51 protein-coding genes and 1 tRNA gene are annotated in these 56,787 nt (G+C 64.9%); 20 read left to right on the forward strand and 32 right to left on the reverse strand.

What is annotated here, in order from left to right; all coding sequences use genetic code 11:
* Nucleotides 1-273: 273 nt before the first annotated feature.
* Nucleotides 274-1,473, reverse strand: coding sequence for an ADP-forming succinate--CoA ligase subunit beta (gene sucC / locus LK12_RS04920; RefSeq protein ID WP_039281432.1), 1,200 nt, complete (start codon nt 1,471-1,473; stop codon nt 274-276).
* Between the two features lie 160 nt (nt 1,474-1,633).
* On the opposite strand from sucC, the gene LK12_RS04925 reads away from it, so the two are divergent.
* Complete coding sequence (locus LK12_RS04925; RefSeq protein WP_039280432.1) at nt 1,634-2,428, forward strand: 3'(2'),5'-bisphosphate nucleotidase CysQ; 795 nt, start codon at nt 1,634-1,636, stop codon at nt 2,426-2,428.
* Nucleotides 2,429-2,531: 103 nt separating this feature from the next.
* On the opposite strand, the gene LK12_RS04930 is transcribed toward LK12_RS04925, so the two are convergent.
* Nucleotides 2,532-3,206 carry an OmpA family protein gene (locus LK12_RS04930; protein ID WP_039280435.1) on the reverse strand — a complete coding sequence of 225 codons (675 nt, stop codon included), beginning with the start codon at nt 3,204-3,206 and terminating at the stop codon, nt 2,532-2,534.
* A 194-nt stretch (nt 3,207-3,400) separates the two neighbouring features.
* Here LK12_RS04930 and LK12_RS04935 point away from each other — a divergent pair, with 194 nt between their 5' ends.
* On the forward strand, nt 3,401-4,753 hold the full coding sequence (locus LK12_RS04935; protein ID WP_039280437.1) for a hemolysin family protein: 1,353 nt from the start codon (nt 3,401-3,403) through the stop codon (nt 4,751-4,753).
* A gap of 91 nt (nt 4,754-4,844) precedes the next feature.
* On the opposite strand, the gene LK12_RS04940 is transcribed toward LK12_RS04935, so the two are convergent.
* From LK12_RS04940 to LK12_RS24880, 9 genes are all read right to left on the reverse strand, one after another.
* Entirely contained in the window at nt 4,845-5,261 is a 417-nt protein-coding gene (locus LK12_RS04940) for a DUF3035 domain-containing protein (RefSeq protein ID WP_039281434.1), read from the reverse strand.
* 4 nt (nt 5,262-5,265) lie between these two features.
* A complete protein-coding gene (gene lspA, locus LK12_RS04945; protein WP_197063471.1) occupies nt 5,266-5,784 on the reverse strand; it encodes a signal peptidase II in 519 nt (172 codons plus the stop codon).
* Nucleotides 5,781-8,585: an isoleucine--tRNA ligase gene (ileS, locus tag LK12_RS04950; protein WP_039280440.1), complete on the reverse strand. Its 2,805-nt coding sequence runs from the start codon at nt 8,583-8,585 to the stop codon at nt 5,781-5,783. Before ileS ends, lspA begins: the two co-directional genes overlap by 4 nt.
* Nucleotides 8,586-8,680: 95 nt before the next feature.
* Nucleotides 8,681-9,613, reverse strand: coding sequence for a bifunctional riboflavin kinase/FAD synthetase (locus LK12_RS04955; protein ID WP_197063472.1), 933 nt, complete (start codon nt 9,611-9,613; stop codon nt 8,681-8,683).
* An 11-nt stretch (nt 9,614-9,624) separates the two neighbouring features.
* On the reverse strand, nt 9,625-10,110 hold the full coding sequence (locus tag LK12_RS04960; RefSeq protein ID WP_039280442.1) for a dihydrofolate reductase: 486 nt from the start codon (nt 10,108-10,110) through the stop codon (nt 9,625-9,627).
* 13 nt (nt 10,111-10,123) lie between these two features.
* Nucleotides 10,124-11,182, reverse strand: a complete 1,059-nt coding sequence (locus LK12_RS04965) for a 5-(carboxyamino)imidazole ribonucleotide synthase (RefSeq protein ID WP_039281442.1) — start codon at nt 11,180-11,182, stop codon at nt 10,124-10,126.
* Between the two features lie 7 nt (nt 11,183-11,189).
* Nucleotides 11,190-11,681, reverse strand: coding sequence for a 5-(carboxyamino)imidazole ribonucleotide mutase (gene purE, locus LK12_RS04970; RefSeq protein WP_039280445.1), 492 nt, complete (start codon nt 11,679-11,681; stop codon nt 11,190-11,192).
* Nucleotide 11,682: 1 nt separating this feature from the next.
* Nucleotides 11,683-12,369: a 2,3-diphosphoglycerate-dependent phosphoglycerate mutase gene (gpmA, locus tag LK12_RS04975; RefSeq protein ID WP_039280447.1), complete on the reverse strand. Its 687-nt coding sequence runs from the start codon at nt 12,367-12,369 to the stop codon at nt 11,683-11,685.
* Nucleotides 12,370-12,438: 69 nt separating this feature from the next.
* Nucleotides 12,439-12,597, reverse strand: a complete 159-nt coding sequence (locus LK12_RS24880) for a hypothetical protein (protein WP_197063473.1) — start codon at nt 12,595-12,597, stop codon at nt 12,439-12,441.
* Nucleotides 12,598-12,703: 106 nt separating this feature from the next.
* Here LK12_RS24880 and LK12_RS04980 point away from each other — a divergent pair.
* Nucleotides 12,704-12,778 (forward strand) — tRNA-Thr (locus LK12_RS04980).
* Between the two features lie 174 nt (nt 12,779-12,952).
* A complete protein-coding gene (locus LK12_RS04985; protein WP_039280450.1) occupies nt 12,953-13,600 on the forward strand; it encodes a lytic transglycosylase domain-containing protein in 648 nt (215 codons plus the stop codon).
* A gap of 34 nt (nt 13,601-13,634) precedes the next feature.
* On the opposite strand, the gene LK12_RS04990 is transcribed toward LK12_RS04985, so the two are convergent.
* Entirely contained in the window at nt 13,635-14,516 is an 882-nt protein-coding gene (locus tag LK12_RS04990; protein WP_039280452.1) for a UTP--glucose-1-phosphate uridylyltransferase, read from the reverse strand.
* A gap of 153 nt (nt 14,517-14,669) precedes the next feature.
* Between LK12_RS04990 and murA the strand changes: the two genes are divergently transcribed.
* Together murA and LK12_RS05000 are read left to right on the forward strand one after the other, a co-directional pair.
* Entirely contained in the window at nt 14,670-15,953 is a 1,284-nt protein-coding gene (gene murA / locus LK12_RS04995; protein WP_039280454.1) for a UDP-N-acetylglucosamine 1-carboxyvinyltransferase, read from the forward strand.
* Nucleotides 15,954-16,021: 68 nt separating this feature from the next.
* Nucleotides 16,022-16,237: a hypothetical protein gene (locus tag LK12_RS05000; RefSeq protein WP_039280455.1), complete on the forward strand. Its 216-nt coding sequence runs from the start codon at nt 16,022-16,024 to the stop codon at nt 16,235-16,237.
* A gap of 66 nt (nt 16,238-16,303) precedes the next feature.
* Here the strand turns inward: LK12_RS05000 and LK12_RS05005 are convergent, their stop codons facing one another.
* From LK12_RS05005 to LK12_RS05015, 3 genes are all read right to left on the reverse strand, one after another.
* Complete coding sequence (locus LK12_RS05005) at nt 16,304-16,531, reverse strand: ribbon-helix-helix domain-containing protein (protein ID WP_039281446.1); 228 nt, start codon at nt 16,529-16,531, stop codon at nt 16,304-16,306.
* A 136-nt stretch (nt 16,532-16,667) separates the two neighbouring features.
* Complete coding sequence (gene phbB, locus LK12_RS05010) at nt 16,668-17,390, reverse strand: acetoacetyl-CoA reductase (RefSeq protein ID WP_039280456.1); 723 nt, start codon at nt 17,388-17,390, stop codon at nt 16,668-16,670.
* A 137-nt stretch (nt 17,391-17,527) separates the two neighbouring features.
* Nucleotides 17,528-18,247 (reverse strand): hypothetical protein, encoded by a 720-nt coding sequence (locus LK12_RS05015; protein ID WP_231568250.1) that lies wholly within the window; start codon nt 18,245-18,247, stop codon nt 17,528-17,530.
* 324 nt (nt 18,248-18,571) lie between these two features.
* Between LK12_RS05015 and LK12_RS05020 the strand changes: the two genes are divergently transcribed.
* From LK12_RS05020 to LK12_RS05040, 5 genes are all read left to right on the forward strand, one after another.
* Entirely contained in the window at nt 18,572-19,036 is a 465-nt protein-coding gene (locus LK12_RS05020; RefSeq protein ID WP_039280458.1) for a DUF3576 domain-containing protein, read from the forward strand.
* A gap of 57 nt (nt 19,037-19,093) precedes the next feature.
* The gene (leuS, locus tag LK12_RS05025; RefSeq protein ID WP_039280459.1) at nt 19,094-21,610 is read left to right on the forward strand and encodes a leucine--tRNA ligase; all 2,517 of its coding nucleotides are present in this window, start codon (nt 19,094-19,096) and stop codon (nt 21,608-21,610) included.
* Complete coding sequence (lptE, locus tag LK12_RS05030; RefSeq protein ID WP_039280460.1) at nt 21,607-22,104, forward strand: LPS assembly lipoprotein LptE; 498 nt, start codon at nt 21,607-21,609, stop codon at nt 22,102-22,104. The genes leuS and lptE overlap by 4 nt, the downstream gene beginning before the upstream one ends.
* Before the next feature lie 18 nt (nt 22,105-22,122).
* Nucleotides 22,123-23,178 carry a DNA polymerase III subunit delta gene (gene holA / locus LK12_RS05035; RefSeq protein ID WP_039280462.1) on the forward strand — a complete coding sequence of 352 codons (1,056 nt, stop codon included), beginning with the start codon at nt 22,123-22,125 and terminating at the stop codon, nt 23,176-23,178.
* A 134-nt stretch (nt 23,179-23,312) separates the two neighbouring features.
* Nucleotides 23,313-24,713, forward strand: a complete 1,401-nt coding sequence (locus LK12_RS05040) for an exopolysaccharide biosynthesis polyprenyl glycosylphosphotransferase (protein ID WP_039280463.1) — start codon at nt 23,313-23,315, stop codon at nt 24,711-24,713.
* Between the two features lie 42 nt (nt 24,714-24,755).
* Here the strand turns inward: LK12_RS05040 and LK12_RS05045 are convergent, their stop codons facing one another.
* From LK12_RS05045 to LK12_RS05055, 3 genes are read right to left on the reverse strand one after another with little or no spacing between them, the layout of a single operon-like run.
* Complete coding sequence (locus LK12_RS05045) at nt 24,756-25,271, reverse strand: LptA/OstA family protein (RefSeq protein WP_039280465.1); 516 nt, start codon at nt 25,269-25,271, stop codon at nt 24,756-24,758.
* Nucleotides 25,268-25,915 (reverse strand): LPS export ABC transporter periplasmic protein LptC, encoded by a 648-nt coding sequence (lptC, locus tag LK12_RS05050; RefSeq protein WP_039280466.1) that lies wholly within the window; start codon nt 25,913-25,915, stop codon nt 25,268-25,270. Before lptC ends, LK12_RS05045 begins: the two co-directional genes overlap by 4 nt.
* 33 nt (nt 25,916-25,948) lie before the next feature.
* Nucleotides 25,949-26,572, reverse strand: coding sequence for a ribonuclease D (locus tag LK12_RS05055; RefSeq protein ID WP_039280469.1), 624 nt, complete (start codon nt 26,570-26,572; stop codon nt 25,949-25,951).
* A 71-nt stretch (nt 26,573-26,643) separates the two neighbouring features.
* On the opposite strand from LK12_RS05055, the gene ung reads away from it, so the two are divergent.
* On the forward strand, nt 26,644-27,333 hold the full coding sequence (gene ung / locus LK12_RS05060; RefSeq protein WP_039280471.1) for a uracil-DNA glycosylase: 690 nt from the start codon (nt 26,644-26,646) through the stop codon (nt 27,331-27,333).
* A 5-nt stretch (nt 27,334-27,338) separates the two neighbouring features.
* On the opposite strand, the gene LK12_RS05065 is transcribed toward ung, so the two are convergent.
* The 6 genes from LK12_RS05065 to LK12_RS05090 form a co-directional block, all read right to left on the reverse strand.
* Nucleotides 27,339-27,647 carry an antibiotic biosynthesis monooxygenase family protein gene (locus LK12_RS05065; protein ID WP_039280473.1) on the reverse strand — a complete coding sequence of 103 codons (309 nt, stop codon included), beginning with the start codon at nt 27,645-27,647 and terminating at the stop codon, nt 27,339-27,341.
* A gap of 113 nt (nt 27,648-27,760) precedes the next feature.
* Nucleotides 27,761-29,560, reverse strand: coding sequence for a methyl-accepting chemotaxis protein (locus LK12_RS05070; protein ID WP_052223191.1), 1,800 nt, complete (start codon nt 29,558-29,560; stop codon nt 27,761-27,763).
* A 218-nt stretch (nt 29,561-29,778) separates the two neighbouring features.
* Nucleotides 29,779-31,212 carry a glutamate synthase subunit beta gene (locus LK12_RS05075; protein ID WP_039280475.1) on the reverse strand — a complete coding sequence of 478 codons (1,434 nt, stop codon included), beginning with the start codon at nt 31,210-31,212 and terminating at the stop codon, nt 29,779-29,781.
* 19 nt (nt 31,213-31,231) lie between these two features.
* On the reverse strand, nt 31,232-35,872 hold the full coding sequence (gltB, locus tag LK12_RS05080; protein ID WP_039280477.1) for a glutamate synthase large subunit: 4,641 nt from the start codon (nt 35,870-35,872) through the stop codon (nt 31,232-31,234).
* Between the two features lie 264 nt (nt 35,873-36,136).
* Complete coding sequence (locus tag LK12_RS05085) at nt 36,137-38,176, reverse strand: hypothetical protein (protein ID WP_156135408.1); 2,040 nt, start codon at nt 38,174-38,176, stop codon at nt 36,137-36,139.
* A 45-nt stretch (nt 38,177-38,221) separates the two neighbouring features.
* On the reverse strand, nt 38,222-39,463 hold the full coding sequence (locus LK12_RS05090; RefSeq protein ID WP_039280481.1) for a TIGR04063 family PEP-CTERM/XrtA system glycosyltransferase: 1,242 nt from the start codon (nt 39,461-39,463) through the stop codon (nt 38,222-38,224).
* Between the two features lie 65 nt (nt 39,464-39,528).
* On the opposite strand from LK12_RS05090, the gene LK12_RS25275 reads away from it, so the two are divergent.
* From LK12_RS25275 to LK12_RS05115, 6 genes are all read left to right on the forward strand, one after another.
* Nucleotides 39,529-39,654, forward strand: coding sequence for a hypothetical protein (locus LK12_RS25275; RefSeq protein WP_269430643.1), 126 nt, complete (start codon nt 39,529-39,531; stop codon nt 39,652-39,654).
* On the forward strand, nt 39,647-41,065 hold the full coding sequence (locus LK12_RS05095; RefSeq protein ID WP_052223192.1) for a putative O-glycosylation ligase, exosortase A system-associated: 1,419 nt from the start codon (nt 39,647-39,649) through the stop codon (nt 41,063-41,065). Before LK12_RS25275 ends, LK12_RS05095 begins: the two co-directional genes overlap by 8 nt.
* A gap of 214 nt (nt 41,066-41,279) precedes the next feature.
* Nucleotides 41,280-41,975 (forward strand): response regulator transcription factor CtrA, encoded by a 696-nt coding sequence (gene ctrA, locus LK12_RS05100; RefSeq protein ID WP_007688003.1) that lies wholly within the window; start codon nt 41,280-41,282, stop codon nt 41,973-41,975.
* Between the two features lie 123 nt (nt 41,976-42,098).
* The gene (gene trmB / locus LK12_RS05105; RefSeq protein WP_039281454.1) at nt 42,099-42,815 is read left to right on the forward strand and encodes a tRNA (guanine(46)-N(7))-methyltransferase TrmB; all 717 of its coding nucleotides are present in this window, start codon (nt 42,099-42,101) and stop codon (nt 42,813-42,815) included.
* 184 nt (nt 42,816-42,999) lie between these two features.
* Nucleotides 43,000-44,328, forward strand: a complete 1,329-nt coding sequence (locus LK12_RS05110) for an amidohydrolase family protein (protein WP_039280484.1) — start codon at nt 43,000-43,002, stop codon at nt 44,326-44,328.
* Between the two features lie 228 nt (nt 44,329-44,556).
* Nucleotides 44,557-45,516: an alpha/beta hydrolase family protein gene (locus LK12_RS05115; protein ID WP_039280485.1), complete on the forward strand. Its 960-nt coding sequence runs from the start codon at nt 44,557-44,559 to the stop codon at nt 45,514-45,516.
* Between the two features lie 202 nt (nt 45,517-45,718).
* On the opposite strand, the gene LK12_RS25280 is transcribed toward LK12_RS05115, so the two are convergent.
* The 8 genes from LK12_RS25280 to LK12_RS05150 all read right to left on the reverse strand — a co-directional run bounded on the left by LK12_RS25280 (nt 45,719) and on the right by LK12_RS05150 (nt 53,350).
* Nucleotides 45,719-45,850, reverse strand: coding sequence for a hypothetical protein (locus LK12_RS25280; protein WP_269430645.1), 132 nt, complete (start codon nt 45,848-45,850; stop codon nt 45,719-45,721).
* A 128-nt stretch (nt 45,851-45,978) separates the two neighbouring features.
* Entirely contained in the window at nt 45,979-46,257 is a 279-nt protein-coding gene (locus LK12_RS05120) for a hypothetical protein (protein WP_039280486.1), read from the reverse strand.
* A gap of 71 nt (nt 46,258-46,328) precedes the next feature.
* Nucleotides 46,329-47,000: an EF-hand domain-containing protein gene (locus tag LK12_RS05125; RefSeq protein WP_231568251.1), complete on the reverse strand. Its 672-nt coding sequence runs from the start codon at nt 46,998-47,000 to the stop codon at nt 46,329-46,331.
* A 140-nt stretch (nt 47,001-47,140) separates the two neighbouring features.
* The gene (locus tag LK12_RS05130; RefSeq protein WP_039280489.1) at nt 47,141-48,121 is read right to left on the reverse strand and encodes an endonuclease/exonuclease/phosphatase family protein; all 981 of its coding nucleotides are present in this window, start codon (nt 48,119-48,121) and stop codon (nt 47,141-47,143) included.
* Nucleotides 48,122-48,269: 148 nt separating this feature from the next.
* Nucleotides 48,270-49,160 (reverse strand): HupA family protein, encoded by an 891-nt coding sequence (locus LK12_RS05135; RefSeq protein ID WP_156135410.1) that lies wholly within the window; start codon nt 49,158-49,160, stop codon nt 48,270-48,272.
* A 17-nt stretch (nt 49,161-49,177) separates the two neighbouring features.
* The gene (locus LK12_RS05140; protein ID WP_082010374.1) at nt 49,178-50,479 is read right to left on the reverse strand and encodes a surface lipoprotein assembly modifier; all 1,302 of its coding nucleotides are present in this window, start codon (nt 50,477-50,479) and stop codon (nt 49,178-49,180) included.
* A gap of 247 nt (nt 50,480-50,726) precedes the next feature.
* Nucleotides 50,727-51,710, reverse strand: a complete 984-nt coding sequence (locus LK12_RS05145) for an agmatine deiminase family protein (protein WP_039280495.1) — start codon at nt 51,708-51,710, stop codon at nt 50,727-50,729.
* Complete coding sequence (locus LK12_RS05150) at nt 51,707-53,350, reverse strand: M28 family metallopeptidase (protein ID WP_082010413.1); 1,644 nt, start codon at nt 53,348-53,350, stop codon at nt 51,707-51,709. The genes LK12_RS05145 and LK12_RS05150 overlap by 4 nt, the downstream gene beginning before the upstream one ends.
* 185 nt (nt 53,351-53,535) lie before the next feature.
* On the opposite strand from LK12_RS05150, the gene LK12_RS05155 reads away from it, so the two are divergent.
* Both LK12_RS05155 and LK12_RS05160 read left to right on the forward strand, forming a co-directional pair.
* Nucleotides 53,536-56,247 (forward strand): bifunctional [glutamine synthetase] adenylyltransferase/[glutamine synthetase]-adenylyl-L-tyrosine phosphorylase, encoded by a 2,712-nt coding sequence (locus LK12_RS05155; protein WP_039280499.1) that lies wholly within the window; start codon nt 53,536-53,538, stop codon nt 56,245-56,247.
* Nucleotides 56,244-56,717: a peroxiredoxin gene (locus LK12_RS05160; protein WP_039280500.1), complete on the forward strand. Its 474-nt coding sequence runs from the start codon at nt 56,244-56,246 to the stop codon at nt 56,715-56,717. The genes LK12_RS05155 and LK12_RS05160 overlap by 4 nt, the downstream gene beginning before the upstream one ends.
* Nucleotides 56,718-56,787 lie beyond the last annotated feature (70 nt).

Genomic DNA, 56,787 nt, shown 5'->3' on the forward strand with positions numbered 1-56,787 from the left:
TCACGTTATAATCGATCACCCGCTTCACGGGCACGAGGATTTTCATTGCGATCAGTCCTCTCACTGGCGGCGCGGCAACAATTTAACCGCGCGATTAAATTCGGTCGGGGTCGCTATTGCGTTCTCGAGGCGTAACGTCAAGCCCTGCAAAAAGCGATGGCGGAGTCATCGTGGCCCGGTTCATCGCCGGACCGAAACGATAAACAAACGGCGAGGGTGTTTGCCCCCGCCGCGTGTCGTTTCATCAGTGCGCCTTGTCGCGTCCTGATCGAATCAGGCCGCCTTCTTGACTTCGGCGACGATCTTCTGCGCGGCATCGCCCAGATCGTTGGCCGCCACGATCGGCAGGCCCGAATTGGCGAGGATGTCCTTGCCCTGCTGGACATTGGTGCCTTCGAGGCGGACCACCAGCGGAACCGAGAGGTTCACGTCCTTGGCCGCGGCGACGATGCCCTCGGCAATGACGTCGCACTTCATGATGCCGCCGAAGATGTTCACGAGGATACCCTTCACGTTGGGATCCTTGAGAATGATCTTGAACGCCGCGGTGACCTTTTCCTTGTTGGCGCCGCCGCCCACGTCGAGGAAGTTGGCGGGGAAGGAGCCGTTGAGCTTGATGATGTCCATCGTCGCCATGGCCAGGCCGGCGCCGTTCACCATGCAGCCGATGTCGCCATCGAGCTTGATGTAGGCGAGGTCGTACTTGCTGGCTTCGATCTCGGCGGGATCTTCCTCGGTCTCGTCGCGCAGGGCGAAGATGTCGGGGTGGCGGAACAGCGCATTCGAATCGAAGCTCATCTTGGTGTCGAGCACGAGAAGCTCACCGCCCTTGCTTTCGACCAGCGGGTTGATCTCGAGCATGTCGCAGTCCATCGCCACGAACGCTTCGTAGAGCTGGCCGGCCAGCTTCTGGGCCTGCTTGTTGAGGTCGCCGGTCAGCTTGAGCGCGAAAGCCACGGCACGACCATGGTGCGGCTTGAAGCCTTCGGCCGGGTCGATCGTGATGGTGGTGATCTTCTCGGGCGTGCTGTGGGCGACTTCCTCGATGTCCATGCCGCCTTCGGTCGAGACGACCATGGCGAGGCGGCCGGTCGCGCGGTCAACCAGCATCGACAGGTAGTATTCCTTGTCGATGTCGACGCCGTCGGTCACGTAGAGGCGGTTCACCTGCTTGCCCGCTTCGCCGGTCTGGATGGTGACGAGGGTGTTGCCGAGCATCTCCTTGGCGAATGCCTCGACTTCCTCGATCGACTTGGCGAGGCGCACGCCGCCCTTGGCATCGGGGCCGAGTTCCTTGAACTTGCCCTTGCCGCGGCCACCGGCGTGAATCTGGGCCTTCACGACATAGAGCGGACCGGGAAGCTGCTTGGCGGCCGCGACCGCCTCTTCGACGGTGAGGGCGGGGATGCCGGCGGGGATACCCACGCCATACTTCGCAAGCAGTTCCTTGGCCTGATACTCGTGAATGTTCATCGCTGAATCGCTTTCTGCTGGAGTTTCCTCGGGGAAGGCGCGGGGTGCCGAATTTTTTGCAGCGCCGCATAAGCACATCCCCGCGTCCTTGAAAAGTCCCGAGACCTGCGCAATTTCATAGGGCGGCCCTCGCCAATAAACCGGAAGAAGAATTCCCTCCATGATCGATCGCCAGAAACTCGAAGCCATTGTCCGTGAAGCCGGGCGCATCGCGCTGGCGGGCTGGCCGGGCGACGGCCATGCCCTGGATCATTGGGAGAAGTCCCCCGGCAATCCGGTCTGTTCGGTCGACCTGGAAGTGGATTCCTTTTTGAAGAAGGAGTTGCGGCGGCTTTTGCCTGCCGCCGGCTGGCTGTCCGAAGAGACGGTCGATGCCCGCGAGAGACTGAAGGATTCGCTGGTCTGGCTGGTCGATCCGATCGACGGCACCCGCGATTTCATCGGCGGTCGCACCGGCTGGGCCATATCGGTGGCCCTGGTGAATACGCGCAGGCCTCTGCTCGGCTATCTCTTCGCGCCCGCGCGCCGGCGCGAAGAAGGCGGCGAATTCTGGTCGGGAGAAGCCGGCAAGGGGGCGTGGCGCAACGGCGGACGGCTAATGGCGAGCCGCCGCGAATCGCTTGCCGGATCGCGCGTGCCTGCCAAGAAGCTTGCCGCCGAGGACGCCGATCTCGAAATCGTCGACCAGCCCAATTCCATTGCCCTGCGCATGGCAATGGTCGCGGCAGATGAAGCGGACCTGCTGGCCACCCTGCGTTGGGGCTTCGAATGGGATATTGCCGCAGCCGGACTGATCGCGCGCGAGGCGGGGGCAACGGTGACCGATGCCTTCGGCCGCCCGCTCAACTACAACAAGCACGATCCGCGGGCATTCGGCGTGCTTTGCGCGTCGACCGGCATTCACGGGCAGGCGGTGGAACGGCTATCGGAGCGCGCAGCGCGCATCTCTGCCTGACCCGGGGGCGGCGAGACGCGCCCTTGGACCGCCTCCTATCGTTCAGAAGGGATCGGCGCCTGCGGCATCCGACCCCTTCCCCGATCCCGCTTGAGCGGAAACCTTAACGCGCGGCGTTGGCCTCGTCGGTCGTCACCGGCGTGATCTTGATTTCGACGCGGCGGTTGAGTGCGCGGCCTTCGGCGGTGTCGTTGCTCGCCACCGGATAGTTTTCGCCCATGCCCTGCGTCTGGATGCGCGCGGAGGAAACGCCGCGGCTGATCAGATAGCGCGCGACCGAGTCGGCACGGCGCTTCGACAGGTCCATGTTGTAGGCTTCCGAGCCGGTCGAATCGGTGTGGCCATAGACGTCGATCAGGCTGTTGGGATACTGGATCATCGACTGCGCGACCTTGTCGAGCGTGGCCTGGAACGAGGGGCTGATCGCGGTCGAATCGACGGCGAAAGTGACGTCGGGCAGATTGACGAGAATGCCGTCGCCTTCCTGGCTGACATCGACCCCCGACCCGGCGGTCTGTTCCTTCAGTTCCTTGATCTGCTTGTCCATCTGGTAGCCGACCACGCCGCCGGCGACGCCGCCGATGCCGGCGCCGACGATGCGCGCGGTCTTGCCGCCGATGACGCTGCCCAGCAGATAGCCCAGACCCGCGCCGCCGACGCCGCCGATGGCAGTGCGGGAAACCTTGCGTTCGCCGGTATTGGGGTCGGTGACGCAAGCGGAGACGGCAACGAGCGAGATAGCGGCGGCCGCGGACGTGATCAGGCGCGATTTCAACATTGTTTTGGCCCTTCCTCTTTGAAGATCTTTGTTCTTGATGTGTGTGGAAGTGAACATGAATGGCGAATGGATGATGGTGGCAAAACACACATGGCGTTCTTGTGTTCCCTTTTGATCATGGCCGGGCCGGGTGACAGGGCAATTGCAGCCGGCTCTTCGCGAATGCTGCAATCTCTGCTAGCGGTCATCGTATTGTGACGCCCTTTCCCTGGACCGACCTCCTCATCATCGCCGGACTCATCCTGCTCAACGGCCTGTTCTCCATGTCGGAACTGGCCATTGTCTCCGCGCGTTCCGCCCGCCTCAAGGTCTCGGCCGACAAGGGCAGCGGCGCTGCGCGCACGGCCCTCGAGCTGGCGGCCGATCCCGGCAAGTTCCTCTCCACCGTGCAGATCGGCATCACCCTAATCGGTATCGTCGCCGGTGCCTATTCGGGTGCGAGCCTGGGCGAGCCGGTGGGGCAGCGGCTGGAAATGCTCGGCCTGTCCGACAGTATTGCCAGCCAGGCCGGCTTCACGCTGGTAATCATCGCCACGACCTACGGCAGCCTCGTCATCGGGGAACTGGTGCCCAAGCAACTGGCGCTGCGCATGGCCGAGCCGGTCGCCGTGCTGATGGCGCGGCCGATGCTCTGGATGGCGCGGCTGATGGCCCCGTTCGTCTGGCTGCTCGACAAGTCGTCGGGCCTGATCCTGCGACTGTTGTCTATCCGGGGCGGCGGTCAGGAACGGTTGACTGCCGAGGAACTGCACATGATCTTCGCCGAGGCGACGCGTTCCGGCGTGATCGAGGAAGAGGAACGGGCGATGATGACCGGCGTCATGCGCCTGGCCGACCGTCCGGTGCGCGAGCTGATGACGCCGCGCAACCAGATCGACTGGATCGACATCGATGCCGACGAGGCGGGCCTGCGCGCCAAGATCGATGCTTCGCCGCACTCGCTGCTTCCCGTCGCGGACGAGGATTCGCCGGACAATGTGGTCGGTATCCTTCGGGTCAAGGAAGTGCTTGCCGCGCTCGTCGCCGGGCGCGAGGTCGATATCCGCGCGATGATGAAGAAGGCGGAAGTCATTCCCGACCAGCTCGATTCCATGGACGCCCTGCGCAAGCTGCAGATGGCGGAAGTCGCGATGGCGGTCGTTCACGACGAATACGGCCACCTCGAGGGGCTGGTGACCCCCTCGGACGTGCTGGCGGCGCTGGCAGGCTCGTTCGTCAGCCATCAGGACGAGGGCGACGAGCCGATGGTGGTCGAGCGCGAGAACGGGTCCTTGCTGATCTCGGGCGCCATGCCGGCCGATGCCATGGCGGATCGCCTGCAGGTGACCTTGCCCGAGGATCGCGAGTTCGCGACCGTCGCCGGCTACGTCATGGCCGTGCTCAAGAAGGTCCCGAAAGAGGGCGACGCCTTCACCGAGTACGGGTGGCGATTCGAAGTCGTCGACATGGATGGCCTGCGGATCGACAAGGTGCTGGTCGAACTCGTCGAGCTCAGCGCGGAAAGCGCGGAAAGCGAGGACGGCGACGGGGTTAGCGGGGACAGCTGACTTCGGCCCGGCTGCTCGCGATCATGCGACACAACAAGAAAGGGCCGGAGTCTCCTCCGGCCCTTTTCTCTGTCCTCGGCGGGAAAGGCGGTCAGCCGCCGATCGAGGTCTGCGCGTCGCGGCCGTCGCCTTCGGGCGCGGCGAGGATCGAGCGCGTCACCTGGCCCTTGGCCACGGTGTAGGTCTGCGGATCGCCCACCGAGGACCGGATGCCGGGATCGGCCGTGCCGGCCATGCCCAGCGTCGTCTTCTCGATATCGCTGCGGGCCTGCGGGCCGCCGAACAGGGCATCGAGGGTCTGCTGCTGCAGGCTGCCATCGGTCGGGCGGGGCTCGCCTTCCTTGGGCGGCGTCAGCGAGAAGTCGGGCGGGACCACCAGCGGCGACTGGCGCTGCACCGCGAACTCGTCGGGACGGTTGCGGTTGAAAAGCCCCGTGCTGCCGCAGGCGGACAGCAGGACCGCGCCTGTCGTGACGAGAATAAGGGCGCCGGTTTTTTTCATGGGCATCAAATCAACTCTCCGGAGCGGGTTCGGTTTTCGCATCGGGCTTTTCGCGCGAAAGCAGGGATCGGGCAAGGATAATCAGGACACCGATGGTAATCGCGGCGTCGGCCAGATTAAAGATGAGGAAGGGGCGCCATTCCCCGAAATGCAGGTCGGCATAGTCGATGACGTAGCCGACTTCGGCGCGATCGCGGATATTGCCGGCAGCGCCGCCCAGCACGAGCGCTAGTGCCAGGATATCGCCCATCTTGCGCTCGCGCATCATCCACACGAAGACGAACAGCGCGATCGCGGCGGTCATTGCCACCAACGCCCAGCGGCCTTCGGGCGAGCCTGCGGTGAACAGACCAAGCGATACGCCGAAGTTCTGGGTCCAGCGCAAGTTGAAGAAGGGCAGCAGCTCGATCACGCGCCGTTGCTGCAGGTGAATGGTCCCCACGAGCCAGGATTTGAGGCCCTGGTCGGCGAGGAAGATCAGCGCCGCGATCAGCAGACCGGCGATGCGTTTGCGCACCGCGTTGTTCATGCATTGGCCTCCATGGCGCCCACCACTTCCTCGCAGCGGCCGCACAGTTCGCCATCCTCGGACACTTCCGGAAGGTGGCGCCAGCAGCGGCCGCACTTGTGGTGGGACGTGGGCGTGACGTTTACCATCTCGCCTTGCCCGCGCGTGACTGTCGCGGTGATGAACAACTCGGCCAGGTCGGCGTCCGAAAAGCCCTCGGGCACGGCAGCTGCCGGGACCTGGACTTCGGCCTCGAGGCTGGACCGGATCGTCTTCTCGCGGCGCAGCGGCTCGATGGTCTCGGTGACCTTCTCGCGCAGCGCACGCAGGACGTCCCACTTCTCGCTGCCTTCGCTTACCTGGGGAACCTCGGGCCATTCGAGCAGGTGGACACTGCCGCCATCGGGATAGCGCGTGCCCCAGGTTTCCTCGGCGGTGAAGACCAGCACGGGCGCGGCGTAGCGCACCAGGGCGTGGAACAGCATGTCGAGCACGGTGCGATAGGCCCGGCGCTTCTCGTCTCCGGGGCCGTCGCAATAGAGGCAGTCCTTGCGGATATCGAAGAAGAAGGCCGAGAGGTCCTCGTTGCAGAAATCGACGAGGGTGCGCACGTAGTCGTTGAAGTCGTAGTCATCGACCGCCTTGCGCAAGGCCACATCGACATCGCCGAGCAGCGAGAGCACATAACGCTCCAGTTCGGGCATCTGCTCGACCGGCAGGCGCTCGTCTTCGCGGAAGCCGGCCAGGGCGCCGAGCATGTAGCGGAAGGTGTTGCGCAGGCGGCGGTACTGATCGCCCACGCCCTTCAGGATCTCGTCGCCGATGCGATGGTCCTCGGTGAAGTCTACCGACAGCGCCCAGAGGCGGATGATGTCGGCACCGTACTGCTCCATGACCTTGAGCGGGCTGACCGTGTTGCCCTTGGACTTGGACATCTTCTCGCCCTTGGCATCCATCGTGAAGCCGTGGGTGAGAACCGCCTTGTAGGGGGCATGGCCGCGCGTCGCGCAGGCTTCCAGTAGCGAGGACTGGAACCAGCCGCGATGCTGGTCGGAGCCTTCGAGGTAGAGGTCCGCGTGCGGGCCCTTGTAGCCTTCGGGGCGCAGCAGATCGGGCCACTTGCCCGATTCGAGCACGAAGGCATGGGTCGAGCCGGAATCGAACCACACGTCGAGAATGTCGGTGACGCGCTCGAAATCCTCGGCGTTATAGCTGTTGCCGAGGTATTCCTGCGCGCGCTCGTCGTTCCAGGCATCGACGCCGCCCTGGCGGATGCCTGCGACGATGCGGGCGTTGACTTCCGGATCGGCGAGGTACTCACCGGTCTCGCGGTTGACGAAGATCGTGATCGGCACGCCCCAGGCGCGCTGGCGGCTGAGCACCCAGTCGGGGCGGCCATCAACCATGGCGCCGATGCGGTTGCGGCCCTTGGCCGGCACGAAGCGGGTTTCGGCAAGTGCATTCTGCGCGGTTTCGCGCAGCGTGAAGCCGCCGCCGGCCGTCATCGGCTTGTCCATCGGCACGAACCATTGCGGCGTGCAGCGGTAGATCACCTTGGCCTTCGACCGCCACGAGTGCGGATAGGAGTGCTGGTAATCGGCCGATGCCGCCAAGAGGCCGCCGGCTTCGCGCAAGTCGGAACAGATCGGCCCGTCGGGTGCGTTGAACTTGGGATTGATCACCGATCCCTGGCCGCCCAGCCACAGCCAGTCCTCGCGATAGCGGCCATCGCCCTCGACGGCGAACTTGGGATTGATCCCGTGGGCCTTGCACAGTTCGAAGTCGTCCTCGCCGTGGTCGGGCGCCATGTGGACGAAGCCGGTGCCGCTTTCGGTAGTGACGAAGCTGGAGCCGTCGAGCAGCGGACGCAGCTCGGCGAAGAAGCCGCCGAGGCGGTGCATCGGGTGGCGCACCCTGGTGCCTTCGAGCCCGGCGCCCTTGATGTAGAAGTGCAGCTTGTGGCTATCGTGCCCCATCCGCTTCACGAAACCTTCGACGAGCGGTTCTGCAACGAGATACCGCGCACCGTCGATCTCGATCATGTGGTAGTCGATCTGCTTGCCGTAGGCGATCGCCTGATTGACGGGGATCGTCCAGGGCGTGGTAGTCCAGATCACCAGCTGCGCGCCCAGCAGATCCTCGTCCGGGCACTCGACGATCTCGAAGCCGACGTCGATCTGCGTCGAGACGATGTCCTCGTACTCGACTTCGGCCTCGGCCAGCGCGGTCTTCTCGACCGGGCTCCACATCACCGGCTTGGCGCCGCGATAGAGCATGCCGCTTTCGGAGAACTTCATCAGTTCCGAAACGATCGTCGCCTCGGCATCGAAGTCCATTGTCAGGTAGGGATGGTCCCAGTCGCCGCCGATGCCCAGCCGCTTGAGCTGTTCGCGCTGCACGTCGACCCAATGCGCGGCATAGGCGCGGCACTCGGCACGGAATTCCTCGGCCGGGACTTCGTCCTTGTTCTTCTTCTTCTTGCGGTATTCTTCCTCGACCTTCCATTCGATGGGCAGGCCGTGACAGTCCCAGCCGGGCACATAGGGTGCGTCCTTGCCCAGCAGCGTCTGGCTGCGCACTACCATGTCCTTGAGGATGTGGTTGAGCGCATGGCCGATGTGCATGTCGCCGTTGGCGTAGGGCGGGCCGTCGTGGAGGATGAACTTCTCGCGCCCGGCGCGGGCCTCGCGGATGGCGCGGTAAATGTCCTGATCCTGCCAGCGCGCAAGAATGCCCGGTTCCTTCTGGGGGAGCCCGGCCTTCATGGGAAAATCGGTCTTCGGCAGGAAGACGGTGTTTCGATAGTCGCGCTGTTCGGTCATGATCGGCGGGCGTTAGAGCAATTGGCTTAACGTTGGAAGAGTGCGACTTGCGTACAACCACGCGTTACCGGGGCAGGATGCGGTAAAATCCCTGTTCAGGCCGTGCCGGCAAGCAGATTGCGGGCCTGTTCGCAGTCGACGCCGATCTGGGCCTTGAGGGCATCGAGCGATGCGAACTTGCCCTCGGGCCGCAGGAAGTGGTGGAAGGCCACTTCGATTTCCTGGCCGTAGAGATCCTCTGAAAAGTCGAACAGATGCGGTTCGAGCAATTCCTTGGGCGGGTCGATCTGCGGGCGCACGCCCAGATTTGCGGCACCCGGCAGTTCGCGTCCGTCGGGCAGGCGGGCAGTCACCGCATAGACGCCGTAGTGCGGGCGCAGGTAGCTGCCCAGGTCCATGTTGGCGGTCGGAAAACCGATCTGCCGCCCCAGCTTGTCGCCGTGCTGCACAGGGCCGCGGATCGCGAAGGGCCGGGTAAGCAGGCGAGCAGCCGTCTCGCAGTCGCCGACCTTGAGCGCGTCGCGGATGCGACTGGACGAGACGATCTCCCCCGCATTGCTGACCGGGCCGACGGTGCGGCCGGAAAGTCCGAAACGGGCGCCGACTTCGCTCAGGATTTGCGGATTTCCGCTGCGGCCCTTGCCGAAGGTGAAGTCCTGGCCGGTCACGACGCCAGCGGCGCCCAGGTGGCCGACCAGTTCCTTCTCGACCCATTCGGCCGCTCCCATCGTTGCCATGGCGCGGTCGAAGTGGAGGACCAGCATGGCGTCCGCCCCGGCCGCGGCGAACAGGTCTTCGCGCTGATCGAGCGTGGTGAGCCGGAAGGGGGCGGCATCGGGCTGGAACAGGCGCACCGGATGCGGATCGAAGGTGGCGACGATGGCACGACGGCCCTCGGCGCGGGCCCAGCGGATCGCCTCGCCGACAACGGCCTGATGGCCCTGGTGGAATCCGTCGAAATTGCCCAGCGCGACGATCGCGCCGCGCATCGATTCGGGGATCGGGTGGAGGTTGTCGAGGCGAATCATGGTCGCAGCGCCTATAAGGCTCGCCGCAGCGTCACGAAAGCGTAAGCGGGCGCTTCGCCTTGCGCTGCATGCTCTTCGCGCGTCACCTCATGCCATTCCGGGCCGAGCGGGGGCATCACGGTATCGCCTTCGTAGTCGGCATGGATCTCGGTGAGCTCGATGCGCTGGGCACGCGGGAAGAACAGGGCATAGATCTCCGCACCGCCGATCACTGCAATTTCACCGTCGCCGGCAAGGGCGAGCGCCTCTTCGGGCGAATGGGCCACTTCCGCCCCCTGCGCCTGCCAGTCGCGATCACGCGTCAGGACGATGTGACGGCGACCGGGCAGCGGGGACGGGAAGCTGTCGAAGGTCTTGCGGCCCATGACCATCGGCTTGCCCATGGTCTTGGCCTTGAAGTGCTTGAGGTCCGCGGAAAGGCGCCAGGGCAGGGTGCCGTCGCGGCCGATCACGCCATTGGCGGCGCGCGCGTAGATGAAGAACAGCTCCTGCGTCACTTGCGCGGCCGCCTCAGTCCAGCGTCAGCCGGGTGACGTGGCCCATCTTGCGCCCGGGGCGCGCGGCGGCCTTGCCATAGAGATGCAGATGGTTGGCCGGGTCGGACAGGATGGCGGGCCAGTCGTGGGCTTCGTCGCCGATCAGGTTGCGCATTTCGACGGCCCTGGCAGCGAGGCGGGTTTCTCCCAGCGGCAGCCCGCAGATGGCGCGGACGTGGTTTTCGAACTGGCTGGTGACGGCCCCCTCGATGGTCCAGTGGCCCGAATTGTGCACGCGCGGCGCCATCTCGTTGAACACCGGCCCGTCCTGCGTTGCGAAGTATTCCAGCGTGAGAACGCCGACGTAATCGAGGGCCTCGGCCACTTTCGCGGCCAGGGCGCGGGCAGCGGGAACCTGCTCGACAACGGGTGCCGGGGCGGGCACGCTGCTGAGGGCGAGGATGCCGCCTTCGTGGACGTTGTGCGCCGAATCGAAGAAGCGGATATCGCCATCGGCGCCGCGGCACAGGATCACCGAGAACTCGGCGAAGAAGGTCACGAAGCCTTCGTAGATCAGCGGCTTGGCCGGCAGGTCGAGCGCAGCCGCGTCCTCGGGCCGGCCGATCCGCCACTGGCCCTTGCCGTCGTAGCCGTCGCGGCGGGTCTTGAGGATGCCGGGCGTACCGATTTCGGCGACGGCATCCTGCAGGTCCTGGAGGGTATCGACGGGCGCGAACGGCGCTGGCGTGCCCCCCAGGTCGCTGACGAAACGCTTCTCGCTTAGCCGGTCCTGCGCGATCTCGAGCGCACGGGGATGCGGGTGCGCCGGCACGGTGCCAAGCGCCGAGAGCGGCCCTACCGGGACGTTCTCGAACTCGTAGGTCACCACCGCGCAGTCCGCCGCGAAGGCGGCCATGGCCTCGCTATCGTCCCAGTCCGCACTGGTGAATGCGGCGGAGACTTCGGCGGCGATCGATTCGGCCTCGGGCGCATAGATGTGGCAGCGGTAGCCGAGCTGCGCCGCGGCCATGGCGATCATCCGGCCGAGCTGGCCGCCGCCGAGGATGCCGATTGTCTCTCCCGGTGCGATCATCGGCGTGTCAGGATGGCCGCTCGGCGACACTGGCGGTCTGCTCGGCGCGGAAGGCCTGCAGGCGTTCGGCCAGCGCCTCGTCGGAGGTGGCGAGGATGGCGGCCGCGAGCAGCCCGGCATTGGCCGCGCCCGCCTCGCCGATGGCCAGCGTGCCCACCGGAATGCCGGCCGGCATCTGCACGATCGACAGCAGGCTGTCCTGGCCAGAGAGCGCCTTGGACTGCACCGGCACGCCAAGCACCGGCAGATGCGTCATCGACGCCACCATGCCGGGCAGGTGCGCGGCGCCACCAGCACCGGCGATGACGACCTTGAAGCCTTCGTCCGCCGCACCCCTGGCGAATTCCACCAGCCGGTCGGGCGTGCGGTGGGCGGAGACGATGCGCGCATCGTAGGCCACGTTCAGCTTGTCGAGCATTGCGGCGGCGCGCTGCATGGTCGGCCAGTCCGATTGGCTGCCCATGATGATCGCGACCGGCGGGGTACCCGCTTCACCCATCTCAACGCTCCGACAGGTAATAGCGGTCGAGCACCGTCAGCTCTTCATCCAGGTCGTAGATGATCGGCTGCCCGGTCGGGATCTCGAGGCCGGTGATTTCGTCGTCGGAAATGCCCGAAAGATGCTTCACGAGCGCCCGCAGCGAGTTGCCGTGCGCGGCCACCAGCACCGTGGCCCCGGCCTTGAGGTGCGGCACGATCGAGCCTTCGTAGTAGGGCAGGACGCGCGCGATGGTATCCTTGAGGCTCTCGGTCTGCGGCACGTCGATGCCGGCATAGCGCGGGTCGTCGGAAAGATCGAATTCGCTGCCGCGCTCGAGAACCGGGGGCGGCGTGTCGAAGCTGCGCCGCCAGATCTTGACCTGCTCGTCGCCGTGCTTGGCCGCGGTCTCCGCCTTGTCGAGGCCGGTGAGGCCGCCGTAGTGCCGCTCGTTGAGGCGCCAGTCCTTGGTTTCGGGGATCCACAGGACGCCGGCCTCCTCCAGCGCGAGATGCAGCGTCTTGATCGCGCGGGTCTGCACCGACGTGAAGGCGACGGAGGGCAACATGCCCTTTTCCTTGAGCAGGGCGCCGGCTGCGCGGGCTTCCGCCTCGCCCTTCTCGGTCACGTCGACGTCCCACCAGCCGGTGAAACGGTTCTCGAGGTTCCACTGGCTCTGGCCGTGGCGCAGAAGAATCAGACGAGGCAAGGCAGGGCTCCCTGTTGGCTTGCGGGGCCGCGTCGGGCGCGGCGGGTCGCGATTGTCAGGCCGCAGCCCCTAGCTTTCCGAGCGCGGTTTGGAAAGCCTGCCCGCTTCGATATCGTCGTCGGTTTGCGAGGAAAGCGCGCGGGCCTGTGCCTTGCGGCGGCGCAGGTTTTCGCGCAGCTTGGCGGCAAGGCGTTCTTCGCGCGTGAGCTTGCCCGGGTTTTCTTCCATGGCGCGGCCATGCCGCGTGCGCCGGGAAAGCGCAAGCGGCGCTTGACAATTGCAGTCCGCGCGGACAATAGCGCGCCCCTGCCCCGGCAAGACCCGGGACGACGGCGCTGCTGTAGCTCAGTGGTAGAGCGCACCCTTGGTAAGGGTGAGGTCGGGAGTTCAATCCTCCCCAGCAGCACCATTCTTTTTCTTAAACCTTGTCCTGTATCGTCGATCGCGGCCTTCGGCTGACGTGGGTGCATGGCTTTGACACGTCATTGTCATGGTTCGCGGCCAAGGGGGGCGATGTTTGCCGCTTGAGCGCCCGGGCGCCTATGCGGTAGGTGTCAGGGCAGGTGGTGCGGGAGTCGAATCGTTGAATGTGCGCGGTGTGATCTCCGTGGCTTTGGCAGGTGCGCTGCTCGGCGCGCCGGCAGCGGCTGTGGCCGACGTTATGCAGATCGGCGATTCGGGCGCCCAGTGGATTGCCGGCGGCCCGCCGCCGGGACCGGAAGCGCTGGATTCCGAAGTGGACATGATCGGCGTCGGTGACACGGACAGCGTCCAGGACGCGCCGCTCGCGGTCGATTCCCGGGTGCACCCGCAGTCGATCACCGAAGCGCGCGATGCCGCCGGTCCGGTCCGCTGGCGGGCCCGCGTCGCGCAGCTGGCTGCGAAATACGATATCAGCCCCGCCTTGCTCGAAGCGGTCGTCTGGCAGGAAAGCCGCTGGAACGAACGGGCCGTTTCGCCGGCAGGCGCGCGCGGCCTGGCCCAGCTCATGCCCGGAACGGCCGTGGAGATGGGCGTCGACGCCGGCGATCCGATGGCCAATCTCGAAGGCGGCGCGCGGTATCTGCGCATGCAGCTCGACGCGTTCGGCGGGGACGTCGAAAAGGCGCTGGCTGCCTACAACGCCGGTCCGGCGCGAGTGGAGAAGGCCGGCGGGATACCCGATATCCGTGAAACGAAGCAGTACGTCGCCGCGATCATGGCCCGGCTGACGGATTCGGTCCGGCAGTAGTCCGTCGAGACGGACTGCCCGCCGGACCCCGAAATCATCCCAGCATCTTCCTGGCCATTTCGCGCACTTCGGCGCCCATGTCCTCGCGATCGAGCGCCAGCGCCAGCGTCGCCTCGACGAAGCCGACCTTGGAGCCGCAATCGAAGCGGCGGCCGTTGAAGGTGACGGCGTGGAAGGGTTGCTGGCCGATCAGCTTGGCCATCGAATCGGTGAGCTGGATTTCCCCGCCGGCGCCTTTTCCCTGGCTGGCGAGCAGGCCCATGACCTCGGGCTGGAGGATGTAGCGGCCCGAGACGATCTTGTTCGACGGCGCCTCCGCGACCTTGGGCTTTTCGACCAGTCCCCTGACTTCGGTCAGGTTGCCCTTGCACTCGCCCGGATCGATGACACCGTAGCTGGAGACGTCCTCCATCGGGACCTCGAGTACCGAGACGAGGTTTCCGCCGACTTCGTTGTAGGCTTCGACCATCTGCGCCATGCAGCCGGGCGAGCCGTACATGAGTTCGTCGGGCAGGAAGATGGCGAAGGGCTCGTCGCCGGTCACTGCGCGGGCGCACCAGACGGCGTGTCCGAGGCCCATCGGCACCTGCTGGCGCACGGTGACGAGGTTGCCCGGCTCGATCCGGGTGGGATCGAGCGGGGCGAGGGACTTGCCGCGCCCGTTCATGGTCGCCTCGAGCTCATAGGCGGTATCGAAGTGTTCGACGATCGCCGTCTTGCCGCGTCCGGTAACGAACACGAATTCCTCGATTCCGGCCTCACGCGCTTCGTCCACCGCGTACTGGATCAGCGGGCGGTCCACGACGGGCAGGAGTTCCTTCGGGATCGCTTTGGTGGCGGGGAGGAAGCGGGTGCCCAGGCCCGCGACCGGGAACACGGCTTTGCGGACGGGCTTGCGGAATTTCGAGTCACTCATGGGGTAGTCATTAGCTCCCTTTGTTGCAGTGCAAATAAAGCGATTCGCGCAGCCGCGTGCAACAGTGGTCAGGCCATCTAACGGATGCTGTCATCACAACGCCTCGCTCGCTCAACCGTTGCCGTCATCGCGTTTGCCGCTAAATGGCAACGGATGGACAAGATCATTATCGAAGGCGGAAAACGTCTGTCAGGCACCATCCCCGTGTCGGGCGCAAAAAATGCAGCACTCACCCTGCTGCCCTGTGCCCTGCTGACGGAGGAACCGCTGACTCTGCGCAATCTCCCGCGCCTCGCGGACATCGACGGGTTCCAGCACCTGATGAACCAGTTCGGCGTTTCCACGATGATCGCGGGAAGCCGGCCCGAGGATTTCGGCCGCGTGATGACGTTGCAGGCCACGCGCATCACCAGTTCGGTCGCGCCCTACGATCTCGTGCGCAAGATGCGCGCCTCGATCCTCGTGCTCGGCCCGATGCTGGCGCGCATGGGCGAGGCGACCGTTTCCCTGCCCGGCGGCTGCGCCATCGGCAACCGGCCCATCGACCTGCACCTCAAGGCGCTGGAGGCATTCGGCGCGCAGATCGAACTGGCGGCGGGTTACGTGAAGGCCATTGCCCCGGACGGCGGCCTGCCGGGCGGGCGTTTCTCGTTTCCGGTCGTTTCCGTCGGCGCGACCGAGAACGCGCTGATGGCGGCCGTCCTCGCCAACGGAAAATCGACCCTGCACAATGCCGCGCGCGAGCCGGAAATCGTCGACTTGTGCAATCTGCTGGTGGCGATGGGGGCGCAGATCGAGGGCATCGGCACGTCCGATCTCACCATACACGGCGTGCCGCGCCTGCACGGGGCGACCTACATGGTCATGCCGGACCGGATCGAGGCCGGATCCTATGCCTGCGCCGCGGCCATCACCGGCGGCGAGGTCATGCTCAAGGGCGCCAAGATCGAGGACATGGAAGCGACGGTGCAGGCGTTGCGCGATGCCGGCGTCCTCGTGGAGCCGCGCCCCGGCGGACTGCATGTCGCCGCCGACGGAAAGCTGCGCCCGGTCAATCTCTCGACTGCGCCCTATCCCGGCTTCGCCACCGACATGCAGGCGCAGCTGATGGCGCTGCTGTGCCGGGCGGACGGGACCAGCGTGCTCAACGAGACGATTTTCGAGAATCGCTACATGCACGTGCCCGAACTCAATCGCATGGGCGCGCGGATCGAGACTTCGGGCCGAACCGCGATTGTCCACGGCGTCGAGAAACTGACCGGCGCCGAAGTCATGGCCACCGACCTGCGTGCCTCCATGAGCCTGGTGATCGCGGGTCTCGCTGCGGAAGGGCAGACGCAGGTCCACCGCCTCTATCACCTAGACCGCGGTTACGAGCGGCTGGAGGAAAAACTCGCCCTGGCTGGCGCGCAAGTCGAACGGGTCGGCGGCGATTGAGGAAACCTGATCGGGCCCCGTGCGTTTTTCTTCTGCAACCCAATCATGGAGTTTGGAGGAGTTTCGACATGGGCCTGATCAAGATGGCCGCCGCCGGCGCAGCCGGATACGCGCTCTACAAGTACGCAATCAACAAGGAAGAGAAGGCGGCGCACGCCGGCAATGGGCAGCGTGTGCGCGATGCCGGCCCCGAAAACATGCAGGACACCCCGCAGCGCTGGTCGAAGACCGACGAGGCTATCGACGAAAGCTTCCCTGCGAGCGATCCGCCGGCCACGTACTGATCGCCGGGCTTGCGGTGGAGACGGGCGGCACCTTGCGAGGAAGTCGCCCGCTTCGTCGTGCCCGGCTTACGCGCGAGACACCAGCCAGACCCGGATCGCGCCCGCGAGACCGGGCGGGATCTCTGCCTCAAGCCGTTCGGCATCGATTCGCGCTACCAGTGCGTTGAGCGGCAGGCCCTCTTGCACCGCCGCCGCTTTCAGCAGGTCCCAGAACACCGGCTCCAGGCTGATCGAGGTCTTGTGCCCGGCGATCTCGACCGAGCGCTTGACCGGAGGGTGATAGAGCGGGCTCATGACTTCAGGGTAGCGGGATGCATCGCGGTTGAACATCGCGCGCAGCCAGCCTGGCGCGCGGAACAAGCACGAACCCATAGCCGACGGGCGGACAGGGACACCGACCGATTCCTGCGGCGACCCTGTCGTGTCCCCATCAATACATGTGCTGGCCGCCGTTGATGCTCATCGTCGAGCCGGTCACGAAAGCGGCGTTTTCCGAGCACAGGAAAGCGACGCCGCGCGCGATCTCGTAGGCGTGGCCCAGGCGCCCCACCGGGATCTTGGCGACGATCTTTTCCAGCACCGGTTCCGGCACGGCGGCGACCATGTCGGTGTCGATATACCCCGGCGCAATGGCGTTCACAGTGACCCCGAACTTGGCGCCTTCCTGCGCCAGCGCCTTGGTGAAACCATGAATGCCGGACTTTGCGGCGGCGTAGTTGACCTGACCGTACTGCCCGGCCTGGCCGTTGATCGAACCGATGTTGACCACGCGGCCCCACTTGCGCTCACGCATGCCGGGGAAGCAGGCCTTGGCCATGTTGAAGCACCCGCCGAGGTTGATTCGCATCACCTCGTTCCAGTCCTCGAAACTCATCTTGTGGAGCACGCCGTCCCGCGTAATGCCGGCATTGTTCACGACGATGTCGATCGGGCCGACTTCCTCGGCCACACGGGCGCAGCCTTCCAGCGTCGCCTCATGATCGCCGACGTCCCACTTGTAGGCGGGAATGCCGGTTGCCGCCGTAAACGCCTTGGCCTTTTCGTCATTGCCGGCGTAATTTGCGACGACAGAATGACCTCTGTCTTTCAGGGCCAGCGAAATCGCTTCGCCAATTCCCCTCGTCCCTCCCGTAACAATTGCAACACGCGCCATATCGAGCCTTTCGCTGGTGTCTCTCCACCCACGACAGTGCTAGGAAATGGCAAGTAATTGGGCAAGTCCGCTTTGGCGCTATTCGAAGGCTGTTCGGCGCACGGAGCTTGAATTTCTTGCAAGGCCCGTTGCCCGAATCAGAAGCGGAACTGGGTGCCCACGTAGACGGCCTGGCTGTCCTGCCTGCCGTCGGTCAACGGCAAGAGACGTTCGCGGTCCTGGGAATAGCGAACGCCGGCCGTCACGTTGAGATTGTCGGTCACGCGATAGGCGCCGCTCAGGTCCACCTCACCCGAGTCCCCGGCAAAGGTGCGTGGCGCACGGCCGGTGGCGCGTTTCTCGTCGATCGAAAGGCGGGTGCTGAACCGGGGGTTGCCGATGTCCTCCGCGCCCGGCTGCAGGCTGAATTTCTTGAGCTCAGGTGCCTCGGCCAGAGGCTTGTCCGCCGTCTTCGGCACAAGGTCCTGTGCGAAGTTCTGATAGCCGCGCGAAACGCCCAGGTTGAATGCCGTGGATGGTATGCGCAGGCGGCCGGGTTCGCTTGTCGACTTGGCGACTTCTGGCGTTCCGTGCACGATGATGGCCTTGGCCGCTTCCGGGTCTACGCGAACGGCAACCGTCACCGACCGGTCGGGGCGGTTGGGGGTGCCCGCGGGCGTGAAGGGGAAGCGCTCTCCCTTAGCCAGTGATCGCATCGCGATCACGCGGGAGAGATTCTCGGGAGAGGCTTCGGGATCGAGCGAATCGATGGGGGCGCTCTGCCCGGAGAGAGTGGCAACGGTCGAAGAAAACGCCATCACCGCGCTCGGTAGAGCGAGCACGCCGACACTGGCTGCAATCATTGCACCGGCTTTCATGCCGCCTCTCGACGCAATTCTGCGCTCCGAAACCATCGTCCAGCCCTGTTGCCTGTCACGTTAACCGACCGCGCCGGCCCATTGGGAACCGCTACGATCGTGCCCTGATTATGATGGTCATGCATTAACACAGCCTGATCGCGCGGGCGAGAGCGGAGTGCGGCTTTGCATCCAGCGGCGTGCGGCACGGTGTTCAGCGGCGGTTTAGGGTGGACGGCCGAGGAACGCGCACTTGCCGCCCCGGCAGTGGCGGTTATAGAGGCGAGTGAAGGCAGGCGCCGGGTTCCGGCTCCCGCCAGAAAAGATCAGGAACTGGGAACGACAATGACAGGCAGCACCGATACCGGCTTTTTCTCCGCGCGCGCGCTCGTCACCTCGGCCGTCTGCGCCACGGCGGCGCTCGCCCTGGCCGGCTGCGGCGGCAAGAAGCAGACCGGCGCGGTCATGGCGCCTTCGCAAGTGACGACGATCGGCGTGAACAGCTACCTGTGGCGCGCCAGCCTCGATACGCTTTCGTTCATGCCACTGCTCCAGTCTGACAGTGCAGGCGGCGTCATCGTCACCGACTGGTACACCAACCCCAAGGATCCCAGCGAGCGGGTCAAGGTTTCGGTGCTGATTCTCGATCAGGACCTGCGGGCCGATGCACTCAAGGTCACCGCCGTGCGTGAAGTCGCGCAGAACGGTGGCTGGACGCCGGCGCCGGTTCAGGCCGCGACCGTGCAGAAGCTCGAGGACATCATCCTTACCCGCGCCCGCGACCTGCGCCGCAACTCGATGGGCGGCTGATTCCGGCCGGGGCGATCCTTTTGGCGGGCGCGAAGGCCCGCAGGAGACTAGACTGACATGAGTGAGCGGTTCGATCCGGCTCAGGCGGACACGCGCTGGCAGGCTGCGTGGGACGATGCGCAATGCTTCAAGGCGGACGATGCGAGCGCAAAGCCGCGCAGCTACGTCCTTGAGATGTTCCCCTATCCTTCGGGGCGTATCCACATCGGCCACGTGCGCAACTACACGATGGGCGACGTGCTGGCGCGCTACAAGCGCATGAAGGGCTTCGAGGTCCTGCATCCGATGGGCTGGGACGCCTTCGGCATGCCGGCCGAGAACGCCGCCATGGAAAAGGGCGTGCACCCCGGCGGCTGGACGCGCGAGAACATCGCCAACATGAAGGCGCAGTTGAAGCGCCTCGGCTTCGCGCTCGACTGGAGCCGGGAACTCGCGACCTGTGAGCCGGAATACTACGGTCACGAGCAGGCGCTGTTCCTCGATCTTTACGAAGGCGGTCTCGTCTACCGCAAGGAATCGGCGGTCAACTGGGACCCGGTCGACCAGACCGTGCTCGCCAACGAACAGGTGATCGACGGGCGCGGCTGGCGCTCGGGCGCGCTGGTGGAGAAGCGCAAGCTCAACCAGTGGTTCCTCAAGATCACCGACTTCGCCGATGAACTGCTCGAAGGTCTGGGCTCGCTCGACAAGTGGCCGGAAAAGGTCCGGACCATGCAGGAAAACTGGATCGGCAAGAGCCAGGGCCTGCAGTTCCGCTTCAAGCCGGCCAACTTCGATTCGGAAATCGAAGTCTATTCGACCCGCCCGGACACGATCTTCGGTGCCAGCTTCGTTGCCGTTGCCGCCGAACATCCGGTGGCGCAGCAGGTTGCGGCGAACTCGGCCGACGCGCAGGCCTTCATCGAGGAGTGCAAGCGTGGCGGTACCACCGCGGCCGAACTGGAGACCGCGGAGAAGCTTGGTTTCGATACCGGTTTCAAGGTGCGGCACCCGTTCACGGGCGCCGAACTGCCCGTGTACATCGCCAATTTCGTGCTGATGGAATACGGCACCGGTGCGGTCATGGCCGTGCCGGGTCACGACCAGCGCGACTTCGAGTTCGCCACGAAGTACAAGCTGCCGATCCTGCGCGTTGTCGCGGCCAGTGCCGACGACGCCGACAAGCCCTTCGAAGGCGAGGCGGAAGCGGGCGACGGCGTGTGTGTGCATTCGGACTTCCTCAATGGCATGAGCGTGGAAGAGGCCAAGGCCGCCGTGATCGCCCGCGCCGAAAGCGAAGGCTGGGGCGAGGGCAAGACGGTCTGGCGCCTGCGCGACTGGGGCGTTTCGCGCCAGCGTTACTGGGGCACGCCGATCCCGTTCATCCACTGCGAAGTCTGCGGCGTCGTGCCGGTGCCCAAGAAGCAGCTTCCGGTGACGCTGCCCGAGGACGTCGATTTCGCGACCCCCGGCAATCCGCTGGTGCGCCATCCGACCTGGAAGCATGTCGACTGCCCGCAATGCGGCAAGGCCGCCCGTCGCGAGACCGACACGCTCGACACCTTCGTCGACAGTTCTTGGTATTTCCTGCGCTTCGCCAGCCAGCCCGAGGATCGGCCGTTCGATCCGGCGCAGATTGCGCAGTGGCTGCCGGTCGAGCAGTATATCGGCGGTATCGAGCATGCGATCCTGCATCTGCTCTACGCCCGGTTCTGGACCCGCGCGTTGGCCCACATCGGCAAGATCGATGTGAAGGAGCCGTTCGCCAGCCTGTTCACACAGGGCATGGTCACGCACGAGGTCTATTCGCGCAAGGCAGACGGGCGCGAGATCTACTTCGGCCCTTCGGAAATCGAGCGGACCGCCGATGGCGCGACGCTGAAAGAGGATGGCCAGCCGGTCACGGTCGGCAAGGTCATCAAGATGTCCAAGTCGAAGAAGAACGTGGTCGATCCCGACGAGATCGTCGCGACCTACGGCGCCGACGCGATCCGCTGGTTCATGCTTTCCGACAGCCCGCCCGAGCGCGACCTGCCCTGGTCCGAAGCGGGTATCGAAGGCTGTGCGCGCTTCGTCCAGCGCCTGTGGCGTCTGTTCGGGCAGCACGACGCAACGGCTGAAGGCGAAGACAAGGCCATCGACCGCAAGACACACCAGACCGTCGCCGCCGTTGCCGAAGACATCGAATTGCTCGGCTTCAACAAGGCTGTCGCGCGCATCTACGAGCTGACCGGCGCGGTCGAGAAGGCCAAGCCTTCCGCCAGCCGTTCCGCCGCGATCCGCACCCTGTTGCTGCTGATCGCGCCGATGATGCCGCACCTCGCCGAAGAGGCCTATGCAACCTTCGGCGAGGGCCTCGTTGCCGATGCCGCTTGGCCGGAAGTCGATCCGGCGCTGCTCGTCGAGGACGAAGTGACCATCGCCGTGCAGGTGAAAGGCAAGCTGCGCGATACCCTGACCGTCGCCAAGGGCACGGCCAGGGAAGAGCTGGAGGCGCTTGCCCTCGCCAGCGAGAAGGTGCAGCGTGCCCTCGATGGAGCAGAAATCCGCAAGGTGATCGTCGTGCCCGACCGTCTGGTGAACCTCGTCGCGTGAGAGTAGTGATCGCCCTTGCCGCTGCCTTGGCGCTGGCCGGCTGCGGCCTGCGCCCGATGTATGCAGGAGGCGGGAACGGCGCTGTTGCGCGCGGACTTTCCGACGTTCAGGTTTCCGCTATCGAGGGACGCGCCGGCTGGCTGGTGCGCAATGCCCTTGTCGACCAGCTTGGTACGAATGGCAGCGGGGCGTCGCCGCGCTACCGGCTCGACGTCCGCCTCGACGACAATCTCGAAGGCTTCGCGCTCCTGTCGGATGATACCATTGGCCGCGAACGGCGGACCCTGCGTGCCCGTTACCAGCTCGTCGACCTCTCGAGCGGCGACGTCGTGCTCGATGCAACCGCCGGATCGGATGCCGGCATCGACGTCGTCTCGTCCGACTATGCGACCATTGCGGCCGAGCAGACCGCGCTGGAGAACCTTTCCAAGGATGTCGCCAGCCGCATCGTTACCAGCATCGCCCTGCGCCTGCGCGGCGACACGGCGCAATGAGCCGATGACCGGGGTTTCGTGAAGGCGACGCAGAAGGACTTCGGCGGGCTCGCGGCCCGTGCCGCCAGGGAGGCCCGGGTCTTCTTCTTCTGCGGACCCGATGAAGCCGGGGCAACCGACGCCGCTGCCCGGATCGTCTCGATGTTGCCCGATCCGGGCGAGCGGGTGGAAATGGCGGGGTCGGACCTGCGCAAGGACCCGGTCAGGCTCGGTGACGAGGCCCGTTCCAATTCCCTTTTCGGCGGCACGCGCCATATCTGGGTACGCGCGCAGGGGGACGAGGCGCATGACGCAGTTGCCGTCCTGCTCGAAAACGCAGTGGAAGCCTGCCCCGTCCTCATTGTCGCCACCGGCGCCACCGACAAGTCGCGTACGGCCAAGCTGCTTGCCAACCGGCCCGATGGCCTTGTCGCCATGTTCTATCCGCCGGACCTCGGCTCGGTCACCGCTTCGGTCCGCACGATGGCCAATGCCGCGGGGCTCAAGCTCGGCAGCGAGATTGCCGAGCGCATTGCGCGCGCCTCGGGCCTGGACACCCGCATTGCTCGCTCCGAGGTGACCAAGCTCGCGCTTTATCTCGACGCGACAGCGGAAACGCCGCGGCCTGTATCGCCGGCTGATCTGGACGCCGTGGGCGCGCGGACCGAGGATGACGGCTTTGCTCCCCTGGTCGATGCCGTTCTCGGCGGCCAGCGCGACGCCATCGGTCCCGAACTCAAGCGGATGCGGGAACTTGGCCTCAATCCGGTCGGCCTTTTGCTTGCGTTCGAACGCCGCGTGGCCCAGCTTGCCGCTCTCAACGCCAGGCTTGGGCGGAATCCCGATGTTTCGGGTTTCCTCAAGGCCGAGGCCGGCGCCCGGCGCATCTTCTGGAAGGACCAGCCGGCGCTCGCTGTCCAGCTCAAGACTTGGCGTGGCCCGCGGCTGGAACGCCTCGTCGCAAGACTTGTTGCCTTGCACCAGTCCCTTATGGCCAATAGTCAGGACAGCGATTTGTTTCTGGCGGAAGGGTTGTTGACGATTGCCCGGACAGCGGGTGCCAGGCCCAATCAGCCAATGCACAAGGCAATCTGAGTTTCAATCTTTTCACAGTTGCTTGGTCGGTAGTTGCGTGACAAGAACTATTGCGATCAACCATTGAATTGGTGGCAGTAGTCGAGGCTGGAGGGTTAGCGGCCACGACAATGAGGACAGGGAGTATTCAACAGATGAACGCGCCGGTTGCCGTGCGTCCAGTAGTTGCGGACACGTCAGGCGTCGACGATCTTCTGGTTGCGCCCTCGCGCGAAAGGCGCCGTCTGCAGTGCTATCTTGCCCTTCTTGTCGGCGACGTCATTTCGCTGGTTATCGGCTTTTGTGTCATCGGGTACATTTTCGCCGCCTGGGAAGGGGTGGGGGATTCACTGGTCCATGTGCAGCTCATCCTGCCGATCTTCGTGACGCTCGGCCTGTACAATGGCGCCTATTCGATCCATGCGCTGCGCGAAGCGTGGACCGGGATATTCCGCGCCATGCTGGCAATTGTCATTGCCATGGCGGTCGTCATCTTCGTGCAGTTCCTCATCAAGCCGGACACCGACTTCTCCCGCTCCGTGTTCAACGGCGGGGCCTTGGCGGCAATGCTGGCGATGGGATGGACTCGCCTGCAATTGCGCAGCTTCGTGACCTGGCGGTGTGGGAACAGCGTCACCAATGAACTGATCATCGACGATGGCGGTCCGCAGGTGAAATTGCGCGGCGCGATCCGGATTTCGGCTGCCGCGATGGACTTGCGGCCTGACTTGAAGGACCCCAACGCTCTCGACCGGCTGGGCCTGGTCATGCGCAATATCGATCGCGTGATCGTGAGTTGTCCTGCCGGGCGGCGTGTCGATTGGGCGATGATGCTCAAGGGCGCCAATGTCGATGGCGAGGTGCTCGACGACGAAGTCGCACGCCTCGGTGCGCAAGGGGCTCGCGTCGTCGGCAATCACGGCCTGCTGCTCGTCTCGGCCGGACCGCTGGGAATGCGCGACCGTGCGATCAAGCGCCTGTTCGATCTTGCCTTTGCCGGCGCGGCGATCGTCGCCCTGTCGCCGTTGCTGATCTTCGTCGCCCTGGCGATCAAGCTGCAGGACGGTGGTCCGGTATTCTTCATGCAGCGGCGCATGGGGCGGGGGAACCGCTTCTTCAACATGTACAAGTTTCGGTCCATGACGCAGTCGCAATGTGACAGTGACGGCAACCAGTCGGCGTCGAAGGACGACAAGCGTATTACCCGGGTCGGCAGGTTCATCCGCCGTACCAGTATCGACGAATTGCCGCAGCTCTTCAATGTATTGCTGGGCGACATGAGCCTCGTCGGTCCACGCCCGCACGCCACAGGCTCGCTGGCGGGCGAGAAGCTGTTCTGGGAAGTGGACCACCGCTACTGGCAGCGGCACTGCCTCAAGCCCGGGCTGAGCGGCCTTGCCCAGATCCGGGGCTATCGCGGTGCCACGGACCACGAATCCGACCTGGTCAACCGTCTTCAGTCCGACCTCGAATATCTCGAGGGCTGGACGATCATGCGCGATATCAAGATCATATTCCTGACGCTGCGCGTTCTCGTCCACGACCGCGCATTCTGATCATTTCATTGCCTGCCGCTGCGACCGGCCGGCAGAGGGGTCTCAGTTCTGCTTGGGGACGGTGAATGTGCCCGAAACGCGTCCGCCAGATGCCGAGGAAACGCCGCTCTTGAGGTCGATGACAAAGCGGCCGCCGCGCAGCGTATCGCCATTGCCGCGCTTGAGCGTGGCGTTGCCGGACATCGTGATGATCTTCTTGTTGAAGTCGTAGACGGCAACGTCGCCCGTCGCGCGTTCGTTGCCGCGTGCGACCACGACGCCGCCGCTGGCGGTAATGCGCTGTATTTGAAGAGATCCCGCATCGGTAAAATTGACAACGGTTCGCGCGGCCTGCAGGCGCAGATCGCCTTGACGCACGTCGACACTGCCGGACAGGACCACCCGGTTCTGCTTGTCCTGCAGTTCGATGCGATCGGCAGCGTAGTTCACGGGCGCGCTCGTGTCGTGGCCGGGAAAGACCTGTGCAGCCAGTTGCGGCACGCCGAAGGCGGTCGTCGCGATCAGGGCGGCGGCCAGACTTGCACGAACCGGCAGAGGGCGCAGGCGACGACGCGTCATTTGGGAATCCTCATCTTGCCGGGCGTCATCTGCAGCCGGGCATTGCCTTCCAGGGTTACGGTCCGGTTCTCGAGATCCGCCTTCATCGAATTGGCGCGGAACGTGCCGGTCGGAACCGCTCCTTCGACGCCCCCCGATCCCACGGCGACCTTCTGCTTGAGGTCCACCGCGACATTGCGCGTCGTCATGCGATAGCCGTCCGGCGCCGAAAACGCGACGGGACCGGAAATGTCGATCTTCTCGGTGTCGTAGTTGTAGGCTCCGCGGGGCGCTTCCACGCGCGCCGGACCATCCTGCAATTCCATAAGCGCGGCAAGATCGAGCATTTCCACGATGGGCGTGGCCGCGGACTTCTGTACGGCCGTGCCTGCGGTAACCCGGAAGTCGCGCCCGTTCTTGTCCTGGCCCAGATAGGTTGCGTCCTGCACCTTGAGCCGCTCCGTCGTGACAGCGACCTTGTTGCGATCGAGCAGAAAACTGATTTCGCCGCGTGGAGAGAGCGGCACCAGAATCATCACCGCCGCGACAAGTCCGATCAGCGCCGGCAGCGCCTTGGCCAGAAAAGCGATCAGCCGATCATGCGAACCACCCGGCGCGGCGAAATGCCGGCGACGGTTGCGGATCTTGATGGCTTCCACCGACATGGTCGATCAGGCTCCGGTTGAACGGCGCGGGGTTCAGGCCGCTTCGTGGCTGAAGATGTCGTGATCCGGCCAGCCGGCAAGGTCAAGCCGGGCGCGCGCCGGAAGGAAATCGAAGCAGGCCTGTGCGATCTCGGTGCGGTTTTCACGCGCAAGGCGCTGGATCAGGATTTCGTGCATGGCGTGCAGATAGCGCACGTCCGAAGCCGCATAGTCCTTCTGTGGATCCGTAAGTTCTGGCGCGCCCCAGTCACTGGACTGCTGCTGCTTGGAGACATCCTTGCCGAGCAGTTCGCGGACCAGGTCCTTGAGGCCGTGGCGGTCGGTATAGGTGCGTACCAGCTTGCTGGCGATCTTGGTGCAAAAAACCGGCGCGGCCATCACGCCCATGTAGTGCTCGATAGCGGCAAGGTCGAACCGCGCGAAATGATAGAGCTTGAGCCGTGCGGGATCGGCCAGGACCGCCTTGAGGTTGGGTGCGTCGTAAGCGCTTCCGGGCGCGAAGCGCACGAGGTGTTCGTCGCCCTGGCCATCCGAAATCTGGACCACGCATAGGCGATCGCGTGGGGTAATCAGCCCCATCGTCTCTGTGTCGACGGCAACGGGCCCCGGCGCAAGGACGCCTTCGGGGAGATCTTCTTCGTGGAGATGGACAGCCATGGTGCGAAAATGCTTAGGGAATGGCCCAGTGTTTCGCAATGGGGGCGGGGATTTTCAGGAGGCTTGAGGGCATGACTGCAACAGGTAGCGCACAGGCCGTACCGCCAAGCTGGCAGCCGGCTCTCGATGGTGTCCTGTCCGCGCCCGAAGCGCGCCGGCTCGGTGGCTGGCTCAAGGCCGAGGAAGCGGCGGGCAAACGCATCTATCCGCCGCGCGGGAGCCGTCTGCGGGCTTTCGAGCTGACTCCGCTCGACGCCGTCAAGGTCGTGATCCTGGGTCAGGATCCCTACCACGGGCCTGGGCAGGCGCACGGTTTGGCGTTCTCCGTGCCCGAAGGCGTGAAGGTGCCCCCCTCGCTGGCGAACATCTACAAGGAACTGGCCAGCGATTGCGACGTGACCATTCCGCCGCACGGCAACCTCGAGCACTGGGCCAGGCAGGGCGTCCTGCTGCTCAACAATTCGCTGACCGTGCAGGAAGGGCAGGCCGGATCCCACCAAAAGCGCGGCTGGGAGGCGATAACCGATGCGGCCGTGGCCGCCGTGGCCGCCAAGCAGGATCCTTGTGTCTTCCTGCTATGGGGCAGCCATGCGCGCAAGAAGGCCGAGCGGGTGCCCGGTCTCGAGAGCGGCCATCATCTGGTTTTGACGGCGCCGCACCCCAGTCCCCTTTCGGCGCACGCGGGTTTCTTCGGCTGCCGGCACTTCAGCCGTGCCAATGCATTCCTCGAGGCGCACGGGCGCGAGCCGATCGACTGGTAAGGCGATCAGGCCGAGGCGCCAGCCACGGCCTCGTCCATCACGTAATGGCTCATGGCGCCGCCGCTCGTGAGATCGCCGAAGGCCATGCGGAACTTGCCGAAGTCTTCAAGATCCCGGGCGGCCGTATGCGCCTCCATCGAGGTCCACACCACGTTGAAGGTGAACTTCGAAGGATTTTCCACGCCGCGGCCGAAGCGGACCGAGACGACCCCTTCGCAGGCAGCCAGATGCGGAATGCCGGTTTCGCGCATGGCGGCCGCGAACTGATCCTCGGCGCCCGGACGTACTTCGATTTCGGCAATTTCAAGCAACATGTCGTGTCCGTCTCCCTTTGCAGAACGAAACGTGTCGCGGGCGGCGCCAACGGGGTCAAGCGCGTTGGTGCCAAGATCGCAGCGGCGCGGTGCAGGCGCCGCAGCGACCCGCGTCAGGCTGCCTTCGTGATCTGCGGTGCAGCGACAGTGTCATCGACGATGGTGGTGCGGCGCAGCCGCCCGGCGTCCCCAGCTATGTCCGGCCGGTCGCGCCGCATGCGGGTGCGGAACGTGGCCATCATCTTCGTGAGCGCCGCCGCCTCGGCTTCGAGACTGCGAGTCGCAGCGGTCGTCTGTTCGACCATTGCTGCGTTCTGCTGCGTCATCCGGTCCATGTCGTTCACCGCATTGCCCACCTGCTGCAGATCGCCGGCCTGTGCTCGCGCCGATTCGGCCATGGTCGTGATCAGGCCATGCAGGTTGTCGACGCGCCCCACGATGTCGCCGAATTTTTCGCCGGTCTGCCCCACCAGCGCCACACCCGTGCTGACCTGGTCCGCGCTCTTGGTGATCAAGTCCTTGATGTCCTGTGCAGCATCGGCCGAGCGCTGGGCCAGCTCGCGCACTTCGTTCGCCACCACGGCGAACCCCTTTCCGGCATCACCCGCCCGTGCCGCTTCCACTCCGGCATTGAGGGCAAGCAGGTTGGTCTGGAACGCGATGCCATCGATCATGTCGATGATGGAGGCAATTTCGCGCGCGGAATTTTCGATGGCAGCCATCGCGTCGATCGCATGGCGCACGACATCGCCGCCTTCGCTGGCGTGCTGCTGCGCCTGCGTGATCGTTTCCTGGGCGACACTGGTGCTTGCCGCGGATTCGTTCACGCGCACGGTGACCTGCCGCATGGCGGCTGCGGTTTCTTCGAGGCTTGCTGCCTGTTGCTGATTGCGCAGGGCCAGATCGTCCGACGCCGCGCGAATTTCCGAGATGGAATTCATCACGCTGGACGTGCCCACCCGGACCGAGCCCATGGCCTTGGCGAAGGCATCGAGCGCGGCATTGTAGTTGCGGCGCAGGGCATCGTATCCCTCGGCAAATTCCTCGTCGATCCGGAATTCCAGGTCCTTCGATGCCAGTTTGTCGAGCCCGACCGAAAGCACTTCGACAACCTGCTCCTGCTCCTTGCGCGCCTTCTCGCGAGCCAATCCCGCATTGCGGAACACGTCCATGGCCCTTGCCGTCGCGCCGAATTCGTCCTTGCGGTCGAGACCACGGACAGTGACCTGGAAGTTCCCTGCAGCGAGGCTGTCGATGGTGCGACTGGTCTCGTCGAGCGGGTCGACGATCCGGCGGCGGATGAAGGAAGACCCCGCCTGTACCGCGCCGATGACGATCACGGCGACGATGGCGGCAAAGGAAAGATAGGCCGCGACCATGAGATTGTCGCTCGCCATTTCCCGCTGATTGAAGGCTCGGGACATCGCGACGAGCTTCATCACCTCCTTGCGCTGTCGCTGGAAGATCGGGGTGAGATGCCGATTGAGGACAAGGTCGATCTGCCTGCGCTCACCGCTTTCGATTGCTGGTTCGAGATGCTTGTCGACGGCATCGAAGAACTGCTGGGCCACCGAGATGGTCGCGTCCAGTTGGCGGCGCATCTCTGCCGGTACCGGCGCCTTGGCCCAATAGGCCCTGCGCTCGTTGAACTCGGCCTGGATGTCGCGGATTCGCCGCAGGTCGTCGGGGCCTGATTCGGGGTTGGCGGCTGCCAGGGACGCTTCGAGATAGGGCTCCACCACGAAGGCAGGCGGCGGCAGGATATCCGCGAGCATTTCGTCGTTGAGCGAATGCTTGCGTTGGATGGGGCCGCCGAAACGGATTTCATAGATGACGAAGGCAGTCGCCAGCATGGCCAGCACTACAAGGGCGGTGAGGATCCGGCTTCCGATCCGGGTTTGCTGTTTAATCATGTCCGTCGCTGTCCTGTGGGGATGATGCCTGATGCGCGGACGAAGTGCCCCGGCGATGGTGAAGGCAGCTTGGGCAAAGGACTACAGGGAAACCCTGAGGGGGAAGGCCGAGTGTGCCAAGGTGTCGCGGAGGATGTTGAAAAACAACAAAAAATAGGGCGGCGGGATCTTCGCCCGCCGCCCTATTGTTGCAGCCTTTTAACCGATATGTGCAGTTGTCAGCGCGGCAGTTTGCTGGCGCCCATCAGGGCCTCGTCGACAGAGCGGGCGCACTGGCGGCCTTCGCGGATGGCCCAGACCACCAGCGACTGGCCACGGCGCATGTCGCCGCAGGCCCAGATCTTCTCGTCGCTGGTCTGGTACTTGTCGGTATCGGCCTTGACGTTGCCGCGCGCATCGAGGTCGACGCCCGACTGGTCGAGCATGCCGGCCTTGCGCGGACCGAGAAAGCCCATGGCGAGGAGGATGAGGTCGGCCTGAAGCGTGAATTCGCTCCCCGGCACCTCGTGCATCTTGCCGTCCTTCCACTCGACGCGCACGCATTCGAGGCCCTTGACGTCGTTGTCGCCGACGACGCGCTTGGTCAGTACGGCCCAGTCGCGATCGCAGCCTTCCTCGTGGCTGGAGGACGTGCGCAGCTTGAGCGGCCAGAACGGCCAGCTCATGGCCTTGTTCTCGTGCTCGGGCGGCTTGGGCATGATCTCGAGCTGGGTCACCGAGGCGGCACCCTGGCGGTTCGAGGTGCCCACGCAGTCCGAGCCGGTGTCGCCGCCGCCGATCACGATGACGTGCTTGCCGGTCGCAGTCAGCGTGCCGCGCGGGGCGGCGCGCATTTCATCGTCGCCCGCGTTGCGCTTGTTCTGCTGCATGAGGAATTCCATCGCCAGGCGCACGCCCGGCAGCTCGGCGCCGGGAATGTCGAGACGACGGGCATCTTCCGCACCGCCGGAAAAGACGATGGCGTCGTAGTTTTCCTTCAGCGAGTTCACCGAAACGGAAACGCCGACTTCGACCGATGTCTTGAACACCACGCCTTCGGCTTCCATCTGCGCCGCGCGGCGGTTGATGAGGTGCTTCTCCATCTTGAAGTCGGGAATGCCGTAGCGCATCAGTCCGCCGACCCGGTCGTTCTTCTCGAACACCGTCACCGAATGGCCGGCGCGGGCGAGTTGCTGCGCGCAGGCGAGGCCAGCCGGGCCCGAGCCCACGACGGCGACGGACTTGCCCGTCTTCTGCGCCGGAATCCGCGGCGTGATCCAGCCTTCCTGCCAACCCTTGTCGACGATCGCGCATTCGATCGACTTGATCGTCACCGGCTGGTCGATGATGTTCAGCGTGCAGGCTGCCTCGCACGGGGCGGGGCAGATGCGGCCGGTGAACTCGGGGAAGTTGTTGGTCGAGTGCAGGACTTCGAGCGCGTTGCGGTAATCGTCCTCGTAGACCAGGTGGTTCCAGTCCGGGATGATGTTGTTGACCGGGCAGCCCGTATGGCAGTGGGGCACGCCGCAGTTCATGCAACGCGATGCCTGGTCCTTGAGCGCCTCCGCCGAAAGCGGAACGACGAATTCCTTGTAGTTCTTCAGTCGGTCATCGACCGGACCATAAGTGCGGTCCTTGCGGTCGAGTTCGAGGAAGCCGGTTTCCTTGCCCATCGTGTCTTGATTCCCGATCTTATTCTGCAGCCACGGTAGCGGCTTCGAGCCGCTCGGCTTCGAGTTGCTTGAGCGCCTTCGCGTAGTCGCGCGGCATCACCTTGACGAACTTCGTGACGGTGTTGTCCCAGTCGTCGAGCAGGGCACGGGCCCGCCTGGAGCCGGTGTGCAGGTGGTGGCGTTCAAGCAGGACGCGGATACGTTCGGCATCGTGCCGCAGCATGTCGCCCATGCCCAGGTCGTTGACGCTGCTGGTGCGCTGTTGCGGCCGGCCGAGGCCCTCGTCCTCGTCCGGTTCGGGCGCGATCCGGATAAGGTCGACCATGGCGTGGTTGCACAGCTTGTCGAATTCGCCGTCCTCGTCGAACACGTAGGCGATACCGCCCGACATGCCCGCCGCGAAGTTGCGGCCCGTCTTGCCCAGCACCATCACCACACCGCCGGTCATGTATTCGCAGCCGTGGTCGCCGCAGCCCTCGACGACCGCGATGGCGCCGGAGTTGCGAACGGCGAAACGCTCGCCGCCGACGCCGTTGAAGTACGCCTCGCCGGAGATCGCGCCGTAGAGCACGGTGTTGCCGACGATGATGTTGGTCAGCGGGTCGCGGTTCACGTGGTCGGGCTGGCGCACGATCACGCGGCCGCCCGACAGGCCCTTGCCGACGTAGTCGTTGGCATCGCCGGTCAGGTCGAGCGTGACGCCGTGGGCGAGCCAGGCGCCGAAGCTCTGGCCGGCCACGCCGGTCAGCTTCACGTGGATGGTGTTGTCGGGCAGACCCTCATGGCCGTAACGCTTGGCGACTTCGCCCGAGAGCATCGCGCCGACCGTGCGGTTGACGTTGATGATCGGCTTCTCGATGCGCACGGCCTCGCCCTTTTCGAGCGCGTCCGCGGAGGCCGCGATCAACTCGTTGTCGAGTGCGTTCTCGAGCCCGTGGTCCTGCGTCTCGCTCCAGTTGAGCGAGGGGCTGTCACCCTGCGGGGCCTGGTAGAGGATGCGCGAGAGATCGACGCCCTTGGCCTTCCAGTGCGCGATCGCCTTCTTCATGTTGAGCCTGTCGACGCGGCCGACCATTTCGGCAACCGTGCGGAAGCCCAGCTCGGCCATGATCGCGCGCAGTTCTTCGGCGACGAAGAAGAAGTAGTTGATCACGTGCTCGGGCTGGCCGGTGAAGCGCGCGCGCAGGACCGGGTCCTGGGTGGCGACGCCGACCGGGCAGGTGTTGAGGTGGCACTTGCGCATCATGATGCAGCCCGCGGCGATCAGCGGTGCGGTTGCGAAGCCGAACTCGTCGGCACCGAGCAGCGCGGCGACGGCCACGTCACGGCCCGTGCGCAGGCCGCCGTCGGCCTGCACTGCGATACGGCTGCGCAGATTGTTGAGCAGCAGCGTCTGCTGGGTTTCGGCAAGGCCGATTTCCCATGGCGAGCCGGCGTGGGTGAGCGATGTCAGCGGCGAAGCGCCGGTGCCGCCTTCGTAGCCGGAGATCGTCACGTGGTCCGCGCGGGCCTTGGAAACGCCCGCGGCAACCGTGCCGACGCCCACTTCGGACACCAGCTTGACCGAGACGCGCGAGGTCGGGTTCACGTTCTTGAGATCGTGAATGAGCTGCGCGAGGTCCTCGATCGAGTAGATGTCGTGGTGCGGCGGCGGCGAGATCAGGCCGACCCCGGGAGTCGAGTGCCGGGTCTTGCCGATAATCTTGTCGACCTTGTGCCCGGGCAGCTGGCCGCCCTCGCCGGGCTTCGCGCCCTGCGCCATCTTGATCTGGATGTCGTCGGCATTGACGAGGTACTCGGTGGTCACGCCGAAGCGGCCCGAGGCGACCTGCTTGATCGACGAGCGCATGGTGTCGCCGTTGTCCAGCGGCTTGAAGCGCTTGGGATCCTCGCCGCCTTCACCGGTGTTCGACTTGCCGCCGATGCGGTTCATGGCGAGCGCCAGCGTGGTGTGCGCTTCCCAGCTGATCGAGCCGTAGCTCATCGCGCCGGTGGCGAAGCGCTTGACGATCTCGCTCGCGGGTTCGACCTCGTCGATCGAAATCGGCGTTTCGGCCGGCACGAATTCCATCAGCCCGCGGATCGTGAGCATGCGCTCCGACTGGTTGTTGATGGTCTCGGCGAAGGCCTTGTACTTCTCGGGCACGTTGCCGCGTACGGCGTGCTGGAGGTTGCCGATGTTCTCGCTCGTCCAGGCGTGCTCTTCGCCACGCACGCGCGAGCCGTAGATGCCGCCGACATCGAGCATGTTGGCGTAGATCGGGTTGTCGCCATAGGCCGCGGCGTGGCGGCGCACGGTCTCTTCCGCGATTTCCTGCAGCCCGGCGCCCTCGATGGTGGTGGCTGTCCCGGTGAAATACGTCTCGACGAAGCTGCTCGACAGACCGACCGCGTCGAAGATCTGCGCGCCGCAGTAGGACTGGTAGGTCGAGATGCCCATCTTGGACATGACCTTGCGGATGCCCTTGCCCACTGCCTTCACGTAGTTCTTCGCCGCGTCCTCGGCCGAGATCGGCATGTTCTTGCGAACGCGGATTTCCTCGATCGTCTCGAACGCGAGGTAGGGGTTGATGGCTTCGGCGCCATAGCCTGCCAGTGCGCAGAAGTGATGGACTTCGCGCGCTTCGCCGGTCTCGACGACAAGCCCGGTCTGCATGCGCAGACCCTGACGCACGAGGTGGTGGTGCACGGCTGCGGTCGCCAGCAGGGCCGGCATCGGAATGCGATCCGGGCCCTGAGCGCGGTCGGACAGGATCAGGATGTTCTTGTCCGCCAGCATCGCTTCGGTGGCGGCCCAGCACATTTCCTTGATCGCCATTTCCAGACCCTCGGCGCCACTCTCGGCGTCCCAGGTCATGTCGATCGTCTCGGTGCGGAAGGCGCCGTCGAGCGCGGCTTCGACCGAGCGGATCTTGGCCAGACCCTTGTCGGTGAGGATCGGCTGGCTGACTTCCAGACGCTTGTGGGTGCCGGCGTCATGGCCGAGCAGGTTCGGGCGCGGTCCGATCATCGAGACCAGGCTCATCACCAGTTCCTCGCGGATCGGGTCGATCGGCGGGTTGGTGACCTGCGCGAAGTTCTGCTTGAAATAGTCGTAGAGCAGGCGCGGCTTGTTCGACAGCACCGGGATCGGCGTGTCGGTGCCCATCGACCCGATCGGATCGTCGGCATTCATCGCCATCGGCTCGAGGAAGCGATAGGTGTCTTCCTGGGTGTAGCCGAAGGCCTGCTGGCGATCGAGCAGGGTGGTGTCGGACTCAGGCAGAGGATCGAGCTCTTCCTCGATCACGTCGAGGTCTTTGAGCATGTACTGCGCCTGGTCGAGCCACTTCTGGTAGGGCTCCTCCTCGGAGAGCTTGGCCTTGATCTCCTCGTCCTCGATGATGCGGCCTTCCTCGAAGTCGATCAGCAGCATCTTGCCGGGCTGGAGGCGCCACTTGCGCACGATGTTGTCTTCCTTGATCGGCAGCACGCCGCTTTCGGAAGCCATGACGCACAGGTCGTCGTCGGTGACGAGGAAGCGCGCGGGGCGCAGGCCGTTGCGGTCGAGCGTGGCGCCGATCTGGCGGCCATCGGTGAAGGCCACGGCGGCGGGGCCGTCCCACGGCTCCATCAGCGCGGCGTGGTATTCGTAGAACGCGCGGCGCTTAGGATCCATCAGCGGATTGCCGGCCCAGGCCTCGGGGATGAGCATCATCATCGCGTGGCACAGCGAATAGCCGCCCGCGAGCAGCAGTTCAAAGGCGTTGTCGAGGCAGGCGGTGTCCGACTGGCCGTGCGGGATCAGCGGCCACATCTTGTCGAGGTCGGCGCCCAGCAGGTCGCTTTCCATGGTGCGGCGGCGCGCGTTCATCCAGTTCACGTTGCCGCGAACGGTGTTGATCTCGCCGTTGTGCGCCATGAAGCGGTACGGGTGCGCCAGCTTCCAGCTCGGGAAGGTGTTGGTCGAGAAGCGCTGGTGGACGAGGCCGAGCGCCGAGACGAAGTCGGGGTCGCGCAGATCGTCGTAGAACGAGCCCACCTGGGTCGCCAGCAGCAGGCCCTTGTAGACGATCGTGCGGCTGGAGAAGCTCGGCATGTAGAGTTCGGTGAGGCCGGGCAGGTCGTGCTTCACGGCCAGCGCCTCGAGCGGATTCTGCGTCTGCTTGCGGATTGCCATCAGCTTGCGCTCGAAAGCGTCCTGATCGGCGCAGGTCGGGCCGCGGCCGACGAAACACTGGCTGATGACCGGCATCGATTCGATCACGGTCTTGCCGAGGCCGTCGAGCGTCACCGGCACATCGCGCCAGCCAAGAAGGACCTGGCCTTCCTTGGCGATGAACTTCTCGAACTTGGCGACCACGAAATCGCGTGCGGCCTTGTCCTGCGGCAGGAAGCACATGGCCACCGCATAATCGCCGGCGGCCGGCAGATCGACGTTGGCGCCCTGCGCCCACTTGCGGAAGAGCTGGTCGGGAATCTGCGTCAGGATGCCTGCACCGTCGCCCAGCAGCGGGTCGGCGCCCACCGCACCGCGGTGGTCGATGTTTTTCAGGATCTCCAGGGCCTGCGTGATAATGGCATGGCTTTTCTGCCCTTTGATGTGGGCGACGAAGCCTACACCGCAGGAGTCATGTTCGTTACGCGCATCGTAAAGGCCTTGGGGCTTAGGAAATCCCATCGATAATATTCCGTCCTGTCATTTTTACCGGAGCACACCAGGCGTGCTGAACGACGCGCACGAATCGTGCGGCGTCTCCCACGCGACGTAAGCGGCCCCAAGGTCCCCTTGCCGTTTGACGGTCCATTTTGCAACCGCGAACGCTCCCGGCGCGCAGGAATCAACGCGCGGGCGACGGAAATTTCGCCATTTTATTATCAAAACCCCGCCCGGATCGACCGGACGGGGTTCTGTGTCCCTAGCAAATTGCGCAGGTGGTTGCCTTCAGGCGGCGCCGCTCATGCGTTGCAACGTGGCCAGAGCGGCGCGAAGGGCCTTTTCCGTCTCCTCCGGATCCGTCTTGTCCGGTGCATCGAACGGGCGTTGCTGCTGCACCTCAGGCTGCCCTGCCGCCGGTTGGTCCTGTGCAGGAGGGGGGGACTCGGCTGCCTTTTGGAACGGCACGGCAAAAGGCGCCTCGCGCGGATCGTCGCCCGGGAAGATCACCACCGGCTGGATATCGCCCTCGTCTTCGGGTTCATCGATCCGTACGAACTGCTGCGGCGCCTTTTCACGGCCGCCCAGCGGGCGCGAGAGATCGAGCAGGGACGAGTACCCTTCCTCGAGCACGCGGCTTTCCTCGTCTTCGGATTCCTCGTCGTCCTCGAAGCCGTCATCATGCGAGAAGGCGTTTTCGGGCGCTGCGAATGCCGGCTTCTCTTCACCTTTTCCGGACGGCGCCAAGCCGATGTGTCGAGGCGGGATGTAGCCGGGCAGCGAATCGTGATCCTCGTCCTCGGCAAAGTCCCCGAGATCGACCGGACGCAACGCCGCGGGAATGCGGGGCATCACGGGTTCGGTGAGAGGTTCGGTCTGCTCGACGTCGTCCTGGGCAGTCTCCGCTTCCAGCGGCTGCGGATCGCTCGCCGTTTCCGGAGCCGGATCGATTCGCGGCGCGGCAAAGGGCAGGGGCTCCGCCGTTTCGGGTTCGAAGGTGTTTTCCTCCGCCTCGAGGACCGGTTCCGGTTCGTCGATGACGGCGTTCTCGACGACTTCGGCAAGGATCGGAGCCGGCGCAGGGGCCGCGGCGGCAAGCCGGGCGTGCTCGCGTCGCTGGGCCATGGCAAGCCCAAGCCGTTCGAGCAACTCCACCGGAGAAAGCTCGTCCAGTTCGGCCGATGCGATTCGTTCGGCTGCCGTGTTTTTTCCGCTCGCATGCAGGCACGGGGCGTCGTCGTCGTCCGCTTCAGACGTAGTTTCGACCGAAATTTCGGCCCCATCCGGCGATGCCGCTTCCGAGCGGGCTTGCTCTGCGGGGACGAAGGCCGCGACGGCGGTTTCGCCGTTGGTTTCCCGCTGCGGTTCGTTCTCGTTGTCGCCGCCAAGGCGCGGCAGTCCGGCCACGTCGGCAGGTGTCGCCGAGGGCGCTGCGAAGGGCGGAGCGCCCTCCCCGTCGCCAGTTGGCGCCTGCGCCTCCTTGCGATCGCCGATACCGCGGGAGAAATTCTCGAACAGGCTGTTGCTGAGCCCTTCTGAGGCGTGCGGATACTCTCGCGGCGCCGGTGTTTCTAATGCGGATTCGACAAGAGTGTCGTCGCCGGCGTCCGATGGGGATTCGCATTCCGCAGCAAACGGCGCGTGGGACTCTTCTGCCATCGGCTCGGAATCAGGAGTATGGCTATCGTCTTCGACGGTAATCGCCGCCGCATCGATGGACTCGCTCTCCTGCGGATGGCCGTTCACGGCTGCGTCGACAGCTTCGACGTCCGCCGGCGTTGCGCTTGTGGAAGCCACCGCGATGGACAGTGCGTGCATGGGTTCCGCCGGTTCTTCGTAACCGTTGAGATCGAATTCGGCGATGTTCAGGATGCGGGTGTCGTGACCGGGCACGAGGGCTCGCTCACCGTCGTCTTGCGCTTCCTCGCCAGGTTCGCAGGCCAGAGGTCGACGCCGTTGGGCCGATTTTTCCGGTTCGCGCGCAGTCTCGTTCTCGGCCGCGACCGGCGTCATGCTGCGACGCCTTTCGGGCACCTCGGGTTTGCTGCGGGCCAGTCTGCGCCCTGCCAACGCGCCGATCAGCCCACCCAGAATGGTCATGGTCAGGGCGATGAGAATGCGCGTCGTCGTGCCTAACGGCGCAGCGGCCATCGGAATCACGCGGTCGATGCCTAGCGCGCCGACGGCGTGTTCGATCATGGCCGTGGGCAGGGCCACGCTGGCAAGGCCGAACAAGGCGCCGAACCAGAGGGCGACAATTGCGGGAAAGAGGGGGTGCCGCGTTATCGGCTGGTTTCCGCCCGACGTGCTACGGTGTTGCTCGGACACTCTGTCTTCATCCCATCTTGTACCGGGGAGGCCTGCGCCGCGCGCTCAAGCGGCGGCAACGATGCCTCGAGGAAGGGATATGTGTGACAGCATTTGGTAAACGTCTTGATAACGTCCGGCGTTGGTGCGCCAATCGTGCCTCGTTTCCACGTGGTTGCGGCCGGCGGTGCGATAGCTGTTCCAATGAACCCTGTCGGCAAGCAGGCCGGCCAAGGCGGCGGCACATGCGGCCGGGTCGTCCGGCGCAAACAGCGTCCCGGTCTTGCCGTCGGCGATCAGTTCGCGGTGCCCCCCGACGTCGCTCGCCGCCACGAGCTTGCCCTGGGCCATGGCCTCGAGCGGCTTGAGCGGTGTGACGAGGTCGGTCAACCGGCTGCGCTTGCGGGGATAGGCCATCACGTCGCACAGAGCGTAATAGCGTTCTACTTCGTGGTGCGGGACCCGACCGACGAAGCGAATCGCGTCTGCGGCAGGGGAATTTTCGGCCTGGGCACGCAGCGCAGCTTCCCGGGGGCCGCCGCCCACCAGCAGCAGGCGCGCATCCGCATGACGGGCCACCAGTGCGGGCATGGCCTCGATCAGGACATCCAGGCCTTCGTAGTCGTAGAAGCTGCCGATGAAGCCGATCACCGGGCAGGACTTGCCGCCGGTCTCGAAGCCGAGGTCGCGAGCCAGCGCCGCATCGCGGTCTGGCGGCGACCCGAAAAGTGACAGGTCGACGCCGTTGGGCATGACGGTGATCTTGCTTTCCGGCGTGCCGCGATCGACCAGGTCCCGGCGCAGTCCCTCGCAGATGGTGACCACGGCATCGGCCCTTTGCACGACGCGGCTCTCCAGAGCGCGCGTCAGGCGATAGCGCAAGGAGCCTTCGCTGCCGGTGCCGTTGCCGACGGCGGCATCTTCCCAGAAAGCGCGGATCTCATAGACCAGCGGCAAGCCGTGCCGGCGCGCCACACGCAAGGCGGCCTGGCCGCAAAGCGCGGGCGAATGCGCATGCAGGATGTCGGGCCGCCAGTCGCGCACGACGCTTTCGATGCCTTGTGCGAACCGGCCGATCTCGCGCCATTCGCGCCATCCCGGTGGCCCGCTCACCGACCCTTCGGTGCGATGGAACCGGAGGCCGTCGGCTTCCTCCACGCACGGGCCACCGGCAGTATGACGCAGGCCGGTCACGCCCCTAACCTCGAATCCCAGGGCCTGTTGCGCCTTGAGGATGGCACGCGTGCGAAACGTGTATCCACTGTGCATCGGCAGCGAGTGGTCGAGAATGTGCAGGATGCGGGTCATGATTGCGAAGGTGTAGCCAGCAAGGCTTAACGCCGCGTCAACCCCGTGGTGATAGTGCGGCGGAAATGGTCGACATTCTCGCCCTTGCCGTCAGCCACGGGCTGCTCGCGCTCGCCGTCTGGCGGTTGCTTTGGCGCGACGATCTCTATGATGAAACGGACACGGGCCGGAAGGACGGGCCCGATGCTTAATCTGGCTTTCACCGGTTTTTTCCTCTTTCTCCTGCTGGCCGGCTTCAAGCGTCCGTTCGTCTGGCTGCTGCTCTATCTCTACGTGGACATCGTCCAGCCCCAGGTGATTACCTGGGGTTTCCTTTCGCACGTGCCGGTTTCGCTGATCGCTTTTGCAGCGGCGTTCACCGGGTGGCTCCTGTTCGACAGGAAAGAGGATTCGCGGTTCACGCTGCGTCAGGGGCTGCTGGTGCTGCTGTTGCTCTATTGCGGCTACACCACGATCACGGCCGTCTATCCCGAGGACGCGCCGGAAAAATGGGGATGGGTCTGGAAGGCACTCCTCTTCGCGATTTTCATGCCGCTCACGTTGCGCACGCGCCTGCGGATCGAGGCTGTCGCTCTCGTCATGGTGCTCGCGGCCAGCGCGCTGGTGATCGACGGCGGCATCAAGACCGTGGGCGGCGGCGGCGGCTACGGCACCTTGCGGATCTTCGTAGACAGCAACAGCGGCCTGTTCGAAGGGTCGATCATTTCTGCCGTGGCCATATCGATCATCCCGATCGTCGTCTGGCTGGCCAGGCACGGGACCGTCTTTCCCAGCGACTGGCGAGTATGGACTTTCGCCGTCGCGCTGATCTTTGCTTGCTCGCTGATACCGGTCGGCACCCAGGCCCGCACCGGCCTCGTATGCCTCGCGGTGCTGTGCATGCTCTACCTGCGAACCGCCAGGCACCGCTTTCTGATTGCCGGAAGCATGGCGCTCGTGGCCGTCCTGGCGCTCCCGTTCCTGCCGCATTCCTTCCTGAAGCGCATGAACACGATCGAGAACCACCAGTCCGACCAGTCTGCTAGCACACGCCTCGCGATGTGGGCGTGGACATGGGATTACGCCAAGCAGCATCCGTTTGGCGGCGGCTTCTATGCCTATCAGAGCGCCGTGGTGAAATACGACACTTATGTCGCCAGAACGAGCGGCAGCACGACCATGGTCGAGGCGACGCCCGTGGTGGAAAAGGGGCGAGCCTACCACTCCAGTTATTTCGAAATGCTGGGTGAGCAGGGCTACCCCGGCCTGGCGCTGTGGCTCGCGCTGCAGTTCTCCGGGGTCGTGCAGATGGAACTGATCCGGCGCAGGTGGAAAACGCGCACCGGCCAGAACGAGGCATGGGTGGCGCCTCTGGCCAATGCCCTGCAGCTTGCCCAGATCGTCTACATGGTCGGGTCGCTGTTTGTCGGCATTGCCTTCCAGCCCTTCATCCTGATGCTGATCGGCCTGCAGTGCGGCTTGTGGAGCTATCTCAAGCGGATCGGCAATCCGTCCCGGCCGCCGGTTCGCCAGGGTCCGCGCCGCATGCAGGTGAAGCCGGTATCCGATCCCGTCCCTGCCGCAAAAGCGCCGTTTTCCCGCAAATCGGTTTCCGTTCCTTAACCTTTCTCGTTTGCCGCCGTTTTAGGATTGGTCGCTGTGCTGCAATTCGGCGCGGGCGAGCAACGGGTCAGGGGGCAGTTCGGAAATCCGGACCCGATTGCGCGTTTACGGCAAATTAACCTTTAACCTTCATTGGTCATATGGTTAATTCACGGCAATCTCCGTTGCGACGACGTTACCGTCGCGGAATTCTGGGGCAAAAGGGGGACACCCAATGCGAGTGCTGCTGATCGAGGACGAACCGACCACGGCCCGGGCAATCGAGCTCATGCTGACGGCCGAAGGCTTCAATGTCTATTCGACGGATCTGGGCGAAGAGGGCCTCGATCTCGGCAAACTGTACGACTACGACATCATTCTTCTCGACCTCAACCTGCCGGACATGCACGGTTACGACGTCTTGAAGAAACTGCGTGTCGCCAAGGTGCAGACGCCGGTGCTTATCCTTTCGGGCATTTCCGAGATGGACAGCAAGGTCCGCTCGTTCGGCTTCGGTGCCGACGACTACGTGACCAAGCCGTTCCACCGCGAAGAGCTGATCGCCCGCATCCATGCGGTCGTGCGCCGTTCGAAGGGCCATTCCCAGTCGGTTATCCGCACCGGCAAGCTGGTGGTCAACCTCGATGCCAAGACGGTCGAGGTCGATGGCGCTCGCGTGCACCTGACGGGCAAGGAATACGCGATGCTCGAGCTGCTTTCGCTGCGCAAGGGCACCACGCTGACCAAGGAAATGTTCCTCAACCACCTCTACGGCGGCATGGACGAGCCCGAACTCAAGATCATCGACGTCTTCATCTGCAAGCTGCGCAAGAAGCTCGCGCATGCCTGTGGCGGAGCCAACTACATCGAAACCGTCTGGGGCCGCGGCTACGTGCTGCGCGATCCGGACGAGGCTGCAGAAGCGGCCTGATCCAGGCTCGTTCCCTCGCTGGGGATCGAGACGGCTCGCCCTTCGGGGCGGGCCGTTTGCGTTTTGGCCATGCATTCCGTGCGGCATTGACCGGGGCGTCCTTCGCTGCCAGTGCGCCGCGCCATGACTGCGCACAAACCCGGTGATCCGACCACGCTCAATCGTCTCTACGGCCGCGCCAAGGGCAAGCCCCTGCGCGCGGGCCAGCAGGCGCTGGTGGACAATCTCCTGCCGCGCATCGCGGTACCGGAGGAGGGGCCGGTCACGGCCGAGCGCCTCTTCGGCCAGCCCTGTCCGCTCCATTTCGAGATCGGCTTCGGCGGCGGCGAGCACATGGCGCAGCGCGCCGACATGCTGCCCGATCACGGTTTTATCGGCGCGGAACCGTTTCTCAACGGCGTCGCCCAGGCGCTGACGCACATCTCGGGCGACAATGGCGCCCACCCGCCGATCGGCAATGTGCGCATCCACCACGGCGATGCCCTGGAAGTGCTGGCGCGCATTCCCGACGGCGCGCTCTCGTTTCTCTACCTGCTCCATCCCGATCCCTGGCCCAAGGCCCGCCACGCCAAGCGGCGGATGATGAACGACGGGCCGGTCGATATGTTCGCGGCCAAGCTGAAGCCCGGCGGCGAGTTCCGCTTCGGCACCGACCACCCGGTCTACGTGCGCCACGCGCTGATGGTGATGCAGCGCCACGGGCATCAGTTCGACTGGCTCTGCGAAAAGCCCGCAGACTTCCAGAAGCGTCCCGGCGGCTGGCCCGAAACCCGCTACGAGGCAAAGGCGCGCGCGGTCTACGGCCACGAGGTCTGGTACTTCCGCTACCGCCGCAAGTAGGCGCTACCCGCGCTTCTCAGCACCGCTTCGACCTATCCCCTTCGCCCCGGCGTTCGCCGGGGCGGTGGCATTGCGTCAGCTGAAACGTTTGATGCGCGTCAATGGCAGCAGACCGCTTCCGGCGAAGGATGGCGCCACATGATGGCGGGAATCGCCCGCGCTCATCCGGATAAGGGAGTTGGAAATGCAAAAAGATGATATGGTGGTGATCAGCACCGACGATCATATCTGCGAGCCGCCGACGCTGTTCGACAACCAGCTGTCTGGCGAACTGCTCGCTTCGGCGCCCAAGCTCAAGGTCGACAGCGACGGCAAGAACTTCTGGGAATACCAGGGCTATATCCGTCCGTCGGTGGGCCTCAACGCCGTCGTCGGCCGCCCGTTCGAGGAATACGGCATGGAGCCGACCTCGCTCGATCAGCTTCGCGACGGCTGCTACGACGTGCATGCGCGCATCGACGACATGGACGTGAACGGCATTGCCGCCTCGATGTGCTTCGGCAACTCGATCGGCTTCGACGGCCAGACCTTCCACAAGGCACCCGACAAGAAGCTCTCGCTGCGCCACATGCAGGCCTACAACGACTGGCATTATGACGAGTGGTGCATGGCCTATCCCGGCCGCTTCATCCCGATCGGCATCTTGCCGACCTGGGACCAGCAGGCGACCGTCGACGAGGTCAACCGCCTCGCCAGGAAGGGCTTCAACGTCGTCTCGATGAACGAGAACCCGACGGTTCAGGGTCTGCCGTCGATCCACAACGACTACTGGGATCCGATCTTCAAGGCGATCACCGACAACGACATGACCATCGCCTGCCACATCGGCTCGGGCAATCCGGCGCCGCATGCCTCGATGGAATCGCCGATCGAGGCGTGGATCTCGACGATGCCGATGTCGGTGGCGCAGGGCGTGTCGGACTGGCTGCAGCTCGAGGAACTGCACAAGTATCCGAACATGCGCATCATCGTCGCCGAAGGCTCGATCGGCTGGGTGCCCTACCTGATGGAACGTGCCGACTTCTCGAACTGGCGCCACAAGGCCTGGACCCGCTCGCGCTTCCAGGACGTGAAGCCCTCCGAGCTGATGAAGCGCCACTTCTGCCACTGCTTCCTGTGGGATCCCTATGGCCTCAAGAACCTCGACGAAGTGGGCGTCGAAAACGTCACCTACGAAGTCGACTATCCGCACTCGGACGCGCTGTGGCCCGATGCCGCAGAGCTTCTGTGGGAGCAGGTGAAGGATCTGTCGGACGAATACATCGACATGATCACCCACAAGAACGCGATCAAGTGGCTCAAGCACGATTCGCTGTTCGAGAACTTCAAGCGTGAGGAGATCAACGTCGGCGCGTTGCACGCGCAGGCCGCCGCCAAGGGGGTCGACACCGCGCCGAAGTCCTCGGGCGGTTCGGTTCCCAGCACCGAGACGCGTCCGGTCACCTCGGGTGACGTCATGGAAATGTTCAAGGCCCACGCCGAAAAGCGGGCCAAGGAACAGGAAATGGCCTGACATGCCGTAAAACGGTTCCGGTAAGTCATTGCCGGGTTCAGGGAGCGCCGTGCGAAGGGATCCGTCCTTCGCACGGCGTTTTTCGTGCGGCTGTCATGCGCCGGACGGCAATATGAATCGCTTGGCGCAGGCTTCGGAGCGCAAGCGCTTGTCGTGCCGGGCAGGGCCGCACTAAGCCTTCATCCATAACATCTGGCCGATGCTGGCCTGGCAAACAGGAGGGGCAGAATGAAGTGGATATGCTGGAACAGGCTGTGGGCCTGGGGTCTTCTGGTAAGTTCCTCGGCGGGTGCGGCCCTGGCGGGGCAGGTAATTCCAGGCGCGGTTCCCGCACAGGCTGCACCGGTTGAACGGGAAGACGATGCCGGGTTCGCCATCGGTTTGCGCAGGGCAAGCTGGGTGGATACGGCCCGGAAAATAAGGCCCAACGGTGATTTTCCGGGCTCGGATACGCGAAGGCTCGACGTCATGATCTGGTACCCGGCGACGGACGGGGCTGGTGGCAGAGAACCGGCGGGTGACGTGGTGCTTGAGGACGCGCCGCCAGCGGCAGGCCGGCGGCCTCTGCTCATCTACAGCCACGGCACCAATGGCCGGCCCGACAACGCGATGGGCATTGTGCGGGCGCTTGTGCGACACGGCTACGTCGTGGCTGCTCCGGCTTATCCGCTGTCTTCACTTGCGGCTTTCACCCACATTCGTATGACCGATGTCTCGGATGTTGCTAATCAGGTAAAGGACATTCACTTCCTGCTCGATCAGTTGCTGGCCGATGCGGTGACCGGTCCGGTGATCGACCCCGGCGCGATAGGCATCTATGGCCATTCGCTCGGTGGGGTGACGTCCTATTTTACCGTATATGGAAGGCAGATCCGCGACCCGCGTGTAAAGGCGGTGGCAATGCTCGGTGGCGGTGATCCCGTCCAGACCGCGCTGGCCAACGACATGGGGCTGTGGGGTACCGGTTATGCCGAAGTGGCGGTGCCGGCCCTTTTCCTCAGCGCCGACAAGGATGTCTTCAGCCGCATGACCGGACGCCCGTTCGCGGCCTACGAGCGGGTGGAAGGGCCAAAGACCGAAGTGTTGATCCATGGGGGCGTTCACGTCTGGTTCCGGGATGAGGAGGCGTGGCCGTCAGATCACAGCAACCCCGATTGCCTGTTTTTTTCCGCAACATGCCTGGCGTGAAGATACCGGGATGCGATGACCGCGCGCCATTGATCGGCCCGCGTCGCCAGCAGGCGATTACTGTGGCGGCTTTGCGTGATTTCTTTGATTCTGCTCTTCGGGGAGATGCCCGGGCAAAGGCCCGGTTGCATGCTTTGGATGGCATGGACCCGGCGGTGACCGTAAGGTTTGATGACCAATAAGCCGGCAGGCCGCGTGCCGATCAGAAGAAGGGCAGCGGCGCCTTGGCCAGGATCAGCGCCATGGCGCAGCCGGCGACGATCAGCGAACGCAGCGCATCGAGGGGCGATGCGTGCGGGGCGCGGTGTGCGGCAAGGGCAATGACTTTGGCCATGCCGCCAAGGATGCCCCCGATTCGGTTGCAAACCGGTTAAAACGGGAAAAGGCCTCCGCGAGGGACGGAGGCCTTTCCCGCCAATGGCCCAAGGGGGTCGGCCCTGGCAAAACCTTTACGGACGAGCGTTATTCCATCTCGTCGGCAGCTTCGTTCAAGGCATCTGCGCGTTCGTCGCCGATGTCGTCGACCCGTTCGGCACGGGCGTTGAGTTCGTCTTCGCGTGCATCGGTCGTTGCTTCGTCGGCCATCTGTTCCAATTGCTCGGCACGTTCATCGCCGAGGTCCTCGACGGCGTCCGCGCGTTCTTCCAGGGCGTCTCCGGTCTCTTCGACCGCCGAGTCCTGGCCGCAGGCACCCAGCATGGCGAGCGCCGGCAAGGTCGTAAGCATGACGAACTTCTTCATGAGATTTCCTCCTGTTGTCTTACGGCCACTTTTTGGCCGTGTCTGTGATCGACGCTCGGTATGCAGCGCGATCAATTCGGCGTGCGCGCGCTTGCGCGGGCAGCGCTGAACTCTTCGGGAGAGAGGTAGGTGTCCGCGTCCTTGTCGAAGTAGAAGAAGGTCTGGCCCGCTTCGTTGATCTGGTCCTGGGTCGTGTAGGGACGCGTCTCGTCGTTTGGCTTCGGCTCCGTCGGGTCGGAGCGAACTGCCCAGATCGCATATTCTGCAACGGACAATTGTCCGTCGTCGTTGCGATCGAGAAAGGCGAAGTCCATGGCGCTGCGCGGACGAAGCGGGGACGAGGAAACACCAGCGTTGTCCGGTGCGGCGGTATCGTTCTGGTCACTTCCGGCGTTCATGGCGGACCCGTCGCTGGCGGTGCTCGTTGTTGAACCGCCGCTGCCACCGGGCGCCTCTCCCGAGGAACCGGAACCGGTCGCGGCTTGGGTCGATCGGCTCGCGGAGGGGCTCTCGGCCTGCATCGCGGCGCGGTTTTCGTCATACTCGCGCACTGCGGCCTCGCGATCCATCGCATCGAAGGCGGCCTGCTGCTGTTCGTTCATGTCGCCGGCGACGGGATATCCTTCGTCGCTGTCGACGATCTCGTCGACATCGTCGATCGGCGTGTTTTCTACATCCTGAGAATCGCATGCCGACAATGTGAGCGCCACGGCGACCATCGGTAATGTAAAGTGGCTTTTCACGGCCTTCTCCTGCCAGTGTCCGTCCTTCGTTGTGCGTTGTTAATGTCCCCAACGGCTCAGCGGGCCGATGGTTCAATAAATTTCCCGCCGTTTTGCGAAAAAGCTGTCGAACCATTGGAATATTGGCGGGGGAAACTTCACTATTGCGAAGCCTGGCGATGCGAAGGACAGATCCGGGCGAACATCGCGCGATGATCCGATCCATTATCCGGCAAGACTTCGAAGGCATTCAACTCGATATTGCCCTTGAGCATCAGCTGATCGAGCGGCCAGCCGATCGGAACCAGCCCGGCCGGGAAGGTCGGATAGCTGCCCCGCCCGATGCGGGGATCCTTCCAGCCGCCGGTTTCCCGGAATTTCGTTGTCGTTCGCGACCATGGCACGTCGTTGAAGTCGCCCGTGACGAAAGCGTCGGGAAGGCGATCCGGCGTGCGAATTCCGGCTCTGACAATGCTGCGATCGCGGAGCTGCGTGTTCCAGCCGGGCAACGGCGGCTTGGGATGCAGGCCGATGAACTCGACAGGTGGAAAGCCCGAAGGCTGGAGCGTCGCGTAGAGCGTGGGCGTGTCGCGATAGGTGTTTTCGACCAGATTGATTCCGGCCACCGGCAGGCGCGTGGCGAAGACCAGTCCAAAGCCCTTGGGCTGCGGATGCCGCCGGACGAAAGGATATCCGGCCAGGAGCGCGTCGAGCCGATCGATCCAGGTCCGGTCGGTTTCCATCAGGAAAAGGACATCCGGATCGTATTGCCGCACCTGGGCCGCGATCCTGCCGTAGTCCTTGTTCTTCACCTTCACATTGGCGGCCATTGCCGTGAAGCAAGTCGGGGCATGCGCCCGCGAATCGGCAAGCTGCAATTCTTGCCCGGCAATCGACCAGTAGGGCCAGACGCGCCAGATATTGATCGCGGCCACCAGCCCGAGCATGAAGACCGTTATCCACCGCAGCCGACTGCCCGCGACGATTGCAAGGACCAGTACGACGGCAGCCGCATAGACCAGCAGCTCGCGCACCATGTCGACCGGGCGTATGAACCATGCGTCACTGGGAATGAGCGACACAAGCGTGGCCAGGAGTGTGATCGCGGCCAGACCACAAACCGCGACTGCCAGTTTATTCATCCTCTATCCCCTCGTCTTCCGACACAATGGACGGCAACGCGGAGAGGTTCCGGTTTCGGGTCGTTGTGACATACGCGCGCCAAGGCCTTCGCGTCGCCTTTGAAGGGCGGATGCGGGGCGGAAGCCGCGTTCCGCCCCTTCTTTGTCGTTACTTCTTCTGCCCGATTGCAAAGCCGCGCATGTCGATGGATGGCGTCAGGATGTACCAGCCATAGGCCATCTCGGCGCCTTGCGGGCCGAACAATGCGCCGGAAAAGGCGCTGTCCGTAGTGTCGGCGAACGTGCCGGAAAACCCCGGACCGCCGGCATCCAGCATGCCGGTTCCGGTGAATGTCCCAAAGTCGACCGGTGTGCTCGTCGTGTCGCCATTCAGCAGCCCGGCAAGCGTCAACGACGTATCGACGGTGCCCGCGCCGAAGTCGATGGAGAAAGTCCCGGTGGAATGGCCGTTCAGACTATACGCCGTCCCATCGGATGTTCCGCCGCCGCCGATGAAGGCGTCGTATGTTGCGGTGCCGGTGGTTGGTACGTCGCTGGCAAGTGTCGGTACACCGCCAACGGCCAGGTTGATGGTCTGCGTGTTGTTTTCGATGTGGGTCCAGCTGGCAAGAACCGTGTAGGACATCGTTACGCCGTTGATTTGCGGACGAAACAACACGACGCCGTCGAAAACACCGCCGGAGTTGTGATTGTAGACGGTCTGGTTTGCGGTGGAATGCGTTTCGTCGATGTCACTCGGGTTGATCGTCACTTCCAGCCCCGCGGGCGATGTCAGTGTGTAGGTGTCCGTGCCTGCCTGGTAGTCCAGTGTAACGCCTTCGCCGAACTTGTTGGACGAAGAGGTGCTGGGCGAACCCAGCTGGGCTGTAATGCCTGCGGACTGGAACGTCTGGTCCCCGACCAACTCGTCAATCGTTTCATAGCTAGGCGCAGGTGTCGGTGTGGGTGTCGGTGTAGGCGTGCTGTTCACGTCGCCTCCTCCGCCGCATGCCGACAGCGCCAGTGCCAGCGCCAAAGTCCCTCCCAGGCGTATTTTCATTGTCGTCGCTCCCTCTGTCAAAACGCCGAACTCACACCAAGCTCGGCAGAAATACGTTTGTAATCGTAGATCTCGATGGAGGAGCGGTTGCGCTCCCACTTGACGCGCACGAGCGGCGCGAAGGCGCCCACGTGAAGGGCGCGCAGGGTCGCGGCGATGCTGGCCGAATAGCGGTCTTCGACGCGTCGCTCCGGATAGAGAAACAGCCGGGCATCGGCTTCCAGATGGCTGTAACCCAGGGTGCCGATCAGGGTCGTGCGGCCTGCCTCGCGGAAGGCGTAGGCACTCGCGCCGCCGCTCGCGAGCGAATAGCCCGGATCGCGCGCCGCCTCTCGGAAACCGTAGACCTGGATGCCGCCGCCCATGCGCGCGCTGAAGGCGCGATCGAAACTGGCGCTGAGAGTGAAATCGTCGGCGACCTGCAAGGCATTGCGTTTGTTCTCGACGTGCGTGATGCCGCTTTCGATCCGCAGCTGGCTGCGCTTTCCGGTGGGATGTTGCCAGTTGGCGGTGCCGCCGTAGCTAAACGTATAGAGGTCGTTGCCGTACCAGCGCCAGGTCGGCCCTGCGGCCAGCGTGATGCGGTCCTTGCCCAAGGTGTATTGCGGGCCGATCTGCACGCCGGTGGAGATGTCGTTGAACCGGCTGTCGCGGTAGAGATTGCCGCCTGCTGAAACCCGCACGAGCAGGTCCGTCCCCTTTTCCAGTCCCTCGCGCCAATAGGCTTGTCCGCGTAGGTCGACGCCGACGCCCGATTTGGCCCGCGCATCCTTGTCCAGGGTGAAGTCGCCGATCACCGTGCCAAGCGTGTCCGAGCGCGTGGCGCGGTTGATGTTGCTGTCCGGCGCCAGGGCCACTTCGATCGAGCCGCCGAAGGGTTTGTGCGCGTTCAGGGCATTGGCGTAGAATCGCACCATGCGTTCGACCTGCGGCGGCAGGCCGGCCGCCTCCGCGGCGCGGAACTGGCGTTCGGCGCCCCGCATGTTGCCGGTCAATGCCAGTACGCGCGCGAGTTCCAGCCGCACGCGGACGGCTTCGGGTTTGTCGTCCAGGATGCGGCGGAATTCGATGGCGGCATCGGTATAGTGGTGCAGGTCATCTGCGAGCATCATGCCGAGGCGGAATCGGGCTTCGGTGCGAAGCTCAAGATCCGGATCATGTCCCAGAGCGCGGTAGGCGGTTTCGGCCGTCGCGAAATCGCCTTTGGCGCGCGCGGCATCGGCAAGGGCGAAGACCTGCGCGGCGGATAGCTGTGCCGAAGCGCCTCCCGCATCTTGCGCAGGCGCCGCAACCGGCACGGAAGCCAGCGCAACCGCCAAAATAATCGCCCTGATTGTAATGATTCTTTCCCCCTCGGCGGACCGGTTAAATAGGGGGCAAGTTCTTGTCTATTCGGAAAATAATCGGAGCCGCGGTACCCGTTTCATAGCGCGGGAGAAATATCGGATTTCCGCGGGGGACCCGGCGCATCTTACACAAATGTAATCGCCCGAAACTTTTGGGAGCCGCCGTTCAATACTCCTGCACGGCAGAAAAAGCGCGGCGCATGTTCGTGATGTTGTTGAGCTAATTCCGCGAAGGCATCTGCTGGCTGGAACAGTGGAACGAGCCGCCGCCCGCGAGCACGGCATCGGCCATCACGCCCACGGTCTCGCGGTCCGGGAACAGCTCGGCGATGGCGGCGACGCCGTCCTGATCGTGGGCGGTGCCGTAGATCGGGACGACGACCAGCTTCGAGGTGATCGCGAAGTTCATGTAGCTGGCCGGTTCGATCCGGCCGTCGGTTTCCACGCGGCCGGGGGAGGGCACTTCGCGCACCTGCACGCCCATCGCCTCGGCGCGGGCCCTGGCGTCGGCATAGATAGCCGCATTGGGATCGTCCGCGCCGGTAGCGCGGGGCAGCGCCATGACATTGGGGGCGACGAAGCGGGCGAGGTTGTCGACGTGGCCGTCGGTGTGGTCGTTGATTAACCCGTCGCCCAGCCACAGCACGCGGGTATAGCCGAGATCGCGCTGCAGCCGTATTTCCAGATCGGCGCGCAAAAGGTGCGGGTTGCGGTTGCGGTTGAGCAGACACTGTTCGGTCGTGGCGACGAGGCCGGTGCCGTCGCCGTCGAGCGCGCCGCCCTCGAGGATCCAGTCCGCGGTTTCGACGGCGAGATCGGCGCTCTCGGCCAGTTCGGCGCCGATCTCCTGATCGCCGTCCATCAGGTACTTGCCGCCCCAGCCGTTGAAGCCGAAGCGCATGGCCTTGCGGTTGCCCGCCTCGTCCATGACGACGAGCGGCCCGGTGTCGCGCAGCCACACGTCGCCGTAGCGGCGCGTTTCCAGCTTTACCTTTTCCGAAACGAGCGATGCCGCCCGCGCGCGGTTGGCCTCGTCGCGCACGATCAGGCGGACCTCCTGACCGGACTCGGCAACCGCGCTGGCGAACTGCGCCATCTGCACCTGGGCGGCTTCCAGGAAGCCCGGCCATTCGACCGGGTCATGCGGGAAGCCGATCCAGATCCAGTCCTGCGCATGCCATTCGGGCGGCAGGGTATAGCTCACTTGTGGCAGCCTCCTGTTGCCGCGGCGCAGGCCTTGTCGCGGATGGCGCGGAACTCGTCGCTCTTGTGCCAGTTCGGCCACATGTCCGAATCGGCGAGCGTGCGGCCGAGCCGGTAGTAGAGGCCCACGTCCTCGGCAATCCCGTCCCAGTTCCAGTCGTCCGAATATTCGTCGCTGGGGGCGTGATAGTGATTGGTGGTGTAGTCCTCGGAGATCTTGTCGCCGACCGCCTTGCCGCCTTCGACCAGATCGGTGCTGCGGCCCACGTCGAACATCGGCACGCCGCGCTTGGCGAAGCTGAAGTGGTCGGAGCGATAGTAGTAGCCGCGCTCGCTGTGATCCTCGGGCACTTCGCCAAGGCCCTCGTCGGCCAGCGCCTCGCGGAAGACGGCGGTCAGGTCCGACTTGTCGCCGCCGGTCATCGAATAGGAGCGCGAACGCGGGCTGGGCATCAGCGCATCCATGTTCACGCCGCCCACCGTGTGGTCGAGCGGGTAGATCGGGTTGGCGGCGTAGAATTCAGAGCCGAGCAGGCCCGATTCCTCGAGCGTGACGGCCAGGAACACCTGGCTGCGGTCGGCGGGGCCGGCCTCGACATTGGCCTTGGCGATGGCGGCGAGTGCGGCGACGCCGGTCGCGTTGTCGACCGCGCCGTTGCAGATGTCGTCGCCGGTATCGTCGGGCGTGCAGTGGCCGAGGTGATCCCAGTGCGCCGAATAGAGCACGGTTTCGTCGGGGCGGGTCTTGCCCGGCAATATGCCGACGACGTTGTTCGAGGTCGACTTGCGGATCGCGTTGTCGAAGCCGAAGCTTGCCTTGAGGCCCAGCGGCACCGGCTTGAAGCCCTTGTGCTTGGCGGCCTCGGTCAGCGCGGCGAGGTTCTTGCCGGCGGCCTGCAGGATCGCCTGCGCGACGGGCTTCTGGATCCAGCCGTTGGCCTTGGTCTGATCGGCGCCGTCATCGGGCGTCTGCACATAGTACTGCGCGCCGGTCCAGCTCGAATTGACGACGTTCCAGCCATAGGCGGCGGGGAAGGTGTCGTGGACGATCAGCGCGGCGGTCGCGCCCTGGCGCGCGGCTTCCTCGAACTTGTAGGTCCAGCGACCGTAGTAGGTCATGCGGCGGCCCTTGAAGAGGCCGTCCTCGGTTTCGCTGGCGTAGTCCGGGTCGTTGACGAGGATGACCGCGGTCTTTCCGTGCATGTCCACGCCGGCATAGTCGTTCCAGCCCAGCTCGGGCGCATTGATGCCGTAGCCGACGAAGACTAGCTCGCTGTCTTCCACCTTGGTGTGCGGCGTGACGCGGTAGCTGGCGACGACATAGTCGCTGCCGAAGTCGAACTTCATCATCGCCGCCGGGCCGCCCACTTGCAGCGGGGTGGCGTTGCTGGCGGTGATTTCCACGGTCGGCACCGGCTGGAGCCACTTGCCGTCGTTGCCCGGCTGCAGTCCCGCGGCCTTGAACTGCGCGATGATGTAGTCGAGCACCTTGGGCTCGACCGCGGTGCTGGGCGCGCGGCCTTCGAAATCGTCGGCCGAGAGGCGCTTGGTCATCTGCTTCATGAGATCGACCGAGATGTCGGGCTGCCGGGGCGCCGCCACGGTTTCCTCGGGCGGCGGCAGCGCCGTGCCCTTGGGCATGTCGGGGCCGGCATAGGGCGAACTGCAGGCGCTCAGGCCCAGGATGGCAAGGATAAGGGCGTGCTGCTTCAAGGGTGCGACCTCGTTTGTCTGAATTAGGGGGGAGCGCACAGGTGCCAGAGAGCACCGGGATGCACAAGCAGGCGCACTTGCCGCGGCGGCGCGTTGCGGGCAGGGAAGGGCGTATGACCGCCGACTGGACTGGAGCCCTAGCCCGCGCCCGCGCCCATGCGCCCTATCTGGCCGGGCTTCTCGACCGCTTGCCCGACCTGACCGAGATCCTCGCCGCGGGCGATGGCGAGGCGGCGCTGGCCTGGGCTTTCAAGGCGGGCGAGGGCGCGCCGGAAGTTCCGGTAGCCCTGCGCCGCGAAAAGCAGGCTCTGGCTCTGGCTCTGGCCATCGGCGATCTTGCCGGGGCGTTCCCGCTGCTCAAGGTGACGGGCGAACTGTCCGCCTTTGCTGACCGCGCGCTCGATGCCGCGATCGCGGCCGGCATCCGCCGCCGCGTGCCCGATTCCGAGCCGGCAGGGTTTCTCGCGCTGGCGCTGGGCAAGCATGGCGCGGGCGAACTCAACTACAGCTCGGACATCGATCCCATCCTGCTGTTCGAACCCGAACTGTTGCCCCGCCGCGAGCGCGACGAGCCGGGCGAGGCGGCGCAGCGGGTGGCGCGCACGGTGGTCGAAACGCTCTCGCAGGTGACGGCGGAAGGCTATGTCTTCCGCGTCGATCTGCGGCTGCGCCCGGCATCGGAAGTGAGCCCGCTGGCAATCTCCGTCGATGCCGCGCTCACGCACTATGAATCCTCGGCGCTGGCCTGGGAGCGGGCGGCGTTCATCCGCGCGCGGGCCTGCGCTGGCGACGTGCCGGCGGGCGAGGCCTTCCTCGCCGCGATCCGGCCGTTCGTGTGGCGCAAGAGCCTCGACTTCGGCGCCATTGCCGAGATCGGCCGGCTCACCGCGCAGATCCGTGCCAGTACGCGCGGCGGTCCGTCGGTGGGGCCGGGCTTCGATCTCAAGAAGGGCCGCGGCGGCATCCGCGAGGTCGAATTCTACGCGCAGACGCACCAGCTCATCCACGGCGGCCGCAATCCCGCGCTGCGCCTGCGCGGCACGCGCGCGACGCTCGATGCCCTGGCCGATGCGGGACTGGTCCCTGCCGCGGAAGCGAAGCTGCTGGGTGAAAGCTACGACCGGTTGCGGACCATCGAGCACCGCCTGCAGATGATGCACGACCAGCAGACCCACAGCCTGCCTGCCACGCCCGAAGCGCTCGACGCGGTGGCGCAGCTCGACGGCCTGCCGGACGGACAGGCGCTGCTTGCCGAGATCGCCGAGATTACCGATGCGGTGGGCGATCGCTACGATGCCCTCATCATGGCGAACACGCCCAGCGATACTTCCGGCACCGTCGCCATGCCCGACCAGGCAACGCTGCTCGATGATCTGGAAGGCTTGGGCTTTGCCGATCCCTCCGCGCTCGCCGAGCGCATCGAGGGCTGGCAATCCGGCCGCATGCGGGCGCTGCGCTCCAATGCCGCGCGCACGGCGTTCGAGGCGATCCGCCGCGACCTTCTCTCCGCCTTGGCCGCCGCGCCCGCGCCCGAACGGGCCCTCGCGCGCTGGGAGCAGCTGCTCAACAACCTGCCCAGCGCGATCAACCTGTTCCGTCTGCTCGAAGCGCGGCCGGCGCTGCTGGAACTGCTCGCGCGCATTCTCAGCCTAGCGCCACCGCTCGCGGACGCGCTGGCCCGCCGCGCCGATCTGCTCGATCCGCTGATCGATGCCAGCGCCTTCGACCTGCCGGGCGATACCGGCGAGTTGATTGCCGCCTTTTCCCGCTTCGAACCCGATGACGACTATGAGCGGAAGCTGGATTCCGTGCGCCGCAAGGTGGGCGAATTGCGCTTCAAGCTCGGTGTGCAGCTGATCGAGGGCGCCAACGACCCCATTGCCGTCGGCCGCGCGCTGGCGCGCGTCGCCGAAGCTGCGCTGGTCGTGCTGACCGGCGAAACCGTGGCGGAATTCGAAACCACTCATGGTCGCATTCCCGGCAGCGAACTGCTCGTGCTGGGACTGGGGCGCATGGGCGGCGGTGTGCTGACCCATGCGTCCGACCTCGACCTCGTCTACCTGTTCACCGGCAATTTCAATGCCGAGTCCGACGGACGCCGTCCGCTGGGCGCCACGCATTACTACAATCGCCTGTCCCAGCGCGCGATCTCGGCATTGACCGTGCCCACGGCCGAAGGGGCGCTTTTCGAAGTCGATACCCGCCTGCGGCCCTCGGGTGCGCAGGGCCCGCCGGCGGCCAGTATCGACAGTTTCGAGCGCTACCAGCGCGAGCAGGCCTGGACCTGGGAACACATGGCACTGTGCCGGGCGCGCCCGCTTTATGGCGCGCCTCCGGCCCGTGCGACGCTGCTGGAAGCGATCGGCCACGTCCTGACGGCCCCGCGCCAGGTGGATGAACTGCGTGCCGCGGTGCTGGAAATGCGCGCGACGATGGCCGCGCACAAGCGGCCCAAGGGCGCGCTTGACGTCAAGCTGTCACGCGGTGGGCTCGTCGACCTCGAATTCATCGTCCATTTCCTGCAACTGCGCGAGGGCAAGGGGCTGGATCCCGACCTGGCAAAAGCGATCCGGGTGCTGGAAGCGGAGGGCCTGCTGCCTGCCGGACTGGTCGATGCTCACGACGTACTGACCCGCTTCCTCGTCGCGGCGCGGCTGCTGGCGCCCGATTCCATGGTGCCCGGGCAGGCCGCATGCATGGCGCTCGAGCGGGCATGTGGCTATGGGGGCTGGAACGAGCTTACGGCCGCGCTTGGCCACGCCCGCGCGCAAGTCGCGGCGGCGTGGCAGCAGGCTTTCGGCGAAACACTGGAGACAGACGAATGAGCGACAGACCCGGCGTTGGCGACACCTTCCCCGACATTGCTTTGGAAACCCCCGATGGCGGCAGCGTGAAGGCCTCGGACTTCAAAGGGCAGAAGCTGGTCGTTTTCTTCTATCCCAAGGACAACACGCCCGGCTGCACGACCGAGAACATCGACTTCTCGGCGCTCAAGGGCGAATTCGACGCGGCCGGCGTGGCCCTGCTGGGCGTGAGCAAGGATTCGGCCAAGAAGCACCAGAACTTCATCGCCAAGCACGATCTCAAGGCCCCGCTTGCCACCGATGCCGAGGAAAACGGCCTGTCCGACGCGCTCGGCATCTGGACCGAGAAGAAGAACTACGGCCGCACCTACATGGGCATGGTGCGCACCACGTACCTGATCGGCCCCGATGGCAAGATCGCGCAGGTCTGGGACAAGGTGAAGGTCAAGGGCCACGCCCAGGCGGTGCTGGAGGCCGCGAAGGCTCTTTGAATGCAGTTCGTTGGTTCATGCCGGGGGATGGGCGGAAGATGAGTCTCGACCGCCTCCCGTCCATTGCCGC

Source organism: Novosphingobium malaysiense, from assembly GCF_000802225.1.
GTDB lineage: Bacteria > Pseudomonadota > Alphaproteobacteria > Sphingomonadales > Sphingomonadaceae > Novosphingobium > Novosphingobium malaysiense.

Bases quoted from the DNA above. Each gene is read 5' to 3' on its own strand.
- sucC (WP_039281432.1), bottom strand. From the start codon at position 1,473: ATGAACATTCACGAGTATCAGGCCAAGGAACTGCTTGCGAAGTATGGC.
- LK12_RS04925 (WP_039280432.1), top strand. From the start codon at position 1,634: ATGATCGATCGCCAGAAACTCGAAGCCATTGTCCGTGAAGCCGGGCGC.
- LK12_RS04930 (WP_039280435.1), bottom strand. From the start codon at position 3,206: ATGTTGAAATCGCGCCTGATCACGTCCGCGGCCGCCGCTATCTCGCTC.
- LK12_RS04940 (WP_039281434.1), bottom strand. From the start codon at position 5,261: ATGCCCATGAAAAAAACCGGCGCCCTTATTCTCGTCACGACAGGCGCG.
- lspA (WP_197063471.1), bottom strand. From the start codon at position 5,784: ATGAACAACGCGGTGCGCAAACGCATCGCCGGTCTGCTGATCGCGGCG.
- ileS (WP_039280440.1), bottom strand. From the start codon at position 8,585: ATGACCGAACAGCGCGACTATCGAAACACCGTCTTCCTGCCGAAGACC.
- LK12_RS04955 (WP_197063472.1), bottom strand. From the start codon at position 9,613: ATGATTCGCCTCGACAACCTCCACCCGATCCCCGAATCGATGCGCGGC.
- LK12_RS04965 (WP_039281442.1), bottom strand. From the start codon at position 11,182: ATGATCGCACCGGGAGAGACAATCGGCATCCTCGGCGGCGGCCAGCTC.
- purE (WP_039280445.1), bottom strand. From the start codon at position 11,681: ATGGGTGAAGCGGGTACCCCGCCGGTCGCGATCATCATGGGCAGCCAA.
- LK12_RS24880 (WP_197063473.1), bottom strand. From the start codon at position 12,597: ATGGAAGAAAACCCGGGCAAGCTCACGCGCGAAGAACGCCTTGCCGCC.
- LK12_RS04990 (WP_039280452.1), bottom strand. From the start codon at position 14,516: ATGAGTGACTCGAAATTCCGCAAGCCCGTCCGCAAAGCCGTGTTCCCG.
- murA (WP_039280454.1), top strand. From the start codon at position 14,670: ATGGACAAGATCATTATCGAAGGCGGAAAACGTCTGTCAGGCACCATC.
- LK12_RS05000 (WP_039280455.1), top strand. From the start codon at position 16,022: ATGGGCCTGATCAAGATGGCCGCCGCCGGCGCAGCCGGATACGCGCTC.
- LK12_RS05005 (WP_039281446.1), bottom strand. From the start codon at position 16,531: ATGAGCCCGCTCTATCACCCTCCGGTCAAGCGCTCGGTCGAGATCGCC.
- phbB (WP_039280456.1), bottom strand. From the start codon at position 17,390: ATGGCGCGTGTTGCAATTGTTACGGGAGGGACGAGGGGAATTGGCGAA.
- LK12_RS05015 (WP_231568250.1), bottom strand. From the start codon at position 18,247: ATGAAAGCCGGTGCAATGATTGCAGCCAGTGTCGGCGTGCTCGCTCTA.
- LK12_RS05020 (WP_039280458.1), top strand. From the start codon at position 18,572: ATGACAGGCAGCACCGATACCGGCTTTTTCTCCGCGCGCGCGCTCGTC.
- leuS (WP_039280459.1), top strand. From the start codon at position 19,094: ATGAGTGAGCGGTTCGATCCGGCTCAGGCGGACACGCGCTGGCAGGCT.
- LK12_RS05040 (WP_039280463.1), top strand. From the start codon at position 23,313: ATGAACGCGCCGGTTGCCGTGCGTCCAGTAGTTGCGGACACGTCAGGC.
- LK12_RS05045 (WP_039280465.1), bottom strand. From the start codon at position 25,271: ATGACGCGTCGTCGCCTGCGCCCTCTGCCGGTTCGTGCAAGTCTGGCC.
- lptC (WP_039280466.1), bottom strand. From the start codon at position 25,915: ATGTCGGTGGAAGCCATCAAGATCCGCAACCGTCGCCGGCATTTCGCC.
- LK12_RS05055 (WP_039280469.1), bottom strand. From the start codon at position 26,572: ATGGCTGTCCATCTCCACGAAGAAGATCTCCCCGAAGGCGTCCTTGCG.
- ung (WP_039280471.1), top strand. From the start codon at position 26,644: ATGACTGCAACAGGTAGCGCACAGGCCGTACCGCCAAGCTGGCAGCCG.
- LK12_RS05065 (WP_039280473.1), bottom strand. From the start codon at position 27,647: ATGTTGCTTGAAATTGCCGAAATCGAAGTACGTCCGGGCGCCGAGGAT.
- LK12_RS05070 (WP_052223191.1), bottom strand. From the start codon at position 29,560: ATGATTAAACAGCAAACCCGGATCGGAAGCCGGATCCTCACCGCCCTT.
- LK12_RS05075 (WP_039280475.1), bottom strand. From the start codon at position 31,212: ATGGGCAAGGAAACCGGCTTCCTCGAACTCGACCGCAAGGACCGCACT.
- gltB (WP_039280477.1), bottom strand. From the start codon at position 35,872: ATGGGATTTCCTAAGCCCCAAGGCCTTTACGATGCGCGTAACGAACAT.
- LK12_RS05090 (WP_039280481.1), bottom strand. From the start codon at position 39,463: ATGACCCGCATCCTGCACATTCTCGACCACTCGCTGCCGATGCACAGT.
- LK12_RS25275 (WP_269430643.1), top strand. From the start codon at position 39,529: ATGGTCGACATTCTCGCCCTTGCCGTCAGCCACGGGCTGCTCGCGCTC.
- LK12_RS05095 (WP_052223192.1), top strand. From the start codon at position 39,647: ATGCTTAATCTGGCTTTCACCGGTTTTTTCCTCTTTCTCCTGCTGGCC.
- ctrA (WP_007688003.1), top strand. From the start codon at position 41,280: ATGCGAGTGCTGCTGATCGAGGACGAACCGACCACGGCCCGGGCAATC.
- trmB (WP_039281454.1), top strand. From the start codon at position 42,099: ATGACTGCGCACAAACCCGGTGATCCGACCACGCTCAATCGTCTCTAC.
- LK12_RS05110 (WP_039280484.1), top strand. From the start codon at position 43,000: ATGCAAAAAGATGATATGGTGGTGATCAGCACCGACGATCATATCTGC.
- LK12_RS05115 (WP_039280485.1), top strand. From the start codon at position 44,557: ATGAAGTGGATATGCTGGAACAGGCTGTGGGCCTGGGGTCTTCTGGTA.
- LK12_RS25280 (WP_269430645.1), bottom strand. From the start codon at position 45,850: ATGGCCAAAGTCATTGCCCTTGCCGCACACCGCGCCCCGCACGCATCG.
- LK12_RS05120 (WP_039280486.1), bottom strand. From the start codon at position 46,257: ATGAAGAAGTTCGTCATGCTTACGACCTTGCCGGCGCTCGCCATGCTG.
- LK12_RS05130 (WP_039280489.1), bottom strand. From the start codon at position 48,121: ATGAATAAACTGGCAGTCGCGGTTTGTGGTCTGGCCGCGATCACACTC.
- LK12_RS05135 (WP_156135410.1), bottom strand. From the start codon at position 49,160: ATGAAAATACGCCTGGGAGGGACTTTGGCGCTGGCACTGGCGCTGTCG.
- LK12_RS05150 (WP_082010413.1), bottom strand. From the start codon at position 53,350: ATGCCCAAGGGCACGGCGCTGCCGCCGCCCGAGGAAACCGTGGCGGCG.
- LK12_RS05155 (WP_039280499.1), top strand. From the start codon at position 53,536: ATGACCGCCGACTGGACTGGAGCCCTAGCCCGCGCCCGCGCCCATGCG.
- LK12_RS05160 (WP_039280500.1), top strand. From the start codon at position 56,244: ATGAGCGACAGACCCGGCGTTGGCGACACCTTCCCCGACATTGCTTTG.